This is a genomic window from Staphylococcus sp. HMSC034G07 (assembly GCF_001835975.1).
Classification (GTDB): Bacteria; Bacillota; Bacilli; order Staphylococcales; family Staphylococcaceae; genus Staphylococcus; species Staphylococcus ureilyticus.
The window spans coordinates 1-55,977 of record NZ_KV826608.1 but is presented as its reverse complement, the minus strand read 5'-3'; the positions used below and the strand labels follow the sequence as shown (position 1 = coordinate 55,977).

Sequence of the window (55,977 nt, the reverse complement as noted above, 5' to 3'; positions counted from 1 at the left end):
TAAATCATCTGCGTGCTATTTTTCTAGGATTTATGTCTCAGATTCTTTATGTAATAACAAGGTGATTTCTAAATAGAGTATAGTAATTTGTTGGCTTCTCACGTGTAATTAAATGAGGTGAAGAAATGTTATACGCGAACAATAATCGAAATCAGGCCGTTTGGGCAAAAGATGCGATAAAAAATAAGCATTATCGTTGCCCATTTTGTAAATGCAAAGTGATATTAAAAAAAGGAACATACAATACACCTCATTTTGCGCATATCCGTAATAATCGTTCATACTGTCATAAAAATGAATCACAAGAACATTTTAATTTAAAATACCATATTGCTCGTGAGTTAAAAGGCTTAAATCACAAAGTTAACATCGAACCTTATGTACCACAAAGTTACCAATATCCTGATTTAATCATTGATGATGAAATTGTATTAGAAATACAATTTTCAAAAGTAACGACAGCATGTATTTCAAAACGCAGTAAAACTTTACAAAATGCTGGGTATAAAGTGTATTGGATAACAAAAAAAGTTAAATATAATAAAAGTAATAGTGTTTTGTATTTATCAAAATACGAAAGAAATTTTATTAACATTCATAATAGATTATTATTATCGTGGGATACAACACATAAAATTCTTTTTGGTTATAAAGTGATTAATTTTTTAGGAGGGCAACAATTTATTGCCAAAAGGCATTGTATGACATTTGCACAATTAATTAATCAAATTCAAATAGAGCGTGTTTATCATGCGCCAACACAGCCCTTAAAATTATCCAAAATTGCTATAAGCACTTATTTGAGAAACTGCCGTAAAACACACTCAGTTTTAGAACCAAGTTTAAGTGTGATGTATAATTTAAAATTAACGGATGCATGGGTAAATAAATATATAGGTATAATTTACCCAGAACAAATTTATATTAAGTCACATCCTGTGTATTGGCAATTACAACTTATATATTTGTGGCGTACACACACTTTTAACATAACACGATTTAAACAACTGATAGAATTAAATCATTTTTATAATGTTGAAATAGATAAAACGCAAATAAGCCATAGCGTTGTTCAAAAGTTCAAACAATTCTATCATAATCATGGGTGTTATAGCGTGCAAAAATAATCATGACATGAGAAAATTATACTAATAGACTTTATAGGAGGTTTACTAGATATTATGACACAACAATTAACAAGAGAAGAGCAAGAACGTAAATATCCAGAATATACTTGGGATTTATCTACCATTTTTGAATCTGATAATGCTTTTGAAGATGCATTTAAAGAAGTAGAAAATAATATCGGCAAAGAACAACAATATGTCGGTCACTTAGCTGATAGCTCATCTACACTATATAATGCATTAGCACTAGAAGATGAATTAGGTTCTAAGTTGGAAAAAGTATATGTATATGCACATTTAAAACAAGATCAAGATACAGCGAATGATAAATACACAGGTTATGAATCTAGAGCACATCAATTAATTATAAAATTCAGCTCAGCATGGAGTTTCTTAGTGCCAGAAATTCTACAAATAGATGAAGCAACGATACAAAAATTTATTGATGAAAATGATGATTTGGAACGTTACAAATTTGATTTAAAATTAATTAATGAAAAAAGACCGCATGTATTGAGTGCAGATAAAGAAAGATTACTAACTGAAGCACAAGATGCATTGTCTACACCTGACAATGTGTATGGCATGTTTAGTAATGCGGATTTAGAATTTGAAGATGCGATAGATAGTGAAGGCCAACGACATTCATTAACACAAGGAACATTCATTAAATGTCTGGAATCAGATGATCGCGTATTACGTCAATCTGCTTATGAAAATTTATATAAAGCATACGGTGCTTATAATAATACACTAAGTGCGACGCTCGCTGGAGAAGTTAAGAAAAATGTTTTTAACGCTAGAACACATAACTATAAAACAGCAAGAGAAGCAGCGTTAAGTAATAATCACATTCCAGAAGCTGTATATGATAATTTAGTTAAAACAGTTCATAAATACTTACCTTTACTTCATCGCTATACTAAATTGCGCAAAGAACTATTGGGCTTAGATGACATGAAAATGTATGATGTTTACACACCACTTGTTAAAGATATTAAATTTGAAATGCCGTACGAAGAGGCTAAAGATTGGATGTTGAAAGCATTACAACCTATGGGTGAAGAATATATGAAAGTTGTAGAAGAAGGATTGAATCATCGATGGGTAGATGTCTTTGAAAATAAAGGTAAACGTTCTGGAGGTTATTCATCAGGTGCACACTTAACAAATCCGTTTATTTTACTAAATTGGTCAAATACTGTTTCTGATTTGTATACTTTAGTACATGAATTTGGCCATTCAGCACATAGCTACTTTAGTCGTCAAAATCAACCATCTAATTTAAGTGATTACACTATTTTCGTTGCAGAAGTTGCATCGACTTGTAATGAAGCACTATTAAGTGATTATATGGATAAACATTTAGATGACAAGCGCAGATTATTACTATTAAACCAAGAACTTGAACGTTTCCGTGCAACACTATTTAGACAAACAATGTTCGCAGAGTTTGAACATAAAATCCATCAAATAGAAGAAGCAGGAGAACCATTAACAGCTAACCGTATGAATGAAGAATACGCAGCGCTCAACAGAAAATATTTTGGAGATTCTGTTGAAACAGATGAAAATATTAGTAAAGAATGGTCTAGAATACCACACTTTTATATGAATTATTATGTGTATCAATATGCAACCGGATACAGTGCAGCTCAAAGTTTAAGTCATCAAATTTTAACAGAAGGTAAACCCGCTGTTGAGCGATATATCAATGAATTCTTGAAAAAAGGTAGTTCAAATTATCCTATTGAAATCTTAAAAAATGCAGGTGTAGATATGACAACTCCAGAACCAATTGAACAAGCTTGCCAAGTGTTCGAACAAAAATTAGACGCTTTTGAAAAGTTAATGAAAGCTTAGCATGAATGTATTCGTTTACAATATGACAAGTTTGTGACAAAGGAGATTTATTTAATTTTAAAGGTTGAAAGGTATATAACACCATGTTATATTATATACATGAAATTAATCACATAACAAACATACCCCTTTGTTTGAAGTGAAAAATTTCTCCCATCCCCTTTGTTTAGCGCCGTGTAATCAGACACGGCGTTTTTTTTATGTTCAAATTTAAAGACTTTTATATGTATAAGAAATTGAATAACTATTCAGATATTTTTGATTTCTAATATATGAAATATACAATTGAAATACTTTCAATTAATTAATTAATACTTTTCGATTATGTATAGTAACGTTATAAGAATTGTTTTCATAGTGAAAGTATATTTAATGATTGTAATATATAATACCAAAAAAACCCATGTTGTTTTTATTTGTTTTTTGAATTTACTCATAAATATTATTATTTGTATAGATTAAATTTTTACAATATATTATAATATGCAATAAAGCTATTATTTTGGCTTTTAGTGATGTTGGGGAGTGAATAAAGTGTTTTCTATTATAATTACTGCTCATAATAGTGAAAAGCATATCGAAAATACTTTAAACAGTGTACTTGAAGCAGCGAAAAATATAAAAAGGGAAATAATTGTTGTAGATGATGGCAGTAGCGATAATACTTTTGGGTTATTAAAAAAGTATGATGAGATAAAATTAATATATCAAAATAATCATGGCGTAAGTTCTGCTAGAAATAAAGCATTGAAATATATATCAAAAAATTCACAATTCATTACTTTTATAGATGATTCAGATTGGATAAGTAATAATTTTTTTAGTGAAAGTATCCAATTTTTTAAAGAAAACAAAAATATCCAAGTAGCAGTAACCCCTATAATAGTGAAAGAAAATCAAAGTGAAAGGGATCACTTTTTAAATTATAGATTTAACTCAGAAAAAATAATTGTTAATATTTTAGAAGATTATAGTTATGTTCATTTTCACATAGGTGGTGCTATTTTCAAAACTAATTTGATATGCAATATTAATAATCCTTTTGACGAAAATATAAATTTTTGGGAAGATGCAAAGTTAATCAATAACATTTTACTCTATGTACAAGAATATGGATTAATAAAAAATGGATTATACTATTACAATAGGGATGACGATAATTCGCTAGCAAAATCTTCATGGGATAATGAGGCAAGGTATAATGATCACATTGAAAAGAATCTTATGTTTCTTATTCATGAATCAATAAAAATTTTTGGGAAAGTAATCGACTATGTACAATATATTGTAACTATTCACTATTTGCAATTTTTGCAAACTCATAACTATAAATACATTAATATTAAATATATTAGAAATAATCCAAACTTTTTAAGATTGTCAAAAGAAATGATTTCTTACGTCGACAAGAATATTATTGATACATTAAAAGTTGATAAAAGGTATAAGTATTTTTTATATCAACTTAAGAATGCAAATGTAAAAGATGAATTCAATAATATAACTATTTATATTCACAAATTTAATTTGTGTAAAAAAATATTAACTTTTTCTTTTTCAGAAGAGTCCTATAATGTAAATAATAATTCTGATGTATATATCCAAAATAAAAAAATAAAAGAACTGCTGTTTTTTTACGTAAATATGAAAAGGATATTCTGCATTATTTATCTAATGATTTTAGCAGAAATATATTTGAAGTGAAATTACATTTTTGGGAATTATTTCATGAAAATACATTTATTATTAAGGATAGAAGAAATCAAATTAAGATAGAAGTAATTAGTTCATCTATCTTTAAAAGAATTTTGAAAAATATTAATTTATATATTGAAAGGAAAATTAAAAGTGGGAGATAAATTTAATGTAAGCATTATAATACCTGTTTATAATGCCGAAAAACACATAAAAGATACCTTACATTCAATTGAAAACCAAAGTTTTCAAAAAGAAATTGAGGTATTAGTAATTAACGATGGTTCAGATGATAACTCTATTGAAGAAATTGAAAAATTTATGATCAATAGTTATAGGGATAATATTCACTATACATTGTTTGATGATGGTTTAAATTTAGGACAGGGTGCCAGACGTAACTTTGGTATAGAAAGAGCTCAAGGAGAAACAATAATATTTTTAGATTCCGATGATTTTTTAGTAGAAAATGCTATTGAAATTGCCTATACAAGATTTAAAGGTAATTCTGAAAATGATATTGTTATTTTTGAATGGGCTTATTTTTATCCTGAAACTAATGAGACAATATATGTTAATAAGGAAAAATATAGTCAAAAACTAGCTTTATATAGAGAAACTTGTGAATTACTACTCGCTTGTAATACTTATTTTACAGTTAACAAATTATATAGAAGACAGTTTTTGATAGATCACAATATACGTTTTGGTGAGGGATATATTTACGAAGATTTTGAATTTTATATTAAATGTGCATTAAGAGCCCTACGTGCGCCAGTCATTCCTAATATTTTATATAAAGTTAGGGTACACGAAGAAAGCACAACAAAAACCGACTATGATAGTTTGAAACATCGTGATTCATTTTTAACTGCTATTGAAAAAAGCTCTGAAATTTTACAAAATGGAGCGAGAAATGTAAATAGTGTCTACCAAGTAAATAAATATTTTATCTATAGAGCGTTACTTTATTCAGAAAAGCGATTGCCAAATTCGAAGAAAATAAAAGATGATTTTATTTATAATACAATGAAAATAATTAATGAATATAATCCGAATATTCATATTCCTAATGGCATAATCCCTTTGTACCATCATTTATTTAATAATAATTTAATAAAAAATTATGAGGTGAAAAAAGCTAAAAAAGTATTTAAATTACACAAAGAGTCTAATATAAATTTTTATTCCCATAGATTAAATAGAAAAATTGAACGAAAAAAGAAAATAAAAAGAAAATTGGAAAACAATTATTATTTTGAGCCTATTATCTACACATTAAGAAAAAAAGTTCATAAAATGCGACACAATAAAAGCCAAAAAGAACAAAATAGATTATATAGCAAAAAAATAAATGGGGACACAATATTGATGCTTGGTTTTGATTACAAATATCAGGGTAACTCAAAATATTTATTTAATTATTTAAAGGATAAATATAATCCTACAAAGCTTAAATTTGTAACAAGTGATAAAAGAATTCCTGAAGATTATAGAATTGAACCAAGAAGTAAAGAATTTTTTAATGCTTTTTACACTTCGAAAGTGATAATTGCTGAATCATGGATTCCTTTAGCCTTTAAAAAGAAAGAAGGTCAGGTGTGGCTGCAATTATGGCATGGTACTCCATTCAAAAAAATGTTGTTTGATAGTAATGAAAGTCATATGCTACGACTAAATCCAAATCATAGAATTAGAATGAAAAAAGACATTGCGCGTTGGGACTATTTGTTATCTGACTCTGAGTTAGCAAAATCTATTTTTAATACTTCATTTGATTTTAATTATAATAAAATCCTGAATTATGGTTATCCAAGAAATGAGTGGCTTATAAATAATAGTAATAATAATACCCTTATAAATGATATTAAGACAATGAATAATATTCCATTAAATAAAAAAGTTATTTTATATGCTCCTACCTGGAGAGATTATAATTATAAAAAGCATGAGAGTCAAAAAGATAAAAATTATATGGTTAATTTAAGTGCGCTTTTACAGACATTAGGAGAAGATTACGTTTTAATTAATAAGGCGCATTCTATGGATTCACAACCTTCTTGGAATACTGGATCACATCAAATTTTAACAGTTAGTAATATTATGGATTCACAGGAATTGTTACTTATAAGTGATATAGTAGTTACAGATTATTCATCTATTTTCTTTGATGCTATCCATATTGCAAAGCCTTTTTATCTTATCACTAAAGATTTAAATAAATTTAATCTTTCCCGTGGTTTTTACAATAAAATATACAAAGATTTAAAATTAGTTTCTGCCAAAAATGATAATGAACTTGCGAATAAAATAAAAAATGATATATTTTCCAAACTTGAAATACCTAAATGTTATAGAAATAATTCTATTTCTAAATCAAATAAAAAAATTAATGAATTTATTTTACAAAATTTAGAAAATAGCAAGGGAATTTAATTTATGAGTATATATGATAAATATTATGTATATCATTTAGAGCAAGATATTACTTCATACACTGATGATCGTATTTTTATAAAAACAGGCGAAGAGAATAACCTATTAGAATTAGCTAGAAAAAATCCGATTTTAAAAGAAAAGTATAAACAACTGTTACTAAACGATTATGTATTATATTTTCACAAAGATGGCATTTCCAGATTTATCAAAAGAATCTTGTCATATGAAGTACTAGATGAAAATAAATATATAAGTGATAATGAAATTTTTTATACTCTTCAAGAACCTTTTGGTCGAAAAATTAATGAAAAAGTAGAAAAAAAGTTATTAGTTATATTCTCAAAAATGCCTGGAAGTAATTTTTATGATAGTGCGAAATTACCACATAGAATGTTACCTTCATTTTTTGAAGGGATAGAAAGAAATTTAGTTAAAAATGTATATATAATGAGGATTATGGATTTAAATGTGTCTCACGGCTCACATTATGTTAATACGATAAATTTTCCTGATTATGAAAAACGGATTCAAGAAACCTTGAAAAATGTAATAAAAAATCTAACTATTAGTAAAAAAAATGTTGTGTTTTATGGTGTATCTAGAGGTGGTGCTGGGGCCTTATTACATGGTTCTTTTATGGATATTAAAACGCTTGCAGTTGATCCAATAGTTAATATTGGGGGAGAAATGTATGCAAATGATCGCAGATTATTAAAAGGATTAAGAAAAGATGATCTTGTTCCAGTTATAAATGAGAATTCAGAAAAGTTAAATCAGTATAAAAAAATTGTTATTTGTAGTGAAAATTCTAGAATGTATTACAATGAAATAATAAGACTTAAGGATAAATATTTTAAATTAATTAATGTAAGGGATAATAAAATCACCACACATCCTGAGGTTTCACAAAATACAGTTCCAGAACAACTAATGATATTAAATAATTTATTAACAAATTTTAAATATTTCCAATAAAATAGTATATTGTTTTTAATATTTTATAATTTTCTTGGTGTTGAGGAAAGATAAATATATAATGACTATCCAACAATGAATTAATATGTATATAAAGATATAGAACTTAAAAATTGAAATCAAGTTTTGTATAATTCAAATTGTAGGTTTTTATATAAAAAAAGATTCTTTGTCAAAGCAAACTGATACCATTTTGAGATTAGGCAACCTTAGCTTGCTTAATCTCTTTTTTTGGTTGAAGAAGTATAAAGCCGAGAAGTAGTAAGATGACGGTTACGCAAATTATCATAATTTCTATATCCAAATGATATTCGTTTAATAAGTTTGACTTTATTATTGATACCTTTTATCGGATCATTAGTTATATTAAGGTATTTTAGTGTGTTATTAATGAATGATTGGTTTTTTTTTAAGTTTTCAAGACGATTCTCAATTTGAAACATACTTTATTGACATTTATTTCATTTAGGGTAGTCATAAAATCTATTGAATTATTATCTTTTAAACTATATCTTAATTTATTAACTACTTCATAGCTATATTGGAAATTTTCATCGAAACCTTGTAAATACTCAACAACGCCTTTGGATGTTTGCCAGGATTTGAATAACTTTAATTTACGATAAGAAGTCGCATTAAGATCTTCAAATGGGGTTAGAAGTAATTTCCAATAGCGTTTGTATTTATTATATAAAGGTCTATTATTATTTTTAAACATATTCATAAGACTAACTCTAGATATATTAAGCGCACGATTGAGCGCTTGAACAATTTGAAATCTATCAATAATGATTTGAGCATTTGGAAAAACTTCTTTAATAAGAGTCATATATTGTTCATACATATCACTCGTAACCGTTAATACTTTATTCCTTTCTTTTAGACGGAAACGGAAAAATAATTTTTTAGTGAGTATAACTTTCTATCTCTTACAATATCAATTATTTTATACGATGTCGCATCACAAAAAATAAAACTCATAGCACTGTCTACTTATTTAACACTTTTAAATTCATCCATTAATATATGTTTCGGCAATAAGTTAAACGGCAAGTGTTTGATAGCTTGTGCAGTATGATTAATAAGACGTGAAACTGTTGAGTTAGATACACCACAAGACTTCGCTATTGATTTCTGAGAACGTATAGAGGTTGCCTTATCTATAATTGTTAAACGTGAATTATTAGAGATATAGCAACCAACATCAACGATGTTAGTTTGAGCTGTAAAGTAAGAACAACAATGCTTACGATAGAATCTTTGCTTTTTAAGTAATAAAAATGCATTCATTTCAGATATTTTCGGGATTGTTATCCTAGAACTTTTAAAACCATTTTTACAATAGTATAGTTTGTATTTATTACACCACAGTTTACAAAAAAATCAGTTGTATATGTAACTTTTGCATAATAGTACTTACATCTTTTTTCTTTATATTCAATTTCTCCCAGTTTATTGTCGAAAATAACATTAGAGTCTTCAATTCCAAATGTTTTGGATATAAAATTGTTCATAGGCGCATAATCTTTCCTTAAATTATTTGGTCAGATATTTAAATTATAGAGATTTTTGCGCTTTTTTTGTATCAAAAAAACAGGGATGATTTTTATAACAGTCCTGTTTAGTATAGAGCAAGTAATTGCAAGTATATATTATACAAAAAAGTGATTGAGTGATCATAACTAGGAATGATAAATAAAAATGCCAACTTCTTTAATACTCATATAGAAGTTGGCATTTCTTTACTTTTATGAAATTTTGTAATTCTATCTACTATGATATTAGCGTATATTCAAAATGTTTATTTAACTTTTATAAGTTTATGAAACATTTTCTAGATAAATCATTAACCTATATAAAATCTTTTAAAGTCATTTTATTTTGACTTATGCTTTTAGCTTTTGATTCGGAAAGTAAGCATGTTGTATGTCACAAGTTTTTAACCATAAAATATACTACGTTTTATGGTGCAGTATATTGATATGATATGAACAAAATTAATATTTCAAACTTTTGACTTCCAAAATTTACCTTCTGGTGAGCTAAGTTTTTCTATTTTTTGCTGTAATGCTAATTTTTTCAGCTCTTTATTCAATAATTTTTCAGGCCATTCATAAATAGTCAGTAATTCTTCTTTGGTTACTAATTGTTGTTGATAGATGTAAGTTTCCAAACTTGGTGGGAGTTCTTTTTCAATCGGTGAACCAATCAGTTCGTTTATGATGTACGTATATATGTGATAAGGGTACAAGCCTTCGACTTTTAAACCTTCTTCATGAATATCTTCATTAAAGAATACAAGAGAGGGTGCTTCTTCAATTTCCATTTCTCGAGCGATATGCAAGTCAACTTGTAAGCTTTCCCTTAAAGCACTTTTATGTAAGTCTTCTTTAAAGACTTCATAATCAAGGCCAGCATTACTTATACAATTATTGACCATCTCTTCAGTGATAATATCTCGTTTTGGTATTATCTCATTTTGAACAAGATGGATAAAACGCTCCGCCCGTAATCGACCTTGGAGTTCGGCGGCCTTATAGGCAAGTGCAATATTATCTAAATTTGATGTACTTTGTGCTTGGCATTTTGTTAATACACGTAAAGAAGGGTTTAAAATATGTCTAATACTTATATATTGTTTATACTCAAGTCGTAATTTTGAAAGTATCGCAGACAATTTAAAGCACTCTTTACTGAATGGATCGAAAAAGGAATAAATTTCAATCTTACTCAAAGGTGAAAGATTTGCATCTTCACGACTATTAGCATTTATCAATTTTAATTCTTCAGCCATGTTTTTTCACCTACAATTAATTTTCGGAATTAACCATGTGATTCGCTGTTAAACGTAATCGTTCATATAAATAATCCCCGACGCCTGCAGAAAAATCTGCTTGTTGAATAGCTTTATACATATTTTCAAGCCATGCGTCACGTTCGTATGTTGTTATTACAAATTCCAAGTGTCTTTTTTTTAACATAGGATGACCATGTTCTTCTGTATACAGTTGAGGTCCGCCTAAAAATTGTGTTAAGAATTGTTTTTGTTTTCTGCTTGTTTCTTCAAAATCTCCAGGAAACAAATGATTGATTCTATCATCACGTTTAACCATATCATAAAAATGGTCAATCATTTTAAATAAGGCGTCTTGTCCGATAACCTCGTAAGCTGTTTGAGTCATAGTATCACCATATCCTATTAATATAATACTAATATAACATGAATTTTTACATTTGGAAGTAATTCGACTTCTTAATATTGTGCGCAATTAACTGTTGTTTAATTTACGTTTGCGATTGAAAAATCTTTGGACTTTATTGTTTGGAATTTCATGATTGATATTAAATTGATTAAGAATCGATTTAAATTGAACTAATCCTTCATTATAATCATTTACTTCATATTCAAGTTCAAAGTCCTGGAAATCCAAGTAATAATTTTTATCTAAAACAAGTAGATTTCCGTTAATTTCTTTTTCTATACGTTCGGTAGTTAGGTCTCCTAATACGATTAATGCATCAATATCTACGTCCATTTTTAGGAGTTGGTTTAAAATATCTTGGGGCAGATCCTGACTTTTGATGTGCTTGTTTAGTTTTGGTTCAACGATTGTATCGAAATTATACTCCATCAAACCAATTTCAGCTGGTACTTTTAACGTCATTTCGTATGCATCATCTTTAACGCGAATTCTCAAAGCTGATTGATGAGATTTTAAATCGAAATTTAATGTGTCGATGTAATAATTAGTTTGACTAAATGGTTTGATATTTAAAAAATAGGTGTTGTATATAGCTTGATAATCGTCTTCAGACAATAACTGTTTAAATTCAATTTCATTATTAGTTGCCACGCGTTACACTCCTTAAATATATATGATAATTCATTTTAAAGGACTTATAAGTTAATTTAAATTAGATTGCATTATACGCTGAAAATTATTATATTTACGTTAAGTCAATTGATGACATAATAATAGTCATGTAACGTGTTATGTACGTCTTAATTATGTTAAAATAATGAAGAATAAGGAGGAACAAGCATGCGTATTTATGTGAATGAAATTAAAGTAACAGAAGATAGTTTAAAGTGTTATACAGAACAATCTACAGAAGGCTTACAAGAAGCAGGACAAATGCTTGTTGATAGTGATAATTATAGCTTTGCATATATCTTAGATGACGGCCAGTCGTATTCATATTTGATTTTTGTTCAAGAAACTTGGTCGATGCTACATGAAAATAAAAATAAAAAGATTATCGTTAATGATCATTTAGAACTAAAACAATTCGATAGAGAATTTAATTATATATTAGAAAATATTCAAGGTAATTCAAACTATGGTAAGGAGTTTGTTTCTGTTGTGGAAGATACTTTCGAATTAGAGTGAAGCGGAGTGAAGCACAATGAATCAATGGGATCAGTTTTTATCTCCATATAGACAAGCAGTTGATGAATTAAAAGTAAAATTAAAAGGGCTTAGAAAACAATATGATGTAGAAGATAATGCTTCACCGATTGAATTTGTGACGGGTCGTGTTAAACCTATGACTAGCATTATTGATAAAGCAAATAAAAGACAAATCTCATTTGATCGATTACATGAAGAAATGTATGATATAGCAGGTTTGAGATTAATGTGTCAATTCGTCGATGATATCGATATTGTGGTCAATCTCTTGAGACAACGTCAAGATTTCAAAGTAGTAGAAGAACGCGATTATATCAGTAATACAAAACAAAGTGGATATCGTTCATATCATGTAATTATTGAATATCCAATCGAAACACTTAAAGGTGAAAAGTCAATTTTAGCAGAAATTCAAATCAGAACATTAGCCATGAATTTTTGGGCAACAATCGAGCATACTTTGCGGTATAAATATGATGGAGATTATCCGCCAGAAATTCAGCACCGACTAGAACGTGCGGCTGAAGCAGCGTTTTTACTTGATGAAGAAATGTCAGAAATTAAAGAGGAAATTCAAGAAGCTCAAAAATACTATTCCAAAAAACGTGCTAAAAAGCATGATAATGACTAGGAGGTGCAATCATGCGCTATACAATTTTATCTAAAGGTGATTCTAAGTCGAACGCTTTAAAGCATAAGATGATTAATCACATGAAAGATTTTGAAATGGTTGAAGATACGGAAAATCCTGAAATAGTCATATCAGTTGGTGGAGATGGTACTTTATTACAGGCTTTCCATCAGTATAGTCACATGTTATCGAGGTGCGCATTTGTAGGGATACATACTGGACATTTAGGGTTCTATGCAGATTGGTTGCCACATGAAGTAGAGAAATTGATTATTGAAATTAATAATTCAGAATTCCAAGTTATAGAATATCCACTATTAGAAATTATAGTGCGTTATAACGATAATGGATATGAGACGAGATACTTAGCATTAAATGAGGCGACGATGAAAACTGAAAATGGTTCTACACTTGTTGTGGATGTGAATATTAGAGGAAACCAATTTGAACGCTTTAGAGGAGATGGACTGTGTGTGTCAACACCATCAGGTTCTACTGCATATAATAAGGCGTTGGGTGGTGCGTTAATACATCCTTCTTTGGAAGCGATGCAAATCGCCGAAATCGCTTCTATTAATAATAGAGTATTCAGAACGGTTGGGTCACCATTAGTATTGCCCAAACATCATACATGTCTGATTACACCAGTGAATCATGATAAGATTTTAACAACCATAGATCACGTCAGCATAAAACATAAAAATGTTAATGCAATTCAATTTAGAGTGGCAAATGAAAAAATTAGATTTGCTAGGTTTAGACCATTTCCATTTTGGAAAAGAGTACATGATTCCTTTATTTCAAGTGGAGACGATGAATAATGCAATTTACGTATATGATTAGAGACCCTCAAATGCTAAGAACTTTTTTACAGGAGCAAGGGTATTCTAAGAATACAATTAGCGCCATTAAGCATAATGGCGCTTTAATTGTTAATGGACAAGCAGAAACTGTGCGTAAGCAATTACAGAACGGCGATATAGTGGAGGTACATTTAGGTTACGAGACAGCTAGTAATAATTTAATCCCATTCAATAAGCCTTTAAATATTTTATATGAAGATGCATACTTATTAATCGTTTCTAAAAAAGCTTTTCAAAACTGCGCACCATCAAGAGAACATAAACATTTTAGTTTAGCTGAACAAGTTCTAGGTTATTTTAAACAATCAGGACAAAACATCGTACCGCATATTGTCACTAGGATTGACCGAAATACTTCAGGTATTGTTGTGATTGCTAAACATGGTTTTTTACATCATCTGATGTCAAACATACACATTGATAAAACCTATTTATGCGTATGCTATGGTGAATTGCAATCACAAGGAATCATAGATGCACCTATTGCTAGAGATCCTGCTAGTATTATTACAAGACAAGTCAATTCAAATGGTAAACAAGCAAAAACAAAATATAGATGCTTAGACCATAAAAATAATTACAGTTTATGTGAAGTTACTTTATTAACAGGCCGGACACATCAAATTCGCGTCCATCTTCAGCATATAGGACATCCTATTGTGGGTGATGATTTATATGGAGGAGAACATTCGTATTTTAAACATCAGTTGTTACGATGTTTTAAAATATCTTTTATACATCCAATCTATGATCAAAAGATTGAAATACAAGATAAATATGATGCAATAGAAAACATATTTAATATGATATAATTTGAGTAACTATGGAGGTGGGACTTTTGGCAAATGAAAAAGACCAAATCGTTTTAGAAGATGAGCAAGTATATGATCAAGAAATGCTAGATAAATTACTGCATGAAAATCATATTGGTGAATTTAGAGAAGAATTCTTAGCGATGCACACATATGAACAAAGTGAATACTTTGAAGACAGCGATGAAGATATTAGACAAAAAATGTTTGAAGTATTGTCCCCTGAAGAAGTAGCAGATTTCTTTGAACAATTAGAAATTGATGAAGAAGCGTATGAAGCGCTGTTCGATACTATGGATGCTACATATGCTAGCAAAGTGTTAGAAAATATGTCATACGATAACGCAGTAGACATTATGAATCAATTATCTAAGCAGAAAATTGTTAGCTTGTTGACACTGATGAACCGTGAAGATGCAAAAGAAATTAAAGCATTATTACATTACGAAGAGGATACTGCTGGCGGTATCATGACGACGGAATATATTTCTTTAAAATCAACAATGCCAGTGAAAGAAGCTTTAATGCATGTTAAAGAACAAGCGCCAGATGCTGAGACAATTTATGTCATATTTGCAGTGAATGAGCATAAACAATTAGCTGGGGTTTTATCACTAAGAGATTTAATCGTAGCAGAAAATGATGCTTATATAGAAGACATAATGAGCGAACGTGTGATCAGTGCTAATGCTGCTGATGACCAAGAAGATGTTGCTCAGAAAATGCGTGATTATGATTTTATCGCTATGCCAGTTGTCGATTATCAAGATCACTTATTAGGTATTATTACAATCGATGATATCTTAGATGTTATGGATGAAGAAGCGAGTGAAGACTACTCTCGTTTAGCCGGGGTATCTGATGTTGATGCAACCAATGATTCAGTCATTAAAACTGCTAAGAAACGTTTGCCATGGCTAATTATTTTAACGTTTTTAGGAATGATCACAGCCACGATACTTGGATCATTTGAGGATACTTTAGCACAAGTGTCATTATTGGCAGCGTTTATTCCAATTATCAGTGGTATGTCTGGTAATTCTGGGACACAATCACTTGCCGTATCAGTACGTAATATTTCAACTGGTGAAATTGACGAACAAAGTAATTTTAAAGTCGCATTGAGAGAAGCAGGTAGCGGTTTTTTAAGTGGTTTGATTTGTGCTATATTGCTGTTTATTATTATAATGGTGCTTTATGGACAGCCAATTTTAGCTACGATCGTGGCAAGCAGTTTAACAATTGCTATGACAGTAGGTACATTAGTGGGATCAATGATTCCATTAGTTATGAATAAACTGAAAATTGACCCTGCAGTTGCTAGTGGTCCATTTATTACTACGATCAATGATATTGTGAGTATGTTGATTTACTTCGGATTAGCAACTTCATTCATGTCTTACTTATTATAGGGGGTTACATGGAATTTTTATCACTTGTTGTCGTTGTAATGGCAGCATTCCTTACACCGATACTAATCAATAGATTGCGAATTACATTCTTGCCTGTTGTTGTAGCAGAAATACTAATGGGTATTCTTATTGGGCACTCTTTTTTAAACATAGTAGAACGTGATGCTATGTTAAATATTTTATCTACATTAGGCTTTATATTCTTAATGTTTTTGAGTGGTTTAGAAATTGATTTTAAAGCATTTAAAAAAGACAAAGGCGCATTGGAAGATAATAAAAAAAGTAAAGAACCCGGTCATTTACAATTAGCACTTACTGTATTTTTATTTATTATGGTTATTTCAATTGTATTTGCATATGCATTTAAATGGTTTGGTTTAATTGATGATGTTTTATTAATGATTATTATTATTTCTACTATTTCATTAGGTGTTGTGGTACCTACACTAAAAGAAATGAATATTATGCGTACAACTATCGGACAATTCATATTATTAGTAGCAGTATTAGCTGACTTAGTGACAATGATATTATTAACTGCGTACGGAACACTACACGCTTCAGGTGGCACATCACTTTGGTTAATAGGGAGTTTAGTAGTATTTGCGCTTGTTTTTTATTTCCTAGGTGGATTATTTAAGAAAGCACAATTCTTGCAAAAACTGATGGATGGTACAACACAAATTGGTATACGTGCGGTATTTGCGTTAATTATCATGCTAGTTGCTTTGGCGGAAGGCGTTGGTGCAGAAAATATTCTAGGCGCTTTCTTAGCCGGCGTGATTGTTTCTTTACTGGGTCCTGATGAGGATATGGTAGAGAAATTAGATTCCTTTGGTTACGGATTCTTTATTCCAATATTCTTTATCATGGTTGGTGTAGATTTAAATATACCAATGTTAATAAAAGAGCCTTCATTATTACTTATCATTCCATTTTTAATATTGGCCTTTTTAATATCTAAATTAATACCAGTATTTTATATACGTCGATGGTTTGATATGAAAACAACAATTTCTTCAGCTTTCTTGCTAACGTCAACTTTATCGTTGGTTATTGCTTCTGCAAAAATTGCTGAAAAACTTGGAACAATATCATCTGAAATATCAGGTATTTTAATATTAAGTGCAGTTATTACATGTGTTTTTGTACCAATTATATTTAAGAAAATGTTCCCGATGCCAGATGAAGCAACAAGACAGATTGAAGTGAGTTTAATAGGTAAAAACCAATTAACCATACCAATTGCTCAGAATTTAACATCACAACTTTATCAAGTTTCGTTATATTATAGAAATGATTTAAGTGATAAACGTAAATTATCAGATGCAATTTCGATGATTGAAATTGCAGATTATGAAGAACCATTATTAGAGCGTTTAGGTTTATTTGAAAGAGATATTGTTGTTTGTTCTACAAATGATGACGATATTAATAGAAAAGTGGCTTTAATGGCCAAAAGCCATGGTGTAAATCGAGTTATATGTAGGTTAGAAGCGAGTACTGGTGATGAAGGTTTACAAAGTGAAGGTATAGAAGTATTTAGTGGCTTTATGAGTAATAAGATACTCTTGAAAGGTTTAATAGAAACACCAAATATGCTTAATCTTTTAAGTAATGTGGAAACATCTTTATATGAAATTGCAATGCTAAATCATAAATATGATCAAATTCAATTACGTAATTTCCCGTTTGATGGGGATATTATATTTGTGAGAATCATTAGAAATAATGAATCGATTGTACCACATGGTGATACTCAATTACGCTATAAAGACCGTGTCATTGTAACGGGATCTAAAGAGTATGTTGATGAGTTAAAACGTGAATTAGAATTTTATTATTAACATCTATATCTGGGATAGTATTGAAATCCTAAAATATGTATTAATAGGTAGTGAAAGAACAATATGCAAGTTACTTTAAGCTGTTAGTACTGATTAATTGAATGAAGCGTTGGTCAAAATTTCAACTCGAAAGAAAGCAAAAAACGATGAATTCGTTTATAGAATGTAAAATGAATTGTTTAAACAATGAAACCAATGTTAAAATAAAGTTTGTTAGAATTGGCATCGAGCGAAGTGATAGGAAGTATGATTATAACATCTCGAACCAATTTACAATGAAAATTTAAAAAAGGAGTTATTTTCATGTTAAATTTAGAAAATAAAACATTCGTCATTATGGGTATTGCTAATAAACGTAGTATCGGTTTTGGTGTAGCTAAAGTATTAGACAAATTAGGTGCGAATTTAGTTTTTACATATCGTAAAGAACGTAGTAAAAAAGAAATGGAAAAACTTGTTGAACAGTTAGATCAACAAACAATTAGAATGTATCAAATAGACGTACAAAAAGACGAAGATGTTATCAATGGTTTTGCAAAAATTGGAGAAGAAGTAGGTAACATTGACGGTGTTTATCATTCGATTGCTTTTGCTAACATGGAAGATTTAAGAGGTCGTTTTTCAGATACATCTCGTGATGGCTTCTTATTGGCACAAGACATTAGTTCATATTCATTAACAATTGTTGCTAGAGAAGCAAAAAAAATCATGCCTGAGGGTGGTAGTATTGTTGCTACTACTTATTTAGGTGGCGAGTATGCTGTGCAAAATTACAATGTGATGGGTGTAGCTAAAGCGAGTTTAGAAGCAAATGTACGTTATTTAGCATTAGATTTGGGCGAAGATAATATCCGTGTCAATGCGATTTCAGCTGGTCCAATTCGTACACTTAGCGCTAAAGGTGTTGGTGGTTTTAACACAATCATGAAAGAAATTGAAGAACGTGCGCCATTAAAACGTAATGTAGACCAAGAAGAAGTAGGTAAAACTGCAGCTTACTTATTGAGTGATTTTTCAAGTGGAGTTACAGGCGAAAATATCCATGTAGACAGTGGTTATCATATCGTTAAATAATTAAATATCTTTAATTATTAACATATAAAAAGACTATTCGTTTCAACAACTGAAACGAATAGTCTTTTTGTTTTATATCATTATTTCATTCTTTGACGTCACTATTGGCTTTTGCAATAATTTCTTGTCTATAACGGAATACGTTTCTGACAACGGTTTTAATGACAGCATATAATGGAACAGCTATTAAGATTAGACCGAAACCGCCAAGATTACCTGCAGCTAATATCACTACAATAATTGTTAAAGGATGAATACTAAGTGATTTACCCATTACGTTAGGTGTAATCACATTACCTTCTAATTGTTGTGCAATCAGCGTGATAATACATACCCATATAAATGTTGTAGGGCTTTGAATAATTGCAATGACTGCAGCGGGTGCAAATGCCATCCAAGGACCTAAGAACGGTATCATATTTGCTACACATGCAAACATAACGAGTAATAATGTGTAGTTAAGTCCTACAATTGAATAACCAATGTATAAGATAATCCCAAGAATGATACTTACTGTAACTTGGCCTTGAATATAGGATTTAACAGTTTCATTTAAATCTTTCAATAATTCTACAGTGAAAACTTTTCTGTCTCCTTTAAATAGTCTTGCGATGAAAGGGATAAAACGTTCATGATCTTTTAACATATAAATTAAAAAGAACGGAACCATTATCAGTAAGAAAAGTGTTGAAATAAATGATGTTAAGTAACCTAAAGAGTTAGATAAAATATCAGCAGTACTGTCGCTGATAGATTGTACCATTTTATTAATGCGATCTGTTACATCATTAGGCAATCTTTCCATTTGATCTAGAGCGAAATTAATGATGTTTTGAACTTCATGTTGTAATGCAGGTATTTGAGTTACTAGGTTTTCAATTTGTTCTGCAATTAACGGAGCTAATACCCCAATAACAATACTAATAATTATGATTAAGCCTATAAAGATTAGAGTAATGCTACCCCAGCGTGGCACATGATTCTTTTCAAGTATTTTTTGAAAAGGCAAACAAATGTAAAACAAAAAGCCACTCAATAATAATGGCAGTAACACAGATTGAAGGATAATAATGAATGGTGTGAAAATACTATGTACTTCCATAATCAATTTGATTAGTAAAAACAGGATTAATAAAGCGATACCTGTTCTAAACCATACTTTGTTAAGCATAGAATGGTTCCTCCTATAAAACTTTATTTGAATTTATAATTCAGTATATCTTAAAAAAAGATAGAACAAAAGGTAAATTTGTGAAAGTATGTACTTAGTCGCACCGTGTGGTTGACTGCAATTTCAGGTAAGTAACAATTGTTACTTAATAATAAGTAGTACGTTATAAGATAATATAAGTATTAAATATATTAATGTTATTTATATAAAAAATTCATAACACATTATATAAATTGTTAAAATAATAACTTATATAATGCATTGCGCGGAACATAACATATGTGTATAATATTAAAAAATATCATTTTCTTTAATGGTATAACAAGGGGGATACGTTATGATAGAAGGTTTTTTAACTTGGCTTTATGACATAGTATGGAGCAAACCATTAGTTTATGGTTTGTTAATCACTGGTATATTGTTCTCACTATTTATGAAATTTTTCCAAGTCAGACACTTTAAAGAAATGATTCGACTTATGTTTCAAGGGGAAAAGTCACCAACTGGTATTTCAAGTTTTCAAGCAATCGCCTTATCGTTAGCAGGTCGTGTAGGTACTGGTAATATTGTAGGTGTATCGACAGCAATATTTATTGGTGGACCAGGCGCCGTATTTTGGATGTGGGCTACAGCATTTTTAGGAGCAAGTAGCGCCTTTATAGAATCGACACTAGGACAAATATATAAACGAGAAGAGAAGGGACAATATAGAGGTGGACCAGCATTTTATATTGAATATGGTATAAAGGGGAAACTGGGCAAAGTATATGGATTGATCTTTGCAATTGTCACTGTAATTTCAGTCGGATTATTATTGCCAGGTGTTCAATCCAATGCTATATCCAGTTCTATGAAAAATGCGTTTCAATTAAATCCATGGGTTGTAGCCATATTTTTAGCAATCATTATCGGATTAATTATTTTTGGGGGAATCAAATGGATTGCTAATGCAGCGACAGCAGTTGTACCATTTATGGCAGTGTTTTATATATTAATGGCGGTTATTATCATTATACTTAATATTGAAGCGGTTCCTGCATTGTTTGCATTAATTTTCAAATCTGCATTTGGCATGCAAGCAGCATTTGGTGGGATTGTAGGTGCAATGATTGAAATAGGAGTCAAAAGAGGTCTTTATTCAAATGAGGCTGGTCAAGGTACTGGGCCACATGCAGCCGCGGCAGCAGAGGTGTCACATCCAGCAAAACAAGGTTTGGTGCAAGCGTTTTCAGTTTACGTTGATACTTTATTTGTCTGTACTGCAACCGCACTAATCATCTTGCTTTCTGGTACATATAATGTAACGGATGGTGGCAATACACCTAGTGATAAAGCGAGTTTGATTAAAGATAATGGTATCTTTGTTGAAATGTCAAATGGAGATAAAGATTATTCTGGTACAGCAATGTATGCGCAAGCAGGTATAGATAAGGCTTTACAAGGCGGAAGTTATCATTTTGATCCATCATTCTCTGGATTCGGATCTTACTTTATAGCAATTGCATTATTTTTCTTTGCTTTTACTACTATATTGGCTTATTACTATATTGCAGAAACCAATATTGCATACTTAACGAGATCTGCAAATTATAGAACTTCCTTTATATTTATCAATATAACTCGTATTGTATTGATATTAGCAACAGTTTATGGCGCAGTGAAAACGGCAGATATAGCATGGTTAATGGGAGATTTAGGTGTAGGCATGATGGCATGGCTTAATATCATAGCGATTTGGCTATTACACAAACCAGCTATAAACGCATTGAAAGATTATGAATTGCAGAAAAAGCGTTTAGGATCTGGTAGAAAAGCGATTTATAAACCAGACCCAGAAAAAGTACCCAATGCTGTTTTTTGGCTAAAAGATTATCCTGAACGCCTTAAAAAAGAGAATATTAACGATTAAAAAATAGTATCTTACTTTGCTAAATAAAAAGGAGTTATTTTAAAATATTGCGTCTCTTGATACAATGTCATTAAGACTATGAGGGGGCGCATTATTTTATGGACAATTTTCAAGCAGGACGAATTAATAAAATTAATTTTTCAAGCGACATATTAGATAGAGACATCACACTTTCTATTTATTTACCTAAAGATTTCACAGAATTATTTAAATACAAGGTCGTCTTTTGTTTTGATGGTTTGGATTTTTTTAGCTTTGGTAGAATACACAGAACGTATGAAAAATTATGGGAAGCAAATGAAGTAGAAAGAGCAATCTTTGTGGGTTTTCATTATGAAGATGTTGAAAAAAGAAGAGCAGAATTTCATCCTCAAGGAGCAAAAACAGCACTAACTGTAAAGTGTATGGCGAATGAAATTTTACCGTTTATAGACGCTCAATTCCCAACATATAAAGTAGGAAATGGCAGAGTTATTTTAGGTGATAGTTTAGCAGGGAGTGCAGCTTTGATCACAGCCTTATCCTATCCAAGAATTTTTAGCCAAGTAGGTCTATTGAGTCCTCAACATGATGAGGTAATACAAACATTAATTGAACGATGTCAATTTCAAGAACAATTGACGATTTGGCATACAGTTGGATTAGAAGAAAAAGACTTTGCTTTACCAACGACCGGAAAGCAAGCGGATTTTTTAACACCTAATCGCCAGTTGAAATCGATTATCGAAAATAGTGATATTACTTATCACTATGCAGAGTTTGATGGGGGACATAGATGGAAATCTTGGAAACATTTACTAGATGATTTATTAAAATATTTTTTATCAGATAATATTTCTTTTTAATTATCTGTAGGAAATTTAGTTAAAAGTAACGAATTTTTGTGAAATTTGATATAATGTAGTTATGTTAAACAAAGGAGGAATTTAAATGATTTTAGGATTAGCATTAATTCCGTCAAAAGCGTTTCAAGATGAAGTAAATGCATACCGTAAACGTTATGATGCTCACTATGCAACGATTATGCCACACATTACGATTAAAGAGCATTTTAAAATAAACGAAGGTGATCTTGACGCTGTCAAAGAGACAATCAAATCAAGAATCGAGGGGATACCACCGATTGAAGTACACGCGACAAAGGCATCAAACTTTGCGCCAATTACAAATGTAATTTATTTTAAAGTTGCCAAAACGGACAATTTAGAAAAATTATTTAATCAATTCAATAGTGGTGATTTTTATGGTCGTCCAGAACATCCATTTGTACCACATTTTACAATTGCACAAGGCTTGACTAGTCAAGAGTTCGAAGACATTTTTGGTCAATTGAACTTAGCGGGTATTGACTATAAAGAAGCAATTGAGCAACTTTCTTTAGTTTACTATGATGAAAGTGCAGAAAAATGGAAAGTATTAGAGAATTTTAATTTTGCATAATTTTTTTATATAAAATTATCATTTTAATCGATGATAATATTGAAATTTTAAAAGCGTCGCTATCATATTTTTAGATAATTTCTAAAATGATAGCGACGCTTTTGTATGTTGAAACGTACTCATATACTTAAGTGTGATTGTGTTGTTTTTTATTTTTAATAAAATACAAGCCATAAAATATTGCTAAAAATAAGAACACTAATGCTGAAAAATAAAATGTATTATTAACAGATTTAGAGAATTCTGTAATTAAACCACCTACGAGTGGACCAATCATAGACCCGAAACCTTGAACACTATTGAACACGCCCCAAGTCTCTTCTTGTTCATCCATATGGATATGACTAGCCATAAAAGTATTCCATGCAGGTAATAAGATACCATACATTAGGCCAATAAATAATGCTAAGCCCCAGACTAGTTTAATATCTGTAATAATAGATAAAGCAAATATCATTATAGTGTATAAGACGAAACCACCAAAAATGATACTGTACATAAATAATGTTCCATTGTTATCTATAATTTTAGATAAAAATAGCATAGAAATGGCACAACCTATACCACCAATGATAATTGCTATTGTATATTCTACGGTTGAAACGCCGACAACTTTTGTCGCATATGTAGGTAATATCGGGACTAAGGCGGTGATTGAAGCACCTTGTAATAAAATACCTGGAAATAGAATGAGATGACGTTTGGTCACGTTTACAATTTGTCCTAATTGTTGCTTTACAGGTCTTGTATTGTAGTTAGTAAGCCTGATTTTAACGAAATAGTATAAAATCCATGCAATCAATACGACTAATGACATCATAAACGCAAAGCGTGTTGGGTGGAATTTAAAGATTAAGTTCATTCCAACCATCCCGACTAATAAGCCTAGTAGCCAAGAGAAATAGACATATCCCATTTGTTTACCACGGTTATTTTCATCAACACTTGCAAGCATAATGACCCAAATCGGACTCACTGCGATACCTAGTAATATCGCACTTGTGATTAATACGATTGGTGATGTAGGAAACCAAATGACTAAAAACAAACTACCAAAAGCTAATAAAAATCCAAGTGTTAAAACAAGTTTAGTACCTAAGCGTTTAAGTAAAAAACCAATGACAAAGTTTGTTGTTGCATCAGCAATAAAGTGAATAGAAATAGCGATAGATGTAACACCTACCGCAATAGAAGTTGCCGTTGGAAGTAAGGCTAAGTAACTCAATACATACATACCTCTAGCAAACTCCATTAAAAATAAAATAATCAACATAATAATAAAATTTGTGCTTGAATTGTAGTTAGTATTATTTAACGAAGAGCTTTGCATATAAAGGAACCTTTCCATAAACTTCTTCATAACGTGTCGAATGGTCTAGAAGTTCTAACAAATCTTTGCATAATTTATATGTTGAATATGGAATGCGCGATTCACTCATTGCTTCAGACATTTCCACTAGTGAAGTTGGATGATTTGTTAATGAGGCTACTTGTTGTATAGCTTCATCGGGTGAATAAGCGATTGTACCATAACCTTTTTCTTCAAAATAGAGCGCGTTTTCTAACTCTTGTCCTGGCGCAGGATCTAAGAAAATCATTGGTATTTGTCGCGTTAGTGCTTCAGAAATAGTGATGCCACCTGGTTTTGTTATCATCAATTGACTTGAAGCCATCCATTCATTCATTTGTTTTGTATAACCTAAAATCAGTACGTTATCATAATTTTTAAATTGGCTAGATAATGTGCGCTTCAAATCTTTGTTTTTACCACAAACCATGACGACTTGCGAGTGTGGACTTTTAGTCAAAATATCGCTAATCATTTGATCGAATCCTTTAGAAACACCAAAAGCACCTGCTGACATAAGGATTGTTGGTTTGTCAGGATTCAAATTATTTTGACGTAACCATGCAGATTGGTCGATATCTTGTTCGAATTTATCAGAAATTGGAATGCCTGTAACCTTTAATTGATTTCTTGGAATGCCTAATTCAGCAAATTCATCTTTTAATTCCTCAGTTGCCAAATAATATCGTTGAGAATGTGGTGTAACCCAATTCTTTTGTAATCTATAATCTGTCATAACTGTGGCAATGGGAATATTCATATCAAATTGCTCAGTTAATACAGACATCACTGGCGTAGGGAAGGTAAGTAGAATTAAATCTGGCTTTTCTTTTAGTAATAAATTAATTAATTTATTCAAACCATAATATTTGTAGAAACATTTGTCTATTTGGTCAGGTTTACTATAGTAAAAAGACTTGTACATATTTCTGAAGTACTTAAAGCTATTGATATACCACTTTTTACATATAGAAGTCAAAATTGGGTGAGCTTCTAAAAATAAATCATGTTCAATGACAGTTAAATTGTCTAGATTCATTTCGTTGAATTGGTTTACTACGCTTTGAGTAACCTGTAAATGTCCGTTACCAAAAGAACCAGTAATAATCAATATTTTTTTGTTACGAGTAACCATTTTGAGTCACCCTCCAATAGTATAAATTTAGCTCATGCTAAGTTTAACGCATTTTGTTGTCATGCGAAAGAAAAAACATAATTAATAGAGATTATATCATTTTACAAACGCATAGAAAATAATTCATACTTATTTTTAAAAATTATATCATGATAAATTTAGATTGTTCTATATTTATACCATACCACGCATGCTTTTAAAATAAGTCATCTTAAAAGAAATTAAACAAATAAAAAAGAAAATCTACATAATTAATTACATATGATTAACATTTTAAATCTAGTTTATACTTACGGTAATTATAATGTTTTTAAATAAAAACGAAAAAAATATATAATGGTAGAGAAAAGGCAAAATGCAATATTAGTTTCTATAAAATCACTTGAAAATGTGTATAATAGAAGTATTGGAAATAAAGGAGCGGTTAATGTTGAATGCAAACGAGTTGTTTAAAAAAATTAGAGTTAAACAAGTGATTGGAACATTAGATATGAATGTGAATGATATAACAACGGACTCACGTACAGCTAAAGAAGGCAGCATATTTGTTGCTTCTAAAGGTTATACTGTCGATAGTCATAAATTTTGTCAAGATGTGGTGAATCAAGGCTGTAAAGTTATTGTGGTAAATCATGAACAACTGTTGAAAGGTGATGTAACGCAAGTTATCGTTCCTGACACGTTGCGTGTTGCTAGTTTACTCGTAAATGTATTATTTAATTATCCAAGTAAACAACTTACTACATATGGTGTTACCGGGACAAATGGCAAAACATCTATAGCAACAATGATACACCACATATATAGAAAATTAGGTAAAGGTAGTGCTTATTTAGGTACAAATGGTTTTCAAATTAACGAAGAAAAATCTAAAGGTACAAATACAACTCCTGAAACAGTTGCGTTGACGAAAAAAATTCATGAAGCTGTAGAACAACAAGCACAAGCTATGACTTTAGAAGTATCAAGCCACGGATTATCATTAGGACGCTTAAGTGGTGTTAATTTTGATGTTGCTGTGTTTTCAAATTTAACGCAAGATCATTTAGACTTTCACGGTACAATGGAAGCTTATGGTCATGCCAAATCATTATTATTCAGCCAGTTAGGTGAAGATTTATCAAAAGAAAAATATGTTGTTTTAAATCAAGATGATGAATTCTCAGAATATTTAGCTTCAGTTACACCTTACGAGGTGTTTACGTATGGCATCAAAGAACATGCACAATTTAAGGCTGAAAATATTCATGAGTCTTTACAAGGTGTAACATTTGATTTTAATACACCTGAAGGTACATTTCCTGTGAAGTCACCATATGTAGGCATTTTCAATGTCTCTAATATTATGGCAGCAATGATAGCTGTTTGGGCAAAAGGTGCTACTTTAGAAGAAATTATTCAAGCGGTAGAAAACTTAGAACCAGTTGAAGGTCGACTTGAAGTTTTAGACCCAAAATTACCAATTGATTTAATTATAGATTATGCACACACAGCAGATGGTATGGATAAACTTATAGATGCAGTGAAACCTTTTGCAAAACAGAAATTGATTTTCTTGTGTGGAATGGCTGGAGAAAGAGATATGGGGAAAACACCTGAAATGGGTCGTGTCGCTTGTAGAGCGGATTATGTTATTTTTACGCCTGACAATCCAGCAAATGATGATCCAAAAAAATTAACAAGTGAACTTGCTAAAGGCGCAACGCATAGTAATTATGTTGAATTCAAAGATCGTGCGGAAGGGATTCGTCATGCTATTGAAATTGCTAATCCTGGTGATACAGTTGTCTTGGCGTCAAAAGGGCGTGAGCCTTATCAAATTATGCCTGGTCATGTAAAAGTACCGCATCGAGATGACTTAATCGGTTTAGAAGCGGCTTATAAAAAGTTTGGCGGTGGTCCTGTTGAAAATTAAGCCTATAAGTCTGAATGGTGTAACAGTTCGTAGTTATATTTATAAAAATGATGACGCTGATGTCTTACTTATGGCAATACCAGACCTCAATTGGTCATTAGAAATTGATACTTCGTTAAATGATGATGATATCAAGGAGGAACTTGTGGTACACTTGTTTACGTTACTTGATGAGTCAACAGCAGTACAAATTGCTGATGATATTGGTCAATCGATATTTGAGAATTAAAGGAGAGAACAAATGAGTATAAAGGAAGAAGTAGAATCCAGAAAAACTTTTGCGATTATTTCACATCCTGATGCTGGGAAAACCACATTAACAGAAAAGTTACTGTTATTTGGTGGGGCAATAAGAGAAGCAGGGACCGTAAAAGGTAAAAAGAGTGGTAAGTTTGCGACAAGTGACTGGATGAAAGTTGAACAAGAACGTGGTATCTCAGTAACGAGTTCAGTGATGCAATTTGATTATGATCATTATAAAATCAACATTTTAGATACGCCAGGGCATGAAGACTTTTCCGAAGACACATATCGAACATTAATGGCAGTGGATAGTGCTGTAATGGTTATAGACTGTGCAAAAGGTATTGAACCTCAGACTTTAAAACTATTCAAAGTTTGTAAAATGAGAGGTATTCCTATTTTTACGTTTATCAATAAGTTAGATAGAGTAGGAAAAGAGCCATTTGAATTGTTAGATGAAATCGAGTCTACACTGGAAATCGAAACGTATCCTATGAATTGGCCAGTGGGTATGGGACAAAATTTCTTTGGTATCATTGATCGAGATACACATACGATTGAGCCATTTAGAGATGAACAAAATGTACTACATTTAAATGATGATTATGAACTGGAAGAAGATCATAATATTAAAAATGATAGCGCCTTTACACAAGCAATCGAAGAATTAATGTTGGTAGAAGAAGCAGGAGAAACATTTGATAATGAAGCTTTGAGAAATGGTGATTTAACACCAGTGTTCTTTGGATCAGCATTAGCGAACTTTGGTGTAGAAAATTTCTTAAATGCTTATGTTGATCATGCACCTATGCCAAGTGCACGACAAACGAAAGAAGATATTGAAGTTACACCTTACGATACGGATTTTTCAGGCTTTATTTTCAAAATTCAAGCCAATATGGATCCCAAACACAGAGATAGAATTGCTTTTATGAGGGTAGTTAGTGGCGCTTTTGAACGAGGTATGGATGTTACCTTACAAAGAACGAAAAAGAAACAGAAAATAACACGTTCGACTTCGTTTATGGCTGATGATAAAGAAACAGTTAATCACGCAGTTGCTGGAGATATCATAGGTTTGTATGACACAGGTAATTACCAAATTGGAGATACATTAGTAGGTGGCAACCAAAAATTCAGTTTCCAAGAATTACCGCAGTTTACACCAGAATTATTTATGAAAGTTTCTGCCAAAAATGTCATGAAGCAGAAGCATTTCCATAAAGGAATTGAACAATTAGTTCAAGAAGGCGCAATTCAATACTATAAAGCATTGCATACCAATCAAATTATTATTGGTGCGGTAGGTCAGTTACAATTTGAAGTATTTGAACATAGACTTAAAAATGAATATAATGTCGATGTCATCATGGAACCAGTTGGTCCAAAAATTGCAAGATGGATTGAAAATGAAGAAGATATTAAAGATAAAATGAGCTCTTCTCGTTCTATTCTTGTTAAAGATGTTTATGATAATTACGTTTTCTTATTTGAAAATGAGTTTGCAACGAGATGGTTTGAAGAAAAATTTCCAGAAATTAAATTATACAGTTTGTTATAATATGATTAATTGTGTATAATACTATATTATTAATAGAATACCTATGACTTTGTAGTCGGAGGGGAGTAACTCAACTGTTTTTAAGGAGATATATGAGATAGTAATATTTTTGTGAAATGTCTGTTTTATATATCTTTTTAACATAGTCATTTTGTCGTCATTACGAAACGTTAAACGTTTCCGGTAAAATGGGCAGAAAAATACTGTCGAGTGAGACCTTTGCTTATAAATGTTACAAACATACAAAATATATAAAGCTAACAGTTTAATTTACTATAGGCGTGTATATGATCGAAAATGTGTGTAGCATTTACTTAGCTTAGGTCTCTATTTTTATGTAAAAAACTAAAGGAGTTGTCCTAAATGGATCCGAGTTTAATTTTACCTTATTTATGGGTTCTAGTAGTACTGGTATTTTTAGAAGGATTATTAGCAGCAGATAATGCTGTCGTAATGGCAGTCATGGTTAAACACTTGCCTCCAGAACAACGTAAAAAAGCATTGTTTTATGGACTGTTAGGTGCATTTATTTTCCGTTTTATTTCTTTATTTTTAATAAGCATTATCGCACATTTTTGGTGGATTCAAGCATTGGGTGCAATTTACCTATTATACATGTCCATTAAGAATCTCATATCATTCTTTAATGAAAAAGATCACCAAAAAGAAGATGGTACGGATGACCACCATTATGATGAGTCAGGTGAGGAAATACATGCAAGTCCAAAAGCATTTTGGGGTACAGTATTAAAAGTAGAATTTGCAGATATTGCCTTTGCGATTGACTCTATGTTAGCTGCACTTGCTATTGCAGTAACTTTACCTACTGTTGGTATACACTTTGGTGGTATGGACCTTGGACAGTTTGCAGTCATGTTCTTAGGTGGTATGCTAGGTGTAATCATCATGCGTTTTGCTGCCACTTGGTTTGTAAATCTATTGAATAAATATCCTGGTTTAGAAGGTGCTGCATTTGCAATTGTAGGCTGGGTAGGTATTAAATTAGTTATTATGGTGTTAGCGCACCCAGATATTAAAATATTACCGGAACACTTCCCACACAGTGTATTATGGCAATCTATTTTCTGGACGGTTATGATTGCACTTGTGATTATTGGTTGGTTAACTTCTGTTAAAAATAATAAAAAAGAACATAAATAATATAAATAAGTCTGAGTCATAAAAAACTATGTCTCAGGCTTTGTTTTATTTTTCATGAGATAAAGTTAGAATTTTTTAATAAAAGAGACTATAATCTGTAGTATGCTAACTTTATATGACAAAATAAAGCAGAAAAATTATATTTGATATGTCATAATAGAATTGCAATCAAAAGTAATAGGGGGGCTTATTGTGACGCAAAATAAAAAACATATCATCCCAAAAGTAAAGTATGGACGCAAACGACGTGAGTACTTTCATAACGAGGAACGGGAACAACGTGTGCAACAAGAACGTCAAGCTAGAAAACAGCGTGAAGAAAAGGCTGAAATACTTGCTAAAAATAATGAAGAGCGTGTGAAAGAAAATTTAAGAAAAGCACGTATTGAAAAGCTTACACAAGAAGAAATTCAGCAACAACAAGCCATTGCTGCTGCACGGAACTCAAAACATACACCAGAGAGAACAGAAAACGATGAGTCAACCTCAGCGGACAATATCAATCATCCATACAATGAAAACGAGAACATAGCGGATGAAAAAAATAATATAAATTCAAAATCATCACATGTTGAGAATGTGGATCAAAATAACAGTGCACAATCAAATGAACAACATGTCCCAGCTGAAAAACAGCAGGAAGAAAACTTTTACTCAGAGAATGCACAACAATCTAGAGTTGATGATTATTTGAGTAATGATGAACAAACATCTTTCCAAATGAAGCACCAAAAAAGTGCCAGTGAACATTCGAATCGTAACAATGAAACTAAGCATGAAAGCACAGCTAATACTTCTGTTAAAGTTAAGGCTTTCTTTATTGAACATTGGGCTAAAATTTTAATTGTTGTTGCAGTTATTGTTTTACTTACACTCATACAAGCTATATTCAAAAATGTTGATGAAAATGGTACTTCAAATGATAGCGTGTTTAACGATAATCAAAATAAAGATAAAGCTTATACAACAACAATGAAAAGTGCAAACAGTGCAATTCATTCAGTAGTAACTGTTGAAAATGATACAAGTGATGATAGAACTTCTGCCGAAAAAGAGACACAAGAAGCAGGTAAAGAAAATGAATTAGGTTCAGGTGTCGTCTACAAAAAAGTGGGCGACTCTATTTTTATTATGACCAACGCACATGTGGTTGGAGATAAAAAAGAACAGAAGATTACATATGGTAATGATGACTATGCGATTGGAAAAGTTGTTGGCACGGATAAGTATTCAGATATCGCCGTTGTTAAAGCTAAAGTAAAATCGGATAGTAAAGTGAAACCAATTAAAATAGGCGATTCCAGTACTTTAGTACTAGGTGAACCAATTATAGTCGTAGGAAACCCTCTAGGTGTAGATTTTAAAGGAAGTATTTCTGATGGTATTATTTCAGGTTTGAACAGACACATACCAGTGGATATCAATAAAGACGATCAATATGATGTGTTAATGAGTGCTTTCCAAATAGATGCACCTGTAAATCCGGGCAACTCAGGTGGAGCCGTGATTGATAGAAATAGTAAGTTAGTAGGTATAGCATCCTTGAAAATAGATATGGATAATGTTGAAGGTATTGCCTTTGCCATACCGGTCAATGACGCTGAAGACATTGCCAAGCAATTAGAAGATAAAGGTGAAGTTAAATATCCTAATACAGGTGTGAAGATTGCTAATATTAGTGAGGTTGATGAAGCTACCAAACAATCTATTAATTTACCAGAAGATGTTAAAAAAGGCGTGCTAGTAGGTGATGTTAAAAAAGATTCATTAGGTGAAAAATCCGGGTTGCAAAAAAATGATGTCATAGTAGAATTAGATGGTAAAGCATTAGAAGATAATCTTAGATACAGACAAATTATTTTTAATCATAAAGATGATTTAAAAACGCTACCAGCTAAAATATATAGGGATGGTAAAGAAAAGGATATTAAGATTAAACTGAAGTAACGTTGAGGTGAAGAAACGTTGTCCATTTTCAACCAATTGTTAAAAAAATCAAGTCCTCAACAAGGGATTGTAATGTATTATATCGTGGCAATTATCGTGGCATTTTTAATGCTGAACTTGCCGTTTGTCCATAAGTCCAATGTTTCTGTAGATCCAATTGATTCCTTGTTTGTTGCTGTGTCAGGTGTCAGTGTAACAGGTCTAACGCCAGTTAACATTATTGATACTTACACAACATTTGGCCAAGTGGTTATCATGCTGATACTAAATTTAGGTGGTATTGGTGTTATGGCCATTGGAACTATGCTGTGGGTTGTCTTAGGTAAACATATTGGTATGCGTGAACGCCAATTAATCATGCTTGATAATAATAAACATACGATGAGTGGTACTGTGAAATTGATTTTAGATATTGTTCGAACAATCATTATCATAGAACTTGTTGGTGCATCATTATTAGCATTTTATTTCTATAGAGATAACCCCGACATTCAATATGCAATTATGCAAGGATTATTTGTATCGGTATCAGCAACAACAAATGGTGGGCTTGATATAACTGGACAATCACTTATACCATATGCAAATGACTATTTTGTGCAAACTATTGTTATGTTTTTAATCATGTTAGGTTCAATTGGCTTTCCTGTATTGATAGAAGTGAAAGCATATATCAAAAATCGAATTCCTAATTTTAGATTTTCATTATTTGCAAAAATCACCACGGTCACTTATTTTGGTTTGTTTATTTTCGGCGTATTAATTATCCTTTTATTCGAACATAACCAAGCTTTTCAGAATATGAGTTGGCACAAATCGCTATTTTATGCATTATTCCAATCAGCTACAACAAGGAGCGCAGGGCTTCAAACTATTGATGTAAGTGGTTTTGGAGAAGGTACGAATATCGTTATGGGTATACTGATGTTTATAGGTTCATCCCCAAGTTCTGTCGGTGGGGGGATTAGAACTACGACGTTTGCGATTTTAATATTATTCCTTTTAAACTTTAGCAACCAACCTGAAAAAACGTCTATCAAAGCATTTAATCGTGAAATTCACATAACTGATGTTCAACGTTCATTTGCTGTCTTTATCATGGCTAGCATATTAACTTTTACGAGTATGATTTTTATACTGGTTGTTGAAAATGGAAAGGTTTCATTTTTACAAGCGTTTTTTGAAGTTATGTCGGCATTTGGAACTTGTGGATTATCATTAGGTATTACTGGTGATGTGAATGATATGAGTAAAGGTGTCTTGATGGTGTTGATGCTAATTGGCCGTGTTGGTTTAATCAGTTTTATTATTATGATTGGTGGACGTAGAGAACCTGATAAATTTCATTATCCTAAAGAACGCGTACAAATTGGTTGATTGTTAAATGTAAATCTGAACTGAATAGTTTATGAAACAATGGTGCCAGTACATCTAACAAATGATGTACTGGTGCTTTTAGTTTCAGGATAAAAGCGTATAGTTGGCAAATATTCACTGTTGATGATATATGTTTATTATTATTTCAAGCTATTTTAGAAACGTGTTAGACTAATATTAATGAGGGGAGAGGCGTATGAAAAAAAGTGAAAAAATCGCAATAGACATTATCACTACTTCCGATATGCATAGTTATTTTCAAAGTGGTGAGAATAATTCCAATATTTATAGAGCAGGATCTTATGTTAAAAGTATTAGAGAAACAAATGATTACGTTATTTTATTAGACAGTGGTGGTAGTTTAGCAGGTTCGTTAGCAGCATTTTATTATGCAGTTGTAGCACCTTATAAACGTCATCCAATGATAAAATTGATGAATGCTATGCAATACGATGCAAGTGGTATTAGTCCTAATGAATTTAAGTTTGGTCTGTCATTCTTTTCAAGGGCAGTATCATTGTCTAGGTTTCCATGGTTATCGGCAAATATTGAATATAAACGTACAAAAGAACCATATTTTTCTACACCATATACAATTAAAGAAATAGAAGGTGTCAAAATCGCAATAGTGGGTTTGACTTCAGATGGGCTAATGGAGCGTGAACATTTTGAAATGGAAAATGATGTACGAATTGAAAAAACATTACGCTCTTCTAAACGTTGGATTCGATTTATTCATGAAAGCGAAATGCCAGACTTTTTAATTGTTATATACCATGGTGGACTAAATCAACTAAATAAAACCTCTAATGAGCGTGAGCAAAATGTAAATGAAGCGGAAAAAATCATGCAGACCCTAGGCGTTATTGATTTATTAATTACTGGTCATCAACATCAAACGTTTATCGGTAGAGATGATCAGACGCTTTATGTACAAGCAGGACAAAATGCTGAACAACTTATACATGTGAAGATTAACTTTAAAAAACGCACAAATTCGTATGAATTAGAAGATGTCAATTCTAAAATTGTGGATTTAAATCATTATCCAGAAGACCAAGCATTATTAGATTTGACTTTTTATGATAGAAAAACAGTTTGTAATTGGAGTGAAGAAAGCATAAACGAAAATGCTTTGTCAGCAGAGGTAAATGGTTTGAGTGATGTTATAACAAAACCTCATCCATTCACACAGTTATTACATGATAGTATTCGATTAGCCTATGATTATGATATATCTTGTGTACACTTACCAACGAGTGGTGAAGAGGGGCTCAATGGCATCATTACAAATGAAGATTTATTTAATGCCTATCCTCATCCAGATGTCCCAGTTGATTTAACAATGAAAGGTCAACAGATTCATGATATTTTAGAGTATTGCTATTCACATATAGCTTTTAGTGACGGCGCATTGAGCTTAACAATCGTAGATGAAACCTTATGTACGTTTTGGCAAGGTGTTAACTATACAATAGATATGAATGCAGAGCCATACCATCGTGTGACATTGGAAAATATTAAATTAGACCACATGTATCGTGTAAGTATGACTGATTACTGCTATAGAAACTATAAGCAATATTTAGAAGATGCTGTCATTCACGAAACGGGTGAAATTACGATGGTTGAATTAATTGCTAGAAATTTAAAAGATAATGACTATCACATCGAACAAAAACAAACATTTAATGTTATTATTTGATAAAATTTATGTGCTATAAAAATCTCTTAAAACCATAGAAAACGCCAATTTCTATATTATTTCAATAGAAATTGGCGTTTATTTTCATTCAGAGACCTTTTATGCCCTCATCTCTTTCAAACTGTGGGGTATAAGCTGTAAAATCTTAATCTTTTTTACATCATTCATAAGCTTGTGTTTCTATTTCAATTTATCCGTGGAAAATTAATAGAATAACTACTGCAACAATTTGTGCTATGACAGTCGTAGCAATTCTACGCGTATAATAATAACTTAATGAAAGCACAATTTGAACGATGAATACAAAGAAAACAATCCACATTTTATCTAGATAGAAAAATAAAGAAGCAGAACAAATTGCTGTTATTAATACGCTTAACCACATTGGAATGTTTAATTTGAGTAGTTCTTTTTGTAATACAGTTCTCATATAAAGTTCATGACACGGTATCACAAATAATAAAGTAACTAACATTTGCCATTTAAAGTATACACCTGTTCGCGTTAACTCTTTAATCAGTGATGCGTACTGAATATCTGATGAGATAGCTGCTAAAACTAGCTGTATAATAATGAGTACGATACCCGTAATAATACCTATCCCTAGAGATGTTAATAATCTTTTTGATTCAATATCTCTTTGGTAAAATATATAACTGATACCTGCGATAAGCATGATACCAGTATAAAGGTACCAGTATTCTTGCTTTTCACCCCACATGATATATAAAATAATGTGAAATACGATGAAGCTTACAATAAACCAGATTAAAGCGTTTGAAATTCTATTCATATAAACTATCCTTCTTGTTCGACGATTGTATATCGCTTGTGATTGATGACAGTTTTTTCAGGCAGGTCTAGATCATTGAAGTTTTCCATAATTGTTAAATCTACAATTACAGAGTTATCATTAATTTTTTCTACGCGGCCTTTTAAACCGTCATAAAATTCTACTATATTTCCGACTTCTGCGACAGTCATATTGAATCCTCCCTAGAAATGCTAACTAGATAGTATTATACAAAAAAACGACAGACAAATAAACAAATAACCTTTAAATATACAGTTATCATTCTTTTTTTAGAAAAATTAGTATAAATCAGTTAAATGATTGGCATTTTTAATGAAAATATTGCATAAATAAGGTAAGGGTATTAAGAGGAAAAGGAGTGCAGTATATGAAATTTATTAGTAATAATGATATTACAGATCCAACATTAAATTTGGCAATGGAAGAATATGTATTAAAGCACATGCCGAATGACGATAGTTATTTTCTGTTTTATGTCAATCGTCCTTCAATTATTATTGGCAAAAATCAGAATACGATTGAAGAAGTGAACCAACCTTATATTGATGAACATGGTATAGATGTAGTCAGACGTATTTCAGGTGGCGGTGCCGTGTACCATGATACAGGCAACCTAAACTTTAGTTTTATAACGGATGATGATGGCAATAGTTTTCATAATTTTAAAAAGTTCACTGAACCTATAGTGGAAGCATTGAAATCACTTGGATTAGATGCAGAAATGAGTGGCCGAAACGATATTCAAATCGGTAAAGCTAAAATTTCCGGTAATGCCATGGTCAAAGTAAAAGATAGAATGTTTAGCCATGGTACTTTAATGTTAAACAGTGAATTAAATGAAGTTCAAAATGCCTTGCGTGTGAATCCAGCAAAAATTAAATCGAAAGGTATTAAATCTGTGAGAAGTAGAGTTGCTAATATCTCAGAATTCTTAACTGAACCATTAGATATTGATACTTTTAAAGAAATTATTTTAAAAACAATATTTGGTGAGGCTACACAAGTTGAAGAATATAAGCTTTCAGACGAAGATTGGGCAAATATAGAGCAATTAAGTAATGAAAAATATCGTACTTGGGAATGGAATTACGGTAGAAATCCTAAATATAATTTTGAACGAGAAGAAAAATTTGAAAAAGGATTTGTTCAAATTAAATTAGATGTTAAAAAAGGAAGAATTGAACATGCTAAAATTTTCGGTGACTTCTTTGGTGTGGGAGACGTTACTGAATTAGAACATGCATTGGAAGGCACATTGCATGACTTTGATAGTATAGAAGAAGCATTAGCAGATTATGATATCTATCACTATTTTGGAGATATTGATAGATATGAGTTAATCAGATTAATGTCTTAAATAAACAATATAAAAGGTCTATTCGCTAACTTTAATTAATTAGTGAATAGACCTTATTTTAAATATATGACAATTAAATTAACCAACGAGATATGCCTCCAAAAGTTTATATTCTTTTGTATAGCGTTTGAAATCATTCTCGTTTTTATTTTTAAGTGCATGATCGATGAGATTTTCTAATTGTTGCTTACGGACATTCCTTAACGATTCATCAATGATTAATTCGATACCTAAGTCATTAATTGTTGATACAAAAGACTCTAAAGTATTGTATTTTACATGTGTATTATGTTTCATTATCAACACAACCCCTCTATCTATATTTAAAATACATTATACAAGGTTTTGATTTTTAAATCAACGAATATTCTGACTTTTCCGAAAAAATAAGTGTAAAACGAAACTTTCAATAATTAAAAAATAGAAAAAGATTCGTAACTAAAATTTAATTGTAGAATATATAGAAAATATTTTATAATATAAGTTGATTTTAAAATGATGATAGTATATTATTTGAGTATCACCAAAATTGTAAGGAGGTTACAACTATGATTCAACCGTATATTATTAAAAAAGGTGATATGTCATTGCAACCGTGCCATTTACCCGTTGGCCAATATGAAGGTACAAGAGTGCTAAGGTATAAAGAAGATGAAAGTACAATAAAAGAACGTACCCACAAAATTATTGACCGCTCTTGTAGATTTTATGGTAGTAGTTATGTTTTTAAAAAAGAGGATACCATTCGAATTACAGGTATTAGCAGCAAGCCCCCGATTTTATTCACTCCTTTATTTCCCACTTATTTTTTTCCAACACATTCTGATAGAAAAACACAAAATACATGGATTAATATCCATTATGTTCAAAATATTAAATCACTAAAAGATAAAAAATGCAAAGTGAACTTTGTTGATAATCAATCTATCGTTGTAAACATTTCAGCTCATAGCATGCAACATCAATATTTAAATGGTATTTATTATTATTATATGATGGATAGAGCGGCAAGAGTTGCAACTTTTGATCCAGAATCTCCTATAGATTATACAAAACCACAATTAAATATATATGAAGCACTTGCTAAGTATTCTTTGTTTGAAAGTAAATAGTAAAGTTTATTAAAAATATTAATGTAAAAGTAGAATATGCGGAATATTATATTAATTTAGTGTAAATGTTCTGCATATTTTTTTACGATATCTCTTGAAAATTTGCTATTAATTGATATAATAATATTTGTGCTTGATTAGAGATAATATTTATCCACAGTAGCTCAGTGGTAGAGCTATCGGCTGTTAACCGATCGGTCGTAGGTTCGAGTCCTACCTGTGGAGCCATTGGAAACGTACTCAAGTTGGCTGAAGAGGCGCCCCTGCTAAGGGTGTAGGTCGCGAGAGCGGCGCGAGGGTTCGAATCCCTCCGTTTCCGTAAATTAGATAAGCCCGTTAAATTGACGTGAGTAAAACGTTGATTTGACGGGTTTTTATTATATTTGGATAAGTTTGGTTAAGTGTCTTAAATGAACTTTTAAGACGATGAAACGCTAATAGTTATATAGATTTTACAAGATACGCCAACGCATTGGTGTGAGTTTCCATACTTTCTAACGCTTGAATAGCCTTATCGTTTTCGGCTTTAACTGTTTCCGTAAAAACAGAAAAATCATTTCAAGTAAATACTTTGGATAACAAAAGAACGTTGTTAAATCAGCGTTCTTTTTATTTTATGAAAAATATACAAAAGTGAATTCTATAAATTTTGGTCAACATGGGACGACTTGAACACTTTTAAAATTTTTTGTCCGTTGAGTTGTCCAGCTAGAAATTAAAGGCTTTAAGTAGCTTATCATCTTCCTGTGATTTCAATTATTCAAGCAAATGATTATATACTCACCAAGTAATTTCAATATTTGCATGACCTAATCTTTTACTAATATATGGCATTGAAAATTCTTTACTTTAATATATTGATGCATGGGTATGTCTTATCAAAAGTGATGTAAAATTATCAACATTGTTTCTAACAAGAACTTTTTTAAAGTCTTTATAGCTGCTTTATTTGTAATTAATGTCACGGCAGTATTGATAGATTGTAGTATGTAGACGATGAAAGGGAGAGAATATAAAGATGGAAAAAGCCATCCAGTTAAGGATGGGACAATATTATTTATCCGTAAGCAATTTGATACCACGAATGATGTTGAAAAGAAATATAATGCCAGCAATGAGTAATAAAAAAATGCCTATACCGAATGAAACATTAGATATTACTTCTTGATTGTCAAAAGGTTTATCGAAAACTTCTCGAGAAAAGATGAAACCTAGATTTGCAAAGAATAAGAAAATATATACCCAAATGTGATTAAATAATGCTTTTCTACCATGAGTAGAAGTTGGTTTTTCAGCAAATATCCAAACGAATATTGGAAATATAATTGGTGCGAAAAACACACTGAAATAACTTAGTGATGATAAAATATTTTGATTTTTATTAGATTGATTCAATATAATCACCTCCAAAGCAATTAAACCACTTAACAAAATAAATTTGAAGCAATATATAAAATCTAACAATATTGTTAGATAAGGAAGAATATTTAAATTACGAACACACTAGATCAATTATTAATACAAGTAGAACAACGGAGTATAGATATAAAATTACATAATGGTAATTCAGATAGACGAACATTAAAATTCTATGAAGAAGCTGGCGAAGTCGGTGCAGCATTATAACGTAACAAAATGGAAGATTTAAAAGACGGTAAAGGTAATGCCGAATTCCCGTTAAATTGATGTAAATAATACGTTGATTTAACTTTTTTTGTTACGTCCGGTTAATTTTCGATAAATACGTAATAAAAATTATGCGACAACATTAGCAAATAGTAATTGCTTTTCAGTAAAACATAAAAGTAAGTTTAAATGAATAATTTAGATGTGGATGGGTGCAGAAAAGAGAGAGATTTATTATTATATGGATTTGTTTTCCGTTATTGCAATGTGACTAGAGCATCATTGCTCATACATAAGCTCGCTAATTCAATAAATAGAGAAGTGGTATTAGGGATTGCCTGATCTAGCTCATGCATAAGCCCCACTAACTCAATAAATTGAGAAGTGGGGCTTTAATTTATTTTGTTTTTTTACTTATTAAGTTTCTAATTCCTCTTACAATATAACCGACAATCAGTGTTCTAAAAACACGTTTTATAATATTCATAAAATTTTACCTCCTAAACGAAACTCATACATGCTACTTACATACCTTTACCCATTTTTTATAAGTGTAATGAAAATGTAAGGGATTTTTTAGCAAGTTAGTATAAAACTATTTTTCGAGGGTAATGAGACCATTTTCATCTGCTTTGTTAAAGAAAATTGTTAATATCCCGCTAATGATAGCAATAATATAAGGGATGCCAGTCCAAAAAAATATTAAATGTATAATACCTTGTAGTAATTGGTTTGAGTAAAATTTATGTATGCCACACCAACCCAAAAGAAATGCAAGTACGACGTATATAACTTTGTTTACTTTCATGTGTATAATGTCCTTTCATTTTCTAGATTATTGTATTAATTATCTCTTAAATAGTGAAATTGAACAAATAAAACAATGTGACAAAATTTGAATTATATGGTTGTTATTACATCGAAATTTTAAATTGATTCAGATATAATGGAATTAATAATCGTAATAAATAAAGGAGAAATAAAATGATTAGAAAAGCTAAGCCTAGTGACAAAAAAGATATTGCGGAATTATGTTATATCATTTGGAGTCAATTAGATATCGATATGGTAAAGGAAGTCGAAAAATTTCGTTTGCTAAATATAATGGAACAAAGCATGGTAGATGTAAAATATAGAGGGCACATTAGTAATGTATGGGTGTATGAAATTGATGGTAACGTTGCAGGCTGTTTGATCGCATATCCTGGCAGTAAAGAATTAGAACTTGAACAAGCATGGCTAGACATGGATTTAGAGGAAGATATAAAATCTTATGGCACACCAATGCCGATGAAAGAGGCTGCTAATGATGAATGGTACATTGAAACTGTAGCAACATTTCCTCATTTTCGTGGAAATGGTGTAGCAACGAAATTGATTAAACATGTCATTTCAAACTACCCAGATGAAAAATGGAGTTTAAATTGTGATGTTGATAATACTGCAGCATTACGTGTCTATGAAAAATTAGGTTTTGAAATTAAAAGTGAATTTGATTTATATGGACATATGCATTATCACTTAGTACATGTTTAGCATATACTAGTAAAAATACAAAATCGTTCATCAAATGAATGAAGAACGATTTTGTATATATAATAAATTAAATACAGGGTGTTATTAAATCCCACCTAATAAAGCACTGATATAGATACCTAATGCATAAAGGAAACCAAAGAATGTATTTGTTTTTCCAGTAGCAGCCATTGCAGGCATCATTGTTTCAGGTGTGTCGTTCTTTTTAAATCTTCTAACTGCTTTGATTGGCATTGGGAAAGATAATAAAGCTAGCAAGAAGAAAATCGAACCACCAGGTTTAAAGAAAGTGATATAGATAACGAGCAAATAAGCAACGATATACATCAATGCTAAAAAGCGAACAGCATTATTTTTCCCTAATAAAATGGGTAATGTTTTTCGACCACTTGCCTTATCTTTAACCCAATCCCTGATATTATTGCCCATGTTGATAAGACCAATTGTGATTACGATTGGAATGCTAATCCATACCGCTAAACTTTGTATGTTACCAGTTTGGATAAAGAAGGCAATTAAAATAATTATCATACCCATAAATATTCCTGAAAATAGTTCTCCAAAAGGTGTCCATGAAATCGGGAATGGTCCACCTGTATATAGGTAACCTACTGCCATGCATACTAACCCAATAGGAAGTAACCAGAATGAACTTTGGGAAGCGATAAATATACCTAAAATCGCTGCGATAATATAAAATGTTATGGCTAAGTTCATGACTAATTTTGGACTCATGCCATTTCGTACAATTGCGCCACCGATACCTACTGAAGTATGGTCATCTAAGCCTTTTTTAAAATCATAGTATTCATTAAACATGTTTGTAGCTGCTTGGATAAGTAAACATGCCACTAGCATAGCAATGAATAAGCTAAGCTTTAGATGATCTTCACTACCTAGAAGGAATATTTTTGCAGTTGCAGTACCTACTAAAACTGGAACTACTGCAGCAGTCAATGTGTGTGGCCGCATTAAGTGCCAGTATTTTCTGACTGTTGAATATTGTTGGTATTGAGATGCCATAATGATTTACCTCGAATTCTTTTAATATAATTAATTTTTATCAAATTAATTTTAATAGAAGAAGTTGTAAAGGTCAACTTACGTAAAAATTGTCTACATGAAATAAGCTGAAAAACGTACACAGATTGTGAAAAGTGGTACAATATTATAATGAGTGTAAACTGATATTGAAATGAAAGAAGTGAAATAGATGACTTTAGATGTCAAGGAAAGTGAAATTGTCGAAGCGGTATACGAAAGTAACCATACTTGGGTTTCTGTAGAAGCAAAATTAGATTATGAATTAGAGCCTACATTATTATTTCATTTAACCGAAGATTGTGCGGGAGACCGTTTTTATTTCAAGAAAAATGACAACGAAACTTCATTCTTTGGCTATCATGCTATCACGAGATTTAAAAACGATTTTGAAAATAAACAATCTATTTTTCGTGAGTGGGAAAAGTATAAAAATGATATTGAGTTAATACATCCAAATTCAGAAAGACATCATTTGAAAATTTGTGGTGGTTTCCAATTTTCAACGCATAAATCAGGTGATGAATGGCGTGAGTTTGGTATTAATCATTTTGTCTTACCTGAAGTACTCGTTACGATGGAGCAGGGACAATCATTTATAACGTATACAGTAGAAGCCGATAAGTTTGAGATAGATACTTTCTTAGCAATCATTGATAGACTTACACAAAAGGACGTTCAACCTAGTGATGAAATAGGGGATATTAAAAGAATTGACGATATTTATAAAGACGAATGGCGTGAGTTAGTTAAAGATACAATTGATATTTTAGATGAAAATAAAAAAATTGTCCTTGCAAGAAAAAGGCTTATTATGTTTGATAAAAACATTAACATTCCATATATACTCAATAGGGCAATGCAGGGTGAACATAATAGCTACTTATTTGTGCTTGAATCACAAGATAGTGTGTTTTTCTCCCAAACCCCTGAGCAATTAATGGAAGTCAAAGATGACGTGTTATCGACGAAAGCTGTTGCTGGTACAATTAAAAGAACACATCGAGATGACATAGATAAGGCAAATATTGATGCATTTTTAAACGATGACAAGAATTTAAATGAGCATCATTTTGTTGTTAAAAGTATATTGAATGATATCAAACCTTATGTAGAAGAAATTACATTTAATAAAAAACCTCAAATTTTAACAAATGATCATTTATATCATTTATATACCAAAATTGAAGGACGGTTGTTACAAAATTCATATATTGGATTATTAGATAATCTTCATCCTACACCAGCATTAGGTGGTTATCCTAAGGAAGAAGCAATTTCTTATATTGAAAATAATGAATTTGGTACACGAGGTCTATATGGCGCACCAGTAGGATATATTGATATGTATGATAACTGTGAGTTCATCGTAGCTATTAGATCGATGTTAATTAAAAAGAATCAAGCTACTTTATTTGCTGGTTGCGGTATTGTACAAAATTCTGATGCTGATAGTGAAGTAGAAGAAACTGCGGTTAAATTCAATCCGATGATGAAAGCTTTAGGAGTAGAGAAATATGAGTAATCACACAGACGCTTTAACAAAACAAGTTTTTACATTAGTCTCAGAACTATATGCATATGGCATAAGAGAAGTGGTAATAAGCCCTGGTTCTCGTTCAACGCCACTAGCTATTGCTATAGAGGCACACCCAAAACTGAAATCTTGGATTCATCCAGATGAACGTAGCGCTGCTTTTTTTGCGATGGGGTTAATGAAAGGTAGTGAAAGACCAGTTGCAATTTTATGTACATCTGGTACTGCAGCTGCCAATTATACGCCTGCAATTGCAGAAAGTGATTTAAGTCATTTACCATTAGTCGTATTGACGAGTGATAGACCGCATGAATTAAGAGGAATAGGTGCACCGCAAGCGATAAATCAAACAAATATGTTCGAGAATTATGTTCAATACCAATTTGATTTTCCAATAGCAGATGCCGATGAATCACAAGATTATTTGTTAAACACTATCAAATTTCAAATACAAAAAGCAAGCCAATATTTCTACGGTCCGCATCGTGGACCCATACATTTGAATTTGCCATTTAGAGAGCCATTAACACCGAACCTAGAAAAAGTAGAATGGTTAAATTCAGATAATAAGATTTTGCCTCATTATCAAAAAACAGCAAGTTTGAATGAAATCAAAACGATTATGCAAAAACGTAAAGGCCTCATTGTTGTGGGTGATATGCAACATCAAGATGTAGATCAAATACTTACTTATGCAACCATACATGACATGCCTATTTTGGCAGATCCTTTGAGTCAATTACGTAAAGAACATCATCCTAATGTAGTGACAACTTATGATTTACTGTATAGATCGGGGTTATCTATAAATGCTGATTTTATTATTCGCGTAGGTAAACCAGTGATTTCTAAAAAAGTAAATCAATGGTTAAAAGCTACAGAAGCTTTTCAAATATTAGTGCAAAATAATGATCAACCAGATGCATTTCCAAAGGTACCGCATGTATCTTACGAAATGTCGGCCAATGATTTCTTTAGGCAGCTTTCTGAAATTCCAACTGTAGAACGAAAAAATTGGTTAGAAAAATGGCAATCACTAGAAAAGCAAGCACATATTAAAATCAAAGATTATTTGAGAACTGCTACGGATGAGTCAGCTTTTGTAGCAAATCTATTAGATAAATTGACGAAAGAGGATGCATTATTTGTTAGCAATAGTATGCCAATCCGTGATGTCGATAACTTATTTATAGATTGTGAAGCAGAGATTTATGCTAATAGAGGTGCAAATGGCATAGATGGTGTTATTTCTACAGCGATAGGAATGGCAGCACATAAACGTGTCACATTATTAATAGGTGATTTAGCATTTTACCATGATATGAATGGTTTACTTATGTCAAAATTAAATGATATTAACTTAAATATCATACTTTTAAATAATGATGGCGGCGGAATTTTCTCCTTTTTACCACAAAAGTCGTCTGCTGATATTTATTTTGAAAGACTATTTGGTACACCGACAGGATTAAACTTTGAACATGCTGCATTACTTTATGATTTTTCTTACAGACGTTTTGAAACAATTGAAACTTTTAAGTATGCAGAACTGTCAAAACTTGGTGCACATATATATGAAATCATTACAAATCGTGATGAAAACTTAAGCCAACACCAAAATCTTTATTTGAAATTGAGTGATATTATAGATGTTACATTATAAATTTCATCAATCTACAAAGAACTCAAATGATTTGATCGTATTATTACATGGATTTATAAGTGATCAATCGACATTCGATGAACATATCAAAACGTTCACAGATGAAATCAATGTATTAACCATTGACTTGCCAGGTCATGGTTTTGATCAATCAAGTGAAACGAGTACTTGGAATTTCGAATTTATCTGCCAATTATTAGACGATACATTAGCTTTGTTTAAGGCATATCGTATTTTTTTACACGGTTATTCTATGGGTGGTAGAATCGCTTTATATTATGCGCTTTATGGAACGTGCCACTTAAATGGATTGATATTAGAAAGCAGTTCACCAGGAATTGCAGATGAAGACGACCGCATCGAAAGAATTCAAATTGATCAAGCACGTGCAAAAGTTTTAGAAATTGCTGGATTAGAAATTTTTGTAAATGATTGGGAAAAATTACCTTTATTTCAAAGTCAGTATAATTTAAATACAGAAACAAAACGAAAGATTCGTCAAATGCGATTACAACAAAATCCTGTGAGATTAGCAAAAGCTTTACGAGATTATGGTACTGGACAAATGCCTAACTTATGGCCAAAAATATCAGATATTGCAATTCCGACTTGCATAATTGTAGGAAGTTTCGACGAAAAATTTATAAAAATTGGTTATCACATGTGCGACTTAATACCAGAGACGAGTCTATTTGAAGTTAAAGGTAGTGGTCATACTGTACATGTGGAAGAAATGACAGAATTTGATAAAATAGTGTTAGGTTTTATTTTTAAGGAGGAGCAAAATGACTAGACAATGGGAAACAATTAAAGAATATAAAGAGATTAAGTACGAATTTTATAACGGCATAGCCAAAGTAACTATTAATAGACCTGAAGTTCGTAATGCGTTTACGCCGAATACGGTACAAGAAATGATAGATGCATTTACAAGAGCTAGAGATGATCAACGTATTTCGGTTATTGTCCTTACAGGTGAAGGTGATAAAGCATTCTGTTCAGGTGGAGACCAAAAAGTACGTGGCCATGGTGGCTATGTAGGTGAAGATCAAATTCCGCGTCTTAATGTGTTGGATTTACAAAGATTGATACGTATTATTCCAAAACCTGTCATCGCTATGGTTAGAGGATATGCAATTGGTGGCGGAAATGTATTAAATGTTGTTTGTGACTTAACAATCGCTGCAGATAATGCAATATTTGGTCAAACAGGTCCAAAAGTAGGATCATTTGATGCAGGTTATGGTTCAGGATATTTAGCGCGCATTGTAGGACATAAAAAAGCACGTGAAATATGGTATTTATGCCGTCAATACAATGCACAAGAAGCTTTAGACATGGGCTTAGTAAATACTGTTGTACCTTTAGCTGATATAGAGGATGAAACGGTGAAATGGTGTGAAGAAATGATGCAACATTCTCCGACAGCATTAAGATTCTTAAAAGCAGCGATGAACGCTGACACTGATGGATTAGCAGGATTACAACAAATGGCGGGCGATGCTACGCTGTTGTATTACACAACAGACGAAGCTAAAGAAGGCAGAGATGCGTTTAAAGAAAAACGTAATCCTGATTTTGATCAATTCCCTAAATTTCCATAAGTAAAGATATTTAGTAACAACGCGTCAATAAATATAGAGGCTTTTGAATGAAAGTCATGGTATTAAAACTAAAACGACAACCGTTAATTTCTAGTGAATATTTAGAAATTAACGGTTTTTTTATTGTTTTAAAGTTGTCTAGTGATTATTTGATGCTGAGTGACAAATTGACCAATGCATGGTTCGAACGAATACACCTTATTACCAAAATGATACATAATGACTGGTTATATGAATGAATCTAAAGTTAAAAAATTCATTTTCATCAATGATAAAAATGAGAATATAAAATGAAAATCCAGGTTTTAAATTTATTATTAAAAATTAAATGAAAAACATGTAAGTTGGATAAAATTAGTTTTCAGAATATTCTATTGACTAATACTAGTAATGTTAAAACTTTTAAACATTTTGTTATTATATTTGACCAAAAATAAAATTTCTATTAATATAATAAAAAAGGGCAGAGGAGAGTAATGAATGACACAATATAAAAATAAAGAACTTATGAAAGATATGTGTTTTCTGTTTTATGTTTCTAGTAAAGAGATAGTAAATAAATTTAACAAACACCTAAAGCAGTATGATATTAGCTTTCCAAATTATGTAGTGATGTTATATATTGAAAACTCAAATCCTGTATTTATCAAGACATTATGCGATCAATTATATTTAGATTCTGGTACAATAAGCCCAATTATTAAGAGACTTGAAAAAAAAGGACTAATTGAACGTATGAGAACAGAAGAGGATGAACGAAGAGTTAAAGTACAATTGACACAAAAGGGAAGTGTGTTAAAAGAGAAATTTGAGCAAATTTCAGATGAAGTGTTAACTCAGTTCAATATGAGTTCAGAAGATATAGATATATATTATAAATTAATGAAAAAATTTGCTGAAAAAAATATTTATCAATAAAATGCACATATTTGAAATATAAAGCGTAATATAAAAGAAGCCCGTAAATGAATTTTTAGAAATTCATTTACGAGCCTCTTTTATGTCATACTTCTTAACAGATATATTTTTAAGAAAATTACCTCTGCTTAAGTGCGTAGTTATCTCTAAGTAAGTTTTCCATATAATCCTCAGCATAATAATCACATTAAAAAATTCACTTTATTAATCCTACTATTATTAACAATTTGATATAGTTTCTCGATTTATTAAATCATTATACCGACTAATCGAATGTCGGATATTAATCACACTAAAATTTTTTGATTATATTCAATTGAGTTTTTTGGCTGCCTACATAGAATATGGAAGTTAGCGTAGTAATCATTGGTAAATAAATTTTAAATACAGAATAACAAGGCGTTATTCATAATGTTCTTTTATATAAAGTTCTAATCTTCTCATTGCCTCTTTTAAGGCATCGAGTTCATAGGCATAAGAAATACGCACATGGCCTTTACCAATGTCTGTAAATGAAGAACCTGGTACCATTGCAACGTGTGCTTTTTCGAGTACATCAACGCAAAAATCAAAATCATTTTCTGTGAAATTTTCAATACTTGGGAAGATATAAAAAGCACCTTCTGGTTTAGCGTCGAGTTTAAATCCTAAAGATTGTAGTTTTGTGATTAAAAAATCTCGTCTTTCAATATATGCTTTGTTCATATAGTGAGGTGCATCTAATCCTTCGTTTAATGCTGCTATACAAGTTATTTGAGCAGGTACATTAGCACATATACAATTATAGGCATGCATAAATGTTAACTTTTCAATTAAATATTCAGGACCTATTAGAAAACCAATGCGAATCCCAGTAGCAGAGTGAGATTTACTTAATCCATTGACGAGCAATAACTGATCACGGATGGATTTAAATTCAGCAAAAGAAGTGTGTTGATGATTAAAGGTATTTTCTGCATAAATTTCATCACTAATGATAAAAATCTCTTCATTTTTTAACATTTCTGTAAGTGCATGAATTTCATCATAAGTCAAAATAACACCAGTGGGATTTGTTGGATAATTTAAAAGAATTGCTTTTGTTTTTGACGATATATTTTGCTTGATTGCTTCAGGTGTTATTTTGAAATCTGTTTTTGTAGTGTCGATATATACAGGAACGCCACCAAGTGTTTTAATTAAAGGGATATAACCTGCATAAATAGGGCTGGGGATTAATATTTCATCACCTGGGTTAATAATGCTTCTCAAAGCTGTGTCTAACGCTTCACTAGCGCCATTTGTAATAATAATTTCATCAGAGCTATAATGGAAACCATAGCGCTGTTTAAAATAATGACTGACTGCATTTCGTGTTTCAACTAACCCTTTGTTATGAGAATACTTTGTTTGATTTTCTTTTATTGCAGTAATATATGCATTTTTTACGACATCAGGCATAGGAAAATCTGGTTGACCGATTGTCAAATTGATACAATTATCAATATCTTTAATTTTATTTGAAAATTGCCTAATACTTGGTGCTGTTAAAAATTTAGAATTGTCGTTTAATGATAGCTTCATTGTTTTTCACCTCAAAATAAAAATACCGATTTGTAGTTAAATAAGTATGACTAGCTTAAAATATCAAATTACTACCATCGTAACATATTTGAATCAACTACAAATCGGCTGGAAATTATTTTAATCTTTAAAATTCGAAGGGGATTGCAAGTTAATAATTGGATTGGTCCACTTAGAGATAAATCTAGTTGATAATACATATACAATTATACTAGTAAATAAGAGTAGATATATATAAGTCAGTATAGAGATGTGGTCTTTAAACGGATAAATATTAAAACCACGTATAATACCAATTACAATGCCATGTAGTAAATAGACATACATAGTGCGACGCCCAATGTATGTGAAAAATCTTTCTTTTTCAGGTATTAAATTAAGGAAAGAAAACATTGTAATTAAAATAATAAAGTATAATAGCAAACGTTTAATTGGACTATATAAATCTTGTTTACCTTCCAGTGACATATAAGGTGAATCACCTAATAACCAATCAGCATTTATAGGATGCAAGGTATAAATGATATAAAAAAGGAGTAAAATGCTAACAGCGACCGGTATGAATTTCTTATTTCTTAACACACGTGTATGTTCACTCGTAAATAAATAACCTAAATAAAAAATAGGGAAGAACATGATTGTTCTTGAAAAACTTAAATAATTGTCAATATTATCTGAGTAACCTGCAAATAAAGAAATAATAATAGATATTGGTAATACAAAATAAGGTTTATAGTCTTTTACTATTACTAATATGACATGGAAAAAGAATAATGTCAGTAAAAACCATAATGCAAAAACAGGATCAAATGGATCGAATTTAACACTGTCCTCTTTTCCTGTGAAATAATAGTAAAAGGTGAAAAATCCAAAGAAAATAAAATAAGGTACTAACAATTTTTTTGAAACTTTCTCTAGATAACCAGCTTTGCCTGCTTTTTTAGCAAAATAACCTGAGATGAATAAAAAACAGGGCATATGGAAACTATATATAGTTAAATAAAGTGAAGAAAGATATTTACTTTCTTCAGTATATGGTTGTAATAAATGACCAAATACAACAAGAAAAATTAATATCATTCTCGCATTGTCGAAGAAATAATCTCTTTCTTTTAACTGTGTCATAGGGTTGCTCCTTTTATATGCAGGTAAAATTTATAATCACTGTTACTAATTTATTATAAAACATATGACAAATGCAACAAAACCGACTGATTTGTAGATTATTATTGTATATTATGAGGAATAACATTATAATATTAGAAAATAAAATAATAAATTTAAATGCTATTGAACATTTTAATTAAAGTAGTGGAGATGAAACAACATGTATAAACAACTAGAACAATTAATTACACTTACAAGTAATGATTTAAATTTAGTCAGTAGAAGGTTTGGCCAACGCACAGATTTAACTTCAGAACAGTTAGAAATGTTAAGGATTTTATATCATTATAATGTGTTATCACAATATGATTTAACAATGAAAATTAATAAAGAACAGTCTATTGTGTCTAGATGGATCAAAAAATTATGTCAAATGGGCTATATAACTAGTAAACAGTCAAACAAAGACTTAAGATGTAAAGATTTAATGATTACAGAAAAAACAAAAGCACTTGTTCAACAAATTAACGAAGTTAGGGTGGCTTTGATAGAAGCAAGGTGTCAAAATTTAACTTCAAATGATATTGAAAATCTAAATTATTTATTAAATAAATTAAATACGCATCATCATTATATCAAGTAAATGATAAATGGAGGCTAAAATTTTCAGCATCATTTTATTATGTAACACAGCGATATGATACAAATTTATGATAGGGTTCAAATGAACCAAAAATGCATAGAAACAATAAATAGCTATCCAATGATTGGAAAAGCTTTCATGTTGGAAAAGAACAATATGTCATAACAGAGATTTAAAAAGCTTCTATGACGTTTACAAAACTGTTTAGTATAATGATACTTAATATGTTAGCACTATATAAACAAATAAACCTTAGGTGAATTTTCACCTAAGGTTTATTTGTGTTTTAAAACTTACACATTATGATTTCATGCTATTTATATGTGTTTACATCAAAATATTTGCCCAATTTATTCATTGAATCATAGAAACCTTTAATACGTGTAGCATTATGAGATGCCCATGCAACATCAGTTGCATATTGATGAACGCCTGGATTATCAGGATTCCAACGCATTTTATACAAAGTATTTTGTCCTTGGTTAATGTATGAATTAGCAATGTATTTAGCGCCACCAACAATTGCTTTTTTAACAGTATCCCAGCCATTATTTTTAGCGGTAGCAAAACCTTGTTTTACAGGATCTTTATCAACGGCTCCAATACCAAACATATTGTAATATTTTTTAGCGCCATTAGTGACAACTTTATTATTTACTACGTCACCACCATTAGCAAGCTTAGAAGTTCCATTTCCAGTTTCAAGTAGGGCATGAGAAACTAAATAAACTTCATTAATGTTATAAGTTTTAGCAGCTTCACTAAATGCCTCACCTTGTCCTTCTAATATGCCTTTGCCAACTAATAGTTTATCTAAATCAGTACCAGAAATATTTTGTGATTTATCTAAGCGTAAGAATTGGTATTTTTGAGTTGGATCTTTAGCAAGCTTACTACTATCCATAGCATTTTTAATCTCACTTTTTGTTGCATCTTCCCATTTTCCAGGTGTACGTTGAATTTGAGGTTTGAATTTCAAACCATGTTGTAACGCTACTGCCTGATCTAAAGTAAGATTAGATTTATAGTATTTTACAAGCTCTTTTCGTAAGTCGCTTTCTTTTATCCAAACAATTTTACCGTTCGATAATTTACCATGATACCAAGTTACCCCATTAATGATTTGTTTTTCAAAAACAGTAAATATGCTTTCATGGAAACCTTTTAATGATCCAGCTGATTTTGTAGCATTAGGATCAAGGTAATAGTTACCATTGGCATTGTAAATAACATAGTCGAATTTTTGTGGTGTGATTTTTGATTGTGTTGGAGTTTTATTCAAATCTTTAGCTGCAATCCAACCAGTTTTATTATTGACGTTTCCGTATAGGTACTCGTCTTTATCAACAAACACAGATTTTGATGCGTTAAATTTACTGTTTTTAATATTATTTTGGGTATCTAATTGCTGATTTTTTGTACCCCATGGAATTGCATATAAGCCATTGTTAGTAGCTTTTACAGTATATTGTCCATTTTTAGCTTTTGTTTTGCTTAAGTTACGCGTATTTATATCTTTAGTATTAACCCAACCAATTGGTGTATTTTGTTTTGTATTTTGGATTAACACATAAGTGTTATTACCTTGAGTACGTTGCTTAGTTACAGTATACGTACGACCAGCAAATTTAGAAGCATTTTTACCTTTTTTATCATAAACAGTTGCTTTAATACCAGAATTGTTTGTGTTTAATTGTCCGATTTTACTAACAGATGTTGTAGGAGTAGCAGTAGCTTTTGTAACTGCTTCTTTAACAGTGATGTCACCTGTTTGCATCCAACCTAGGTTAGTATTTGTTTTGTTATCTGTAATTAAATAAAATGAATTTTTACCTAATGTAGCTTTTTTACTTAATTTGTAAGTTTTACCATTCACATATGATTTTTGAATACCTTTTTGATCATATACAGATGTATAAACACCATGATTTGTTTTAGCGACTGTACCTTGTTGATTGATAAGCGTATTGACAGTTAAATTATTACTTGTACTAGGGGAGGTAGCTGTTTTACTTGTTGAAGTTAATTTACTTAAGCTTACCCAACCGGATAAATTATTTACTGTGCCATAAATATAATTTGTTTTGCCAATTTGCTGCTGTTTTGATGCTTTGAATGTTTGACTAGAGCTGCCTGAAACTGTGCCTGCTTTCTGAGAACTAGTGCCCCAAGGTACAGTATAAATCACTTCACCAGGTTTGATTTTATAAGATTGATTATTTTTAGCAACTGGCTTAGCAGAGTTATAACTTACATCACTTTGATGTACCCATCCAATTAAATTACCTTTATTATAATCAGAAACTAAGTAAAAGTTTTTGTTTCCTAAAGTCGCCGATTTTGTAACTTTTAACGTTTGATTCGTTTTACTTGTTTTTCTACCATTTTGATCATAAACAGTGGTATATAATCCATCATTATTTGTGTTTATGCGCCCAACACCGTTGTTCGTTGATACTGTTAATTTACCAGTATTAGTAGACGGTTTTGTAGTAGAACCACTTGACTCATTTTTGCTTCCACTTGTACTTCCAGATGACGTAGAACCCCAAGCGGCAGCTTTACCTGTTTTAATTAAATATTTTTCATAAATTAAATCATAAAGTTCATCATAACTATAATTATGATTAGCTAAATAACCATGTGGATCGATATGATCTGATCCACCTAAATAATTACTTACAGCTTTATGCGTCCAAACAGTCCCAACACCATCATACTCAGCGCTATCAGGAGCAAGTCCATAATATTGTAGGTTTGTAGCTGCATAGTCTGCATAGTTATTGATAGAACGAGCAAATGAATCATAGTCATGAGTATGGACTAATTCTACATGAATAAAGCGTTCGTTTGCAGCTGGACCAGCACCCCATGCTAAATAATCTGTATTAGCTGTTTCAATAATACGATTACCATCTACATAAGCATGTACAAATGCGCTATTATAATTATTTTTCATGTAATTTATTTCACCAGTTATTGTTGAATTATCGTTTGCAGTATCATGCATAACGATACCTTCAGGTTTACCATAACGATACTGATATTTTGGTAAATAACTTGCGATATCTTGTTCATAGTTAGGTGCTTTGAAGTTATTTTTACGAATATAATTATTTATTGACGAATTTACTTTTGGCGTATATTTAGGTAATGAACTTTTAGATGTAGATTTAGTACTGACAGCTGATCTTGTAGCTATAGTTGGTGTACTAACTGATCTAGCCATTCTTAATTTTGGTGTTGCCTCACTTTTATAGACTTGAACTGTTTTTGGTGACGTATTTATATCTGAATCTAAAGTATTCACTTTTTCAGTTTGTGCTTCATTGTCAGATTGAGTTGTTGTAGTTGTCTCACCAGAAGTTACCTCAGAGTCAGCAACCTCAGAATC

At 31.0% G+C, this 55,977-nt stretch carries 48 protein-coding genes, 2 tRNA genes and 1 pseudogene; 34 read left to right on the top strand and 17 right to left on the bottom strand.

Annotation, left to right across the window (positions count from 1 at the left end):
• Positions 1-125 precede the first annotated feature (125 nt).
• The 5 genes from HMPREF2586_RS06360 (at position 126) to HMPREF2586_RS06340 (ending at position 8,099) form a co-directional block, all read left to right on the top strand.
• Positions 126-1,127: a competence protein CoiA gene (locus tag HMPREF2586_RS06360; RefSeq protein WP_070657762.1), complete on the top strand. Its 1,002-nt coding sequence runs from the start codon at positions 126-128 to the stop codon at positions 1,125-1,127.
• Positions 1,128-1,181: 54 nt separating this feature from the next.
• Positions 1,182-2,990 (top strand): oligoendopeptidase F, encoded by a 1,809-nt coding sequence (gene pepF / locus HMPREF2586_RS06355; RefSeq protein WP_064209426.1) that lies wholly within the window; start codon positions 1,182-1,184, stop codon positions 2,988-2,990.
• Positions 2,991-3,524: 534 nt separating this feature from the next.
• Positions 3,525-4,694: a glycosyltransferase family 2 protein gene (locus HMPREF2586_RS06350; protein WP_070812692.1), complete on the top strand. Its 1,170-nt coding sequence runs from the start codon at positions 3,525-3,527 to the stop codon at positions 4,692-4,694.
• 126 nt (positions 4,695-4,820) lie between these two features.
• Positions 4,821-7,121, top strand: a complete 2,301-nt coding sequence (locus tag HMPREF2586_RS06345) for a bifunctional glycosyltransferase/CDP-glycerol:glycerophosphate glycerophosphotransferase (protein WP_083319562.1) — start codon at positions 4,821-4,823, stop codon at positions 7,119-7,121.
• A 3-nt stretch (positions 7,122-7,124) separates the two neighbouring features.
• On the top strand, positions 7,125-8,099 hold the full coding sequence (locus HMPREF2586_RS06340; RefSeq protein ID WP_070657748.1) for an accessory Sec system protein Asp2: 975 nt from the start codon (positions 7,125-7,127) through the stop codon (positions 8,097-8,099).
• Positions 8,100-8,298: 199 nt separating this feature from the next.
• Here HMPREF2586_RS06340 and HMPREF2586_RS12625 read toward each other — a convergent pair.
• The 4 genes and pseudogenes from HMPREF2586_RS12625 to HMPREF2586_RS06315 all read right to left on the bottom strand — a co-directional run bounded on the left by HMPREF2586_RS12625 (position 8,299) and on the right by HMPREF2586_RS06315 (position 11,953).
• Positions 8,299-9,613: pseudogene (locus HMPREF2586_RS12625) on the bottom strand (ISL3 family transposase).
• Positions 9,614-10,104: 491 nt separating this feature from the next.
• Entirely contained in the window at positions 10,105-10,893 is a 789-nt protein-coding gene (gene yjbH, locus HMPREF2586_RS06325) for a protease adaptor protein YjbH (protein WP_046208060.1), read from the bottom strand.
• 16 nt (positions 10,894-10,909) lie between these two features.
• Positions 10,910-11,281, bottom strand: coding sequence for a globin domain-containing protein (locus HMPREF2586_RS06320; RefSeq protein ID WP_064209424.1), 372 nt, complete (start codon positions 11,279-11,281; stop codon positions 10,910-10,912).
• An 87-nt stretch (positions 11,282-11,368) separates the two neighbouring features.
• Positions 11,369-11,953, bottom strand: a complete 585-nt coding sequence (locus HMPREF2586_RS06315; RefSeq protein ID WP_046208062.1) for a CYTH domain-containing protein — start codon at positions 11,951-11,953, stop codon at positions 11,369-11,371.
• 189 nt (positions 11,954-12,142) lie between these two features.
• Here HMPREF2586_RS06315 and HMPREF2586_RS06310 point away from each other — a divergent pair, with 189 nt between their 5' ends.
• The 7 genes from HMPREF2586_RS06310 (at position 12,143) to fabI (ending at position 19,150) form a co-directional block, all read left to right on the top strand.
• A complete protein-coding gene (locus HMPREF2586_RS06310) occupies positions 12,143-12,490 on the top strand; it encodes a UPF0738 family protein (protein WP_046208063.1) in 348 nt (115 codons plus the stop codon).
• A 16-nt stretch (positions 12,491-12,506) separates the two neighbouring features.
• Entirely contained in the window at positions 12,507-13,142 is a 636-nt protein-coding gene (locus HMPREF2586_RS06305) for a GTP diphosphokinase (protein WP_046208064.1), read from the top strand.
• Positions 13,143-13,153: 11 nt separating this feature from the next.
• Positions 13,154-13,963, top strand: a complete 810-nt coding sequence (locus HMPREF2586_RS06300) for an NAD kinase (protein WP_019469071.1) — start codon at positions 13,154-13,156, stop codon at positions 13,961-13,963.
• Positions 13,963-14,817, top strand: coding sequence for an RluA family pseudouridine synthase (locus tag HMPREF2586_RS06295; RefSeq protein WP_070657744.1), 855 nt, complete (start codon positions 13,963-13,965; stop codon positions 14,815-14,817). Before HMPREF2586_RS06300 ends, HMPREF2586_RS06295 begins: the two co-directional genes overlap by 1 nt.
• Before the next feature lie 83 nt (positions 14,818-14,900).
• Entirely contained in the window at positions 14,901-16,229 is a 1,329-nt protein-coding gene (gene mgtE / locus HMPREF2586_RS06290; protein ID WP_151362710.1) for a magnesium transporter, read from the top strand.
• Positions 16,230-16,237: 8 nt separating this feature from the next.
• Positions 16,238-18,076, top strand: a complete 1,839-nt coding sequence (locus HMPREF2586_RS06285; protein WP_070657742.1) for a monovalent cation:proton antiporter family protein — start codon at positions 16,238-16,240, stop codon at positions 18,074-18,076.
• Positions 18,077-18,379: 303 nt separating this feature from the next.
• Positions 18,380-19,150: an enoyl-ACP reductase FabI gene (gene fabI, locus HMPREF2586_RS06280; RefSeq protein ID WP_046208068.1), complete on the top strand. Its 771-nt coding sequence runs from the start codon at positions 18,380-18,382 to the stop codon at positions 19,148-19,150.
• Between the two features lie 85 nt (positions 19,151-19,235).
• On the opposite strand, the gene cozEa is transcribed toward fabI, so the two are convergent.
• A complete protein-coding gene (gene cozEa, locus HMPREF2586_RS06275; RefSeq protein WP_064209421.1) occupies positions 19,236-20,321 on the bottom strand; it encodes a lipoteichoic acid biosynthesis protein CozEa in 1,086 nt (361 codons plus the stop codon).
• Between the two features lie 337 nt (positions 20,322-20,658).
• On the opposite strand from cozEa, the gene HMPREF2586_RS06270 reads away from it, so the two are divergent.
• From HMPREF2586_RS06270 to HMPREF2586_RS06260, 3 genes are all read left to right on the top strand, one after another.
• Complete coding sequence (locus HMPREF2586_RS06270) at positions 20,659-22,230, top strand: alanine/glycine:cation symporter family protein (RefSeq protein WP_046208070.1); 1,572 nt, start codon at positions 20,659-20,661, stop codon at positions 22,228-22,230.
• Positions 22,231-22,328: 98 nt separating this feature from the next.
• Positions 22,329-23,075, top strand: coding sequence for an esterase family protein (locus HMPREF2586_RS06265; protein WP_046208071.1), 747 nt, complete (start codon positions 22,329-22,331; stop codon positions 23,073-23,075).
• 85 nt (positions 23,076-23,160) lie between these two features.
• Positions 23,161-23,670: a YjcG family protein gene (locus HMPREF2586_RS06260; protein WP_019469079.1), complete on the top strand. Its 510-nt coding sequence runs from the start codon at positions 23,161-23,163 to the stop codon at positions 23,668-23,670.
• A 127-nt stretch (positions 23,671-23,797) separates the two neighbouring features.
• Here HMPREF2586_RS06260 and ltaA read toward each other — a convergent pair whose 3' ends face one another.
• Both ltaA and HMPREF2586_RS06250 read right to left on the bottom strand, forming a co-directional pair.
• Positions 23,798-25,000 (bottom strand): lipoteichoic acid biosynthesis MFS flippase LtaA, encoded by a 1,203-nt coding sequence (gene ltaA, locus HMPREF2586_RS06255; RefSeq protein ID WP_046208072.1) that lies wholly within the window; start codon positions 24,998-25,000, stop codon positions 23,798-23,800.
• Positions 24,978-26,153: a diglucosyl diacylglycerol synthase gene (locus HMPREF2586_RS06250; protein ID WP_046208073.1), complete on the bottom strand. Its 1,176-nt coding sequence runs from the start codon at positions 26,151-26,153 to the stop codon at positions 24,978-24,980. Before HMPREF2586_RS06250 ends, ltaA begins: the two co-directional genes overlap by 23 nt.
• A gap of 430 nt (positions 26,154-26,583) precedes the next feature.
• On the opposite strand from HMPREF2586_RS06250, the gene HMPREF2586_RS06245 reads away from it, so the two are divergent.
• From HMPREF2586_RS06245 to HMPREF2586_RS06215, 7 genes are all read left to right on the top strand, one after another.
• Complete coding sequence (locus HMPREF2586_RS06245; protein ID WP_070812711.1) at positions 26,584-28,068, top strand: UDP-N-acetylmuramoyl-L-alanyl-D-glutamate--L-lysine ligase; 1,485 nt, start codon at positions 26,584-26,586, stop codon at positions 28,066-28,068.
• Positions 28,058-28,297, top strand: a complete 240-nt coding sequence (locus tag HMPREF2586_RS06240) for a YueH family protein (RefSeq protein WP_064209419.1) — start codon at positions 28,058-28,060, stop codon at positions 28,295-28,297. The genes HMPREF2586_RS06245 and HMPREF2586_RS06240 overlap by 11 nt, the downstream gene beginning before the upstream one ends.
• A gap of 12 nt (positions 28,298-28,309) precedes the next feature.
• The gene (locus HMPREF2586_RS06235; protein WP_046208075.1) at positions 28,310-29,872 is read left to right on the top strand and encodes a peptide chain release factor 3; all 1,563 of its coding nucleotides are present in this window, start codon (positions 28,310-28,312) and stop codon (positions 29,870-29,872) included.
• Between the two features lie 363 nt (positions 29,873-30,235).
• Positions 30,236-31,033, top strand: coding sequence for a TerC family protein (locus HMPREF2586_RS06230; RefSeq protein WP_046208076.1), 798 nt, complete (start codon positions 30,236-30,238; stop codon positions 31,031-31,033).
• 192 nt (positions 31,034-31,225) lie between these two features.
• The gene (locus HMPREF2586_RS06225) at positions 31,226-32,980 is read left to right on the top strand and encodes a S1C family serine protease (RefSeq protein WP_070657735.1); all 1,755 of its coding nucleotides are present in this window, start codon (positions 31,226-31,228) and stop codon (positions 32,978-32,980) included.
• Positions 32,981-32,998: 18 nt separating this feature from the next.
• The gene (locus HMPREF2586_RS06220) at positions 32,999-34,357 is read left to right on the top strand and encodes a TrkH family potassium uptake protein (protein ID WP_070657733.1); all 1,359 of its coding nucleotides are present in this window, start codon (positions 32,999-33,001) and stop codon (positions 34,355-34,357) included.
• 196 nt (positions 34,358-34,553) lie between these two features.
• Positions 34,554-36,062: a bifunctional metallophosphatase/5'-nucleotidase gene (locus HMPREF2586_RS06215; RefSeq protein WP_070812690.1), complete on the top strand. Its 1,509-nt coding sequence runs from the start codon at positions 34,554-34,556 to the stop codon at positions 36,060-36,062.
• Positions 36,063-36,252: 190 nt separating this feature from the next.
• On the opposite strand, the gene HMPREF2586_RS06210 is transcribed toward HMPREF2586_RS06215, so the two are convergent.
• Positions 36,253-36,855: a CPBP family glutamic-type intramembrane protease gene (locus HMPREF2586_RS06210; protein ID WP_046208080.1), complete on the bottom strand. Its 603-nt coding sequence runs from the start codon at positions 36,853-36,855 to the stop codon at positions 36,253-36,255.
• 5 nt (positions 36,856-36,860) lie between these two features.
• A complete protein-coding gene (locus HMPREF2586_RS06205; protein WP_002508073.1) occupies positions 36,861-37,046 on the bottom strand; it encodes a YkvS family protein in 186 nt (61 codons plus the stop codon).
• 197 nt (positions 37,047-37,243) lie between these two features.
• On the opposite strand from HMPREF2586_RS06205, the gene HMPREF2586_RS06200 reads away from it, so the two are divergent.
• Positions 37,244-38,233 carry a lipoate--protein ligase gene (locus tag HMPREF2586_RS06200; RefSeq protein WP_046208081.1) on the top strand — a complete coding sequence of 330 codons (990 nt, stop codon included), beginning with the start codon at positions 37,244-37,246 and terminating at the stop codon, positions 38,231-38,233.
• A 78-nt stretch (positions 38,234-38,311) separates the two neighbouring features.
• Here HMPREF2586_RS06200 and HMPREF2586_RS06195 read toward each other — a convergent pair whose 3' ends face one another.
• Positions 38,312-38,530 (bottom strand): IDEAL domain-containing protein, encoded by a 219-nt coding sequence (locus HMPREF2586_RS06195; protein WP_070657730.1) that lies wholly within the window; start codon positions 38,528-38,530, stop codon positions 38,312-38,314.
• 251 nt (positions 38,531-38,781) lie between these two features.
• Here HMPREF2586_RS06195 and HMPREF2586_RS06190 point away from each other — a divergent pair, with 251 nt between their 5' ends.
• The 3 genes from HMPREF2586_RS06190 (at position 38,782) to HMPREF2586_RS06180 (ending at position 39,664) form a co-directional block, all read left to right on the top strand.
• Positions 38,782-39,345 (top strand): competence protein ComK, encoded by a 564-nt coding sequence (locus HMPREF2586_RS06190; protein WP_070812689.1) that lies wholly within the window; start codon positions 38,782-38,784, stop codon positions 39,343-39,345.
• 153 nt (positions 39,346-39,498) lie between these two features.
• Positions 39,499-39,573 (top strand) — tRNA-Asn (locus tag HMPREF2586_RS06185).
• 2 nt (positions 39,574-39,575) lie between these two features.
• Positions 39,576-39,664 (top strand) — tRNA-Ser (locus HMPREF2586_RS06180).
• A 734-nt stretch (positions 39,665-40,398) separates the two neighbouring features.
• Here HMPREF2586_RS06180 and HMPREF2586_RS06175 read toward each other — a convergent pair.
• The 3 genes from HMPREF2586_RS06175 to HMPREF2586_RS06170 all read right to left on the bottom strand — a co-directional run bounded on the left by HMPREF2586_RS06175 (position 40,399) and on the right by HMPREF2586_RS06170 (position 41,779).
• Positions 40,399-40,740: a magnetosome magnetite crystal formation protein family gene (locus HMPREF2586_RS06175; RefSeq protein ID WP_080937822.1), complete on the bottom strand. Its 342-nt coding sequence runs from the start codon at positions 40,738-40,740 to the stop codon at positions 40,399-40,401.
• 628 nt (positions 40,741-41,368) lie between these two features.
• Positions 41,369-41,458, bottom strand: coding sequence for an SAR1012 family small protein (locus tag HMPREF2586_RS13045; protein ID WP_019469096.1), 90 nt, complete (start codon positions 41,456-41,458; stop codon positions 41,369-41,371).
• Positions 41,459-41,566: 108 nt separating this feature from the next.
• On the bottom strand, positions 41,567-41,779 hold the full coding sequence (locus tag HMPREF2586_RS06170) for a TM2 domain-containing protein (protein ID WP_046208085.1): 213 nt from the start codon (positions 41,777-41,779) through the stop codon (positions 41,567-41,569).
• Between the two features lie 176 nt (positions 41,780-41,955).
• Here HMPREF2586_RS06170 and HMPREF2586_RS06165 point away from each other — a divergent pair, with 176 nt between their 5' ends.
• A complete protein-coding gene (locus tag HMPREF2586_RS06165) occupies positions 41,956-42,507 on the top strand; it encodes a GNAT family N-acetyltransferase (protein ID WP_046208086.1) in 552 nt (183 codons plus the stop codon).
• Positions 42,508-42,591: 84 nt separating this feature from the next.
• Here the strand turns inward: HMPREF2586_RS06165 and HMPREF2586_RS06160 are convergent, their stop codons facing one another.
• The gene (locus tag HMPREF2586_RS06160; RefSeq protein ID WP_064209416.1) at positions 42,592-43,530 is read right to left on the bottom strand and encodes a 1,4-dihydroxy-2-naphthoate polyprenyltransferase; all 939 of its coding nucleotides are present in this window, start codon (positions 43,528-43,530) and stop codon (positions 42,592-42,594) included.
• A 190-nt stretch (positions 43,531-43,720) separates the two neighbouring features.
• Here HMPREF2586_RS06160 and HMPREF2586_RS06155 point away from each other — a divergent pair, with 190 nt between their 5' ends.
• The 6 genes from HMPREF2586_RS06155 (at position 43,721) to HMPREF2586_RS06130 (ending at position 49,270) form a co-directional block, all read left to right on the top strand.
• Positions 43,721-45,073, top strand: a complete 1,353-nt coding sequence (locus HMPREF2586_RS06155) for an isochorismate synthase (RefSeq protein WP_046208088.1) — start codon at positions 43,721-43,723, stop codon at positions 45,071-45,073.
• Entirely contained in the window at positions 45,066-46,748 is a 1,683-nt protein-coding gene (menD, locus tag HMPREF2586_RS06150; protein WP_070657728.1) for a 2-succinyl-5-enolpyruvyl-6-hydroxy-3-cyclohexene-1-carboxylic-acid synthase, read from the top strand. Before HMPREF2586_RS06155 ends, menD begins: the two co-directional genes overlap by 8 nt.
• Positions 46,735-47,541: a 2-succinyl-6-hydroxy-2,4-cyclohexadiene-1-carboxylate synthase gene (gene menH / locus HMPREF2586_RS06145; RefSeq protein WP_070657725.1), complete on the top strand. Its 807-nt coding sequence runs from the start codon at positions 46,735-46,737 to the stop codon at positions 47,539-47,541. The genes menD and menH overlap by 14 nt, the downstream gene beginning before the upstream one ends.
• Complete coding sequence (menB, locus tag HMPREF2586_RS06140) at positions 47,534-48,352, top strand: 1,4-dihydroxy-2-naphthoyl-CoA synthase (protein ID WP_046208091.1); 819 nt, start codon at positions 47,534-47,536, stop codon at positions 48,350-48,352. The genes menH and menB overlap by 8 nt, the downstream gene beginning before the upstream one ends.
• 47 nt (positions 48,353-48,399) lie before the next feature.
• Positions 48,400-48,591, top strand: coding sequence for a hypothetical protein (locus HMPREF2586_RS06135; protein ID WP_046208092.1), 192 nt, complete (start codon positions 48,400-48,402; stop codon positions 48,589-48,591).
• A gap of 241 nt (positions 48,592-48,832) precedes the next feature.
• Positions 48,833-49,270: a MarR family winged helix-turn-helix transcriptional regulator gene (locus HMPREF2586_RS06130; protein ID WP_064209412.1), complete on the top strand. Its 438-nt coding sequence runs from the start codon at positions 48,833-48,835 to the stop codon at positions 49,268-49,270.
• A 402-nt stretch (positions 49,271-49,672) separates the two neighbouring features.
• On the opposite strand, the gene HMPREF2586_RS06125 is transcribed toward HMPREF2586_RS06130, so the two are convergent.
• Entirely contained in the window at positions 49,673-50,833 is a 1,161-nt protein-coding gene (locus HMPREF2586_RS06125; RefSeq protein WP_070812688.1) for an aminotransferase class I/II-fold pyridoxal phosphate-dependent enzyme, read from the bottom strand.
• A gap of 120 nt (positions 50,834-50,953) precedes the next feature.
• Positions 50,954-51,958 (bottom strand): acyltransferase family protein, encoded by a 1,005-nt coding sequence (locus HMPREF2586_RS06120; protein WP_064209410.1) that lies wholly within the window; start codon positions 51,956-51,958, stop codon positions 50,954-50,956.
• 202 nt (positions 51,959-52,160) lie between these two features.
• Here HMPREF2586_RS06120 and HMPREF2586_RS06115 point away from each other — a divergent pair, with 202 nt between their 5' ends.
• Complete coding sequence (locus HMPREF2586_RS06115) at positions 52,161-52,583, top strand: MarR family transcriptional regulator (protein ID WP_046207911.1); 423 nt, start codon at positions 52,161-52,163, stop codon at positions 52,581-52,583.
• Positions 52,584-52,896: 313 nt separating this feature from the next.
• Here HMPREF2586_RS06115 and HMPREF2586_RS06110 read toward each other — a convergent pair.
• On the bottom strand, positions 52,897-55,977 hold a 3,081-nt coding region (locus HMPREF2586_RS06110; RefSeq protein WP_070657720.1), incomplete at its 5' end, for a GW dipeptide domain-containing protein.

Bases quoted from the DNA above. Each gene is read 5' to 3' on its own strand.
- HMPREF2586_RS06305 (WP_046208064.1), top strand. From the start codon at position 12,507: ATGAATCAATGGGATCAGTTTTTATCTCCATATAGACAAGCAGTTGAT.
- HMPREF2586_RS06215 (WP_070812690.1), top strand. From the start codon at position 34,554: ATGAAAAAAAGTGAAAAAATCGCAATAGACATTATCACTACTTCCGAT.
- HMPREF2586_RS06265 (WP_046208071.1), top strand. From the start codon at position 22,329: ATGGACAATTTTCAAGCAGGACGAATTAATAAAATTAATTTTTCAAGC.
- menH (WP_070657725.1), top strand. From the start codon at position 46,735: ATGTTACATTATAAATTTCATCAATCTACAAAGAACTCAAATGATTTG.
- HMPREF2586_RS06300 (WP_019469071.1), top strand. From the start codon at position 13,154: ATGCGCTATACAATTTTATCTAAAGGTGATTCTAAGTCGAACGCTTTA.
- HMPREF2586_RS06340 (WP_070657748.1), top strand. From the start codon at position 7,125: ATGAGTATATATGATAAATATTATGTATATCATTTAGAGCAAGATATT.
- HMPREF2586_RS06125 (WP_070812688.1), bottom strand. From the start codon at position 50,833: ATGAAGCTATCATTAAACGACAATTCTAAATTTTTAACAGCACCAAGT.
- HMPREF2586_RS06130 (WP_064209412.1), top strand. From the start codon at position 48,833: ATGACACAATATAAAAATAAAGAACTTATGAAAGATATGTGTTTTCTG.
- HMPREF2586_RS06115 (WP_046207911.1), top strand. From the start codon at position 52,161: ATGTATAAACAACTAGAACAATTAATTACACTTACAAGTAATGATTTA.
- menB (WP_046208091.1), top strand. From the start codon at position 47,534: ATGACTAGACAATGGGAAACAATTAAAGAATATAAAGAGATTAAGTAC.
- HMPREF2586_RS06210 (WP_046208080.1), bottom strand. From the start codon at position 36,855: ATGAATAGAATTTCAAACGCTTTAATCTGGTTTATTGTAAGCTTCATC.
- menD (WP_070657728.1), top strand. From the start codon at position 45,066: ATGAGTAATCACACAGACGCTTTAACAAAACAAGTTTTTACATTAGTC.
- HMPREF2586_RS06260 (WP_019469079.1), top strand. From the start codon at position 23,161: ATGATTTTAGGATTAGCATTAATTCCGTCAAAAGCGTTTCAAGATGAA.
- HMPREF2586_RS13045 (WP_019469096.1), bottom strand. From the start codon at position 41,458: ATGAATATTATAAAACGTGTTTTTAGAACACTGATTGTCGGTTATATT.
- HMPREF2586_RS06160 (WP_064209416.1), bottom strand. From the start codon at position 43,530: ATGGCATCTCAATACCAACAATATTCAACAGTCAGAAAATACTGGCAC.
- HMPREF2586_RS06170 (WP_046208085.1), bottom strand. From the start codon at position 41,779: ATGAAAGTAAACAAAGTTATATACGTCGTACTTGCATTTCTTTTGGGT.
- HMPREF2586_RS06195 (WP_070657730.1), bottom strand. From the start codon at position 38,530: ATGAAACATAATACACATGTAAAATACAATACTTTAGAGTCTTTTGTA.
- ltaA (WP_046208072.1), bottom strand. From the start codon at position 25,000: ATGCAAAGCTCTTCGTTAAATAATACTAACTACAATTCAAGCACAAAT.
- cozEa (WP_064209421.1), bottom strand. From the start codon at position 20,321: ATGCTTAACAAAGTATGGTTTAGAACAGGTATCGCTTTATTAATCCTG.
- HMPREF2586_RS06230 (WP_046208076.1), top strand. From the start codon at position 30,236: ATGGATCCGAGTTTAATTTTACCTTATTTATGGGTTCTAGTAGTACTG.
- HMPREF2586_RS06235 (WP_046208075.1), top strand. From the start codon at position 28,310: ATGAGTATAAAGGAAGAAGTAGAATCCAGAAAAACTTTTGCGATTATT.
- HMPREF2586_RS06285 (WP_070657742.1), top strand. From the start codon at position 16,238: ATGGAATTTTTATCACTTGTTGTCGTTGTAATGGCAGCATTCCTTACA.
- HMPREF2586_RS06155 (WP_046208088.1), top strand. From the start codon at position 43,721: ATGACTTTAGATGTCAAGGAAAGTGAAATTGTCGAAGCGGTATACGAA.
- HMPREF2586_RS06200 (WP_046208081.1), top strand. From the start codon at position 37,244: ATGAAATTTATTAGTAATAATGATATTACAGATCCAACATTAAATTTG.
- HMPREF2586_RS06135 (WP_046208092.1), top strand. From the start codon at position 48,400: ATGAAAGTCATGGTATTAAAACTAAAACGACAACCGTTAATTTCTAGT.
- mgtE (WP_151362710.1), top strand. From the start codon at position 14,901: ATGCTAGATAAATTACTGCATGAAAATCATATTGGTGAATTTAGAGAA.
- fabI (WP_046208068.1), top strand. From the start codon at position 18,380: ATGTTAAATTTAGAAAATAAAACATTCGTCATTATGGGTATTGCTAAT.
- pepF (WP_064209426.1), top strand. From the start codon at position 1,182: ATGACACAACAATTAACAAGAGAAGAGCAAGAACGTAAATATCCAGAA.
- HMPREF2586_RS06165 (WP_046208086.1), top strand. From the start codon at position 41,956: ATGATTAGAAAAGCTAAGCCTAGTGACAAAAAAGATATTGCGGAATTA.
- HMPREF2586_RS06205 (WP_002508073.1), bottom strand. From the start codon at position 37,046: ATGACTGTCGCAGAAGTCGGAAATATAGTAGAATTTTATGACGGTTTA.
- HMPREF2586_RS06190 (WP_070812689.1), top strand. From the start codon at position 38,782: ATGATTCAACCGTATATTATTAAAAAAGGTGATATGTCATTGCAACCG.
- HMPREF2586_RS06320 (WP_064209424.1), bottom strand. From the start codon at position 11,281: ATGACTCAAACAGCTTACGAGGTTATCGGACAAGACGCCTTATTTAAA.
- HMPREF2586_RS06250 (WP_046208073.1), bottom strand. From the start codon at position 26,153: ATGGTTACTCGTAACAAAAAAATATTGATTATTACTGGTTCTTTTGGT.
- HMPREF2586_RS06270 (WP_046208070.1), top strand. From the start codon at position 20,659: ATGATAGAAGGTTTTTTAACTTGGCTTTATGACATAGTATGGAGCAAA.
- yjbH (WP_046208060.1), bottom strand. From the start codon at position 10,893: ATGGCTGAAGAATTAAAATTGATAAATGCTAATAGTCGTGAAGATGCA.
- HMPREF2586_RS06120 (WP_064209410.1), bottom strand. From the start codon at position 51,958: ATGACACAGTTAAAAGAAAGAGATTATTTCTTCGACAATGCGAGAATG.
- HMPREF2586_RS06295 (WP_070657744.1), top strand. From the start codon at position 13,963: ATGCAATTTACGTATATGATTAGAGACCCTCAAATGCTAAGAACTTTT.
- HMPREF2586_RS06310 (WP_046208063.1), top strand. From the start codon at position 12,143: ATGCGTATTTATGTGAATGAAATTAAAGTAACAGAAGATAGTTTAAAG.
- HMPREF2586_RS06360 (WP_070657762.1), top strand. From the start codon at position 126: ATGTTATACGCGAACAATAATCGAAATCAGGCCGTTTGGGCAAAAGAT.